Origin of the sequence: Pantoea sp. SJZ147 (genome assembly GCF_007828605.1) — a bacterium.
Taxonomy (GTDB): Bacteria; Pseudomonadota; Gammaproteobacteria; order Enterobacterales; family Enterobacteriaceae; genus Pantoea; species Pantoea allii.
Genome location: NZ_VIVB01000001.1, coordinates 519,044 through 572,579, shown reverse-complemented (window position 1 = coordinate 572,579; position 53,536 = coordinate 519,044). Strand labels below are relative to the sequence as shown.

General features: G+C 50.2%; 46 protein-coding genes and 4 pseudogenes. 31 read left to right on the top strand and 19 right to left on the bottom strand.

The genetic code is table 11. From position 1 onward, the window contains the following. Positions 1-187: 187 nt before the first annotated feature. Positions 188-910: an SDR family oxidoreductase gene (locus tag FBY13_RS02715; protein ID WP_145393404.1), complete on the bottom strand. Its 723-nt coding sequence runs from the start codon at positions 908-910 to the stop codon at positions 188-190. A 98-nt stretch (positions 911-1,008) separates the two neighbouring features. Between FBY13_RS02715 and FBY13_RS02710 the strand changes: the two genes are divergently transcribed. The 8 genes from FBY13_RS02710 to FBY13_RS02675 all read left to right on the top strand — a co-directional run bounded on the left by FBY13_RS02710 (position 1,009) and on the right by FBY13_RS02675 (position 10,890). Continuing rightward, positions 1,009-1,917, top strand: coding sequence for a LysR family transcriptional regulator (locus tag FBY13_RS02710; RefSeq protein WP_145393403.1), 909 nt, complete (start codon positions 1,009-1,011; stop codon positions 1,915-1,917). Positions 1,918-2,733: 816 nt separating this feature from the next. Next, positions 2,734-3,972, top strand: a complete 1,239-nt coding sequence (locus FBY13_RS02705) for a PTS sugar transporter subunit IIC (protein WP_186440778.1) — start codon at positions 2,734-2,736, stop codon at positions 3,970-3,972. Between the two features lie 55 nt (positions 3,973-4,027). Further along, positions 4,028-6,643, top strand: coding sequence for a family 78 glycoside hydrolase catalytic domain (locus FBY13_RS02700; protein ID WP_145393401.1), 2,616 nt, complete (start codon positions 4,028-4,030; stop codon positions 6,641-6,643). 36 nt (positions 6,644-6,679) lie between these two features. Further along, the gene (locus FBY13_RS02695; RefSeq protein WP_145393400.1) at positions 6,680-7,624 is read left to right on the top strand and encodes an AraC family transcriptional regulator; all 945 of its coding nucleotides are present in this window, start codon (positions 6,680-6,682) and stop codon (positions 7,622-7,624) included. A 188-nt stretch (positions 7,625-7,812) separates the two neighbouring features. Then, positions 7,813-9,096 (top strand): carbohydrate porin, encoded by a 1,284-nt coding sequence (locus tag FBY13_RS02690; protein ID WP_096012440.1) that lies wholly within the window; start codon positions 7,813-7,815, stop codon positions 9,094-9,096. Positions 9,097-9,131: 35 nt separating this feature from the next. Next, on the top strand, positions 9,132-10,094 hold the full coding sequence (locus FBY13_RS02685) for an alpha/beta hydrolase (protein ID WP_145393399.1): 963 nt from the start codon (positions 9,132-9,134) through the stop codon (positions 10,092-10,094). Positions 10,095-10,226: 132 nt separating this feature from the next. Further along, the gene (locus FBY13_RS02680) at positions 10,227-10,532 is read left to right on the top strand and encodes a PTS sugar transporter subunit IIB (RefSeq protein WP_063879248.1); all 306 of its coding nucleotides are present in this window, start codon (positions 10,227-10,229) and stop codon (positions 10,530-10,532) included. A 40-nt stretch (positions 10,533-10,572) separates the two neighbouring features. Then, the gene (locus FBY13_RS02675) at positions 10,573-10,890 is read left to right on the top strand and encodes a PTS lactose/cellobiose transporter subunit IIA (protein ID WP_063879249.1); all 318 of its coding nucleotides are present in this window, start codon (positions 10,573-10,575) and stop codon (positions 10,888-10,890) included. A gap of 176 nt (positions 10,891-11,066) precedes the next feature. Here FBY13_RS02675 and fhuA read toward each other — a convergent pair whose 3' ends face one another. Beyond that, on the bottom strand, positions 11,067-13,241 hold the full coding sequence (gene fhuA, locus FBY13_RS02670) for a ferrichrome porin FhuA (protein WP_145393413.1): 2,175 nt from the start codon (positions 13,239-13,241) through the stop codon (positions 11,067-11,069). A gap of 617 nt (positions 13,242-13,858) precedes the next feature. Continuing rightward, positions 13,859-14,698, bottom strand: a complete 840-nt coding sequence (locus tag FBY13_RS02665) for a helix-turn-helix domain-containing protein (RefSeq protein ID WP_063879250.1) — start codon at positions 14,696-14,698, stop codon at positions 13,859-13,861. A gap of 214 nt (positions 14,699-14,912) precedes the next feature. On the opposite strand from FBY13_RS02665, the gene FBY13_RS02660 reads away from it, so the two are divergent. From FBY13_RS02660 to FBY13_RS02625, 8 genes are all read left to right on the top strand, one after another. Next, positions 14,913-15,293 (top strand): hypothetical protein, encoded by a 381-nt coding sequence (locus tag FBY13_RS02660; RefSeq protein ID WP_096012442.1) that lies wholly within the window; start codon positions 14,913-14,915, stop codon positions 15,291-15,293. 370 nt (positions 15,294-15,663) lie between these two features. Further along, positions 15,664-17,628 carry a methyl-accepting chemotaxis protein gene (locus tag FBY13_RS02655; RefSeq protein ID WP_145393398.1) on the top strand — a complete coding sequence of 655 codons (1,965 nt, stop codon included), beginning with the start codon at positions 15,664-15,666 and terminating at the stop codon, positions 17,626-17,628. A gap of 396 nt (positions 17,629-18,024) precedes the next feature. Beyond that, on the top strand, positions 18,025-18,555 hold the full coding sequence (locus FBY13_RS02650) for a glyoxalase superfamily protein (RefSeq protein WP_096012444.1): 531 nt from the start codon (positions 18,025-18,027) through the stop codon (positions 18,553-18,555). Positions 18,556-18,722: 167 nt separating this feature from the next. Then, complete coding sequence (locus FBY13_RS02645) at positions 18,723-19,112, top strand: hypothetical protein (protein WP_063879254.1); 390 nt, start codon at positions 18,723-18,725, stop codon at positions 19,110-19,112. A 105-nt stretch (positions 19,113-19,217) separates the two neighbouring features. Beyond that, positions 19,218-19,712: a glutathione peroxidase gene (locus FBY13_RS02640; RefSeq protein ID WP_145393397.1), complete on the top strand. Its 495-nt coding sequence runs from the start codon at positions 19,218-19,220 to the stop codon at positions 19,710-19,712. Between the two features lie 417 nt (positions 19,713-20,129). Then, positions 20,130-21,152 carry a LacI family DNA-binding transcriptional regulator gene (locus tag FBY13_RS02635; protein WP_145393396.1) on the top strand — a complete coding sequence of 341 codons (1,023 nt, stop codon included), beginning with the start codon at positions 20,130-20,132 and terminating at the stop codon, positions 21,150-21,152. A 211-nt stretch (positions 21,153-21,363) separates the two neighbouring features. Beyond that, positions 21,364-22,287, top strand: a complete 924-nt coding sequence (locus FBY13_RS02630) for a TIM barrel protein (protein ID WP_145393395.1) — start codon at positions 21,364-21,366, stop codon at positions 22,285-22,287. Between the two features lie 10 nt (positions 22,288-22,297). Beyond that, positions 22,298-23,467: a Gfo/Idh/MocA family protein gene (locus tag FBY13_RS02625; protein ID WP_096012448.1), complete on the top strand. Its 1,170-nt coding sequence runs from the start codon at positions 22,298-22,300 to the stop codon at positions 23,465-23,467. A 286-nt stretch (positions 23,468-23,753) separates the two neighbouring features. Here the strand turns inward: FBY13_RS02625 and FBY13_RS02620 are convergent, their stop codons facing one another. The 3 genes from FBY13_RS02620 to FBY13_RS02610 all read right to left on the bottom strand — a co-directional run bounded on the left by FBY13_RS02620 (position 23,754) and on the right by FBY13_RS02610 (position 26,562). After that, positions 23,754-24,068: a helix-turn-helix transcriptional regulator gene (locus FBY13_RS02620; RefSeq protein WP_063879259.1), complete on the bottom strand. Its 315-nt coding sequence runs from the start codon at positions 24,066-24,068 to the stop codon at positions 23,754-23,756. A 14-nt stretch (positions 24,069-24,082) separates the two neighbouring features. Continuing rightward, entirely contained in the window at positions 24,083-25,201 is a 1,119-nt protein-coding gene (locus FBY13_RS02615; RefSeq protein WP_096012449.1) for an alkene reductase, read from the bottom strand. A 464-nt stretch (positions 25,202-25,665) separates the two neighbouring features. Further along, entirely contained in the window at positions 25,666-26,562 is an 897-nt protein-coding gene (locus FBY13_RS02610) for a DMT family transporter (protein ID WP_145393394.1), read from the bottom strand. A 54-nt stretch (positions 26,563-26,616) separates the two neighbouring features. Between FBY13_RS02610 and FBY13_RS02605 the strand changes: the two genes are divergently transcribed. Then, the gene (locus tag FBY13_RS02605; RefSeq protein ID WP_145393393.1) at positions 26,617-27,231 is read left to right on the top strand and encodes a TetR/AcrR family transcriptional regulator; all 615 of its coding nucleotides are present in this window, start codon (positions 26,617-26,619) and stop codon (positions 27,229-27,231) included. Positions 27,232-27,397: 166 nt separating this feature from the next. Next, positions 27,398-27,916 carry a GNAT family N-acetyltransferase gene (locus FBY13_RS02600; protein ID WP_145393392.1) on the top strand — a complete coding sequence of 173 codons (519 nt, stop codon included), beginning with the start codon at positions 27,398-27,400 and terminating at the stop codon, positions 27,914-27,916. Between the two features lie 91 nt (positions 27,917-28,007). Here the strand turns inward: FBY13_RS02600 and FBY13_RS02595 are convergent, their stop codons facing one another. After that, a complete protein-coding gene (locus tag FBY13_RS02595; protein ID WP_145393391.1) occupies positions 28,008-28,871 on the bottom strand; it encodes a LysR family transcriptional regulator in 864 nt (287 codons plus the stop codon). Positions 28,872-28,972: 101 nt separating this feature from the next. Between FBY13_RS02595 and FBY13_RS02590 the strand changes: the two genes are divergently transcribed. Together FBY13_RS02590 and FBY13_RS02585 are read left to right on the top strand one after the other, a co-directional pair. Then, positions 28,973-29,824, top strand: coding sequence for an alpha/beta fold hydrolase (locus FBY13_RS02590; protein ID WP_172823894.1), 852 nt, complete (start codon positions 28,973-28,975; stop codon positions 29,822-29,824). Between the two features lie 4 nt (positions 29,825-29,828). Next, positions 29,829-30,431 (top strand): glutathione S-transferase, encoded by a 603-nt coding sequence (locus tag FBY13_RS02585; protein WP_063879269.1) that lies wholly within the window; start codon positions 29,829-29,831, stop codon positions 30,429-30,431. Between the two features lie 470 nt (positions 30,432-30,901). On the opposite strand, the gene FBY13_RS02580 is transcribed toward FBY13_RS02585, so the two are convergent. Continuing rightward, positions 30,902-31,417, bottom strand: coding sequence for an MFS transporter (locus FBY13_RS02580; RefSeq protein WP_063879270.1), 516 nt, complete (start codon positions 31,415-31,417; stop codon positions 30,902-30,904). Between the two features lie 265 nt (positions 31,418-31,682). Here FBY13_RS02580 and FBY13_RS02575 point away from each other — a divergent pair, with 265 nt between their 5' ends. Further along, positions 31,683-32,267, top strand: coding sequence for a histidine phosphatase family protein (locus tag FBY13_RS02575; protein ID WP_063879271.1), 585 nt, complete (start codon positions 31,683-31,685; stop codon positions 32,265-32,267). Between the two features lie 165 nt (positions 32,268-32,432). On the opposite strand, the gene FBY13_RS02570 is transcribed toward FBY13_RS02575, so the two are convergent. Next, entirely contained in the window at positions 32,433-33,017 is a 585-nt protein-coding gene (locus tag FBY13_RS02570; RefSeq protein ID WP_063879272.1) for a sugar O-acetyltransferase, read from the bottom strand. Between the two features lie 376 nt (positions 33,018-33,393). Here FBY13_RS02570 and FBY13_RS02565 point away from each other — a divergent pair, with 376 nt between their 5' ends. Both FBY13_RS02565 and rhaT read left to right on the top strand, forming a co-directional pair. Continuing rightward, the gene (locus FBY13_RS02565; protein WP_063879273.1) at positions 33,394-33,699 is read left to right on the top strand and encodes a hypothetical protein; all 306 of its coding nucleotides are present in this window, start codon (positions 33,394-33,396) and stop codon (positions 33,697-33,699) included. A gap of 766 nt (positions 33,700-34,465) precedes the next feature. Next, positions 34,466-35,500 carry an L-rhamnose/proton symporter RhaT gene (gene rhaT, locus FBY13_RS02560; RefSeq protein WP_145393390.1) on the top strand — a complete coding sequence of 345 codons (1,035 nt, stop codon included), beginning with the start codon at positions 34,466-34,468 and terminating at the stop codon, positions 35,498-35,500. Positions 35,501-35,531: 31 nt separating this feature from the next. On the opposite strand, the gene rhaR is transcribed toward rhaT, so the two are convergent. After that, on the bottom strand, positions 35,532-36,395 hold the full coding sequence (rhaR, locus tag FBY13_RS02555; protein WP_063879275.1) for an HTH-type transcriptional activator RhaR: 864 nt from the start codon (positions 36,393-36,395) through the stop codon (positions 35,532-35,534). Positions 36,396-36,409: 14 nt separating this feature from the next. Continuing rightward, a complete protein-coding gene (rhaS, locus tag FBY13_RS02550) occupies positions 36,410-37,231 on the bottom strand; it encodes an HTH-type transcriptional activator RhaS (RefSeq protein WP_145393389.1) in 822 nt (273 codons plus the stop codon). Positions 37,232-37,520: 289 nt separating this feature from the next. Between rhaS and rhaB the strand changes: the two genes are divergently transcribed. Genes rhaB through rhaM form a run of 4 tightly spaced genes read left to right on the top strand, consistent with a single transcriptional unit; the run spans position 37,521 to position 41,399 of the window. Continuing rightward, complete coding sequence (rhaB, locus tag FBY13_RS02545) at positions 37,521-39,002, top strand: rhamnulokinase (protein ID WP_145393388.1); 1,482 nt, start codon at positions 37,521-37,523, stop codon at positions 39,000-39,002. Then, positions 38,986-40,242 carry an L-rhamnose isomerase gene (locus FBY13_RS02540; protein WP_063879277.1) on the top strand — a complete coding sequence of 419 codons (1,257 nt, stop codon included), beginning with the start codon at positions 38,986-38,988 and terminating at the stop codon, positions 40,240-40,242. Before rhaB ends, FBY13_RS02540 begins: the two co-directional genes overlap by 17 nt. Before the next feature lie 10 nt (positions 40,243-40,252). Beyond that, a complete protein-coding gene (gene rhaD, locus FBY13_RS02535) occupies positions 40,253-41,095 on the top strand; it encodes a rhamnulose-1-phosphate aldolase (RefSeq protein WP_145393387.1) in 843 nt (280 codons plus the stop codon). Beyond that, positions 41,085-41,399 carry an L-rhamnose mutarotase gene (gene rhaM, locus FBY13_RS02530; RefSeq protein ID WP_145393412.1) on the top strand — a complete coding sequence of 105 codons (315 nt, stop codon included), beginning with the start codon at positions 41,085-41,087 and terminating at the stop codon, positions 41,397-41,399. The genes rhaD and rhaM overlap by 11 nt, the downstream gene beginning before the upstream one ends. A gap of 117 nt (positions 41,400-41,516) precedes the next feature. Here the strand turns inward: rhaM and FBY13_RS02525 are convergent, their stop codons facing one another. The 5 genes from FBY13_RS02525 to FBY13_RS02505 all read right to left on the bottom strand — a co-directional run bounded on the left by FBY13_RS02525 (position 41,517) and on the right by FBY13_RS02505 (position 47,916). Next, on the bottom strand, positions 41,517-42,941 hold the full coding sequence (locus FBY13_RS02525; RefSeq protein WP_145393386.1) for a trehalose-6-phosphate synthase: 1,425 nt from the start codon (positions 42,939-42,941) through the stop codon (positions 41,517-41,519). 118 nt (positions 42,942-43,059) lie between these two features. Continuing rightward, positions 43,060-43,611, bottom strand: a complete 552-nt coding sequence (locus FBY13_RS02520; RefSeq protein ID WP_109716197.1) for a GNAT family N-acetyltransferase — start codon at positions 43,609-43,611, stop codon at positions 43,060-43,062. A 412-nt stretch (positions 43,612-44,023) separates the two neighbouring features. Continuing rightward, positions 44,024-45,568 (bottom strand): MFS transporter, encoded by a 1,545-nt coding sequence (locus FBY13_RS02515; protein WP_145393385.1) that lies wholly within the window; start codon positions 45,566-45,568, stop codon positions 44,024-44,026. Positions 45,569-45,671: 103 nt separating this feature from the next. Beyond that, the gene (locus FBY13_RS02510; protein ID WP_063879283.1) at positions 45,672-46,736 is read right to left on the bottom strand and encodes a Gfo/Idh/MocA family protein; all 1,065 of its coding nucleotides are present in this window, start codon (positions 46,734-46,736) and stop codon (positions 45,672-45,674) included. Positions 46,737-46,746: 10 nt separating this feature from the next. Continuing rightward, entirely contained in the window at positions 46,747-47,916 is a 1,170-nt protein-coding gene (locus tag FBY13_RS02505; RefSeq protein ID WP_145393384.1) for a Gfo/Idh/MocA family protein, read from the bottom strand. Between the two features lie 197 nt (positions 47,917-48,113). Between FBY13_RS02505 and FBY13_RS02500 the strand changes: the two genes are divergently transcribed. Continuing rightward, the gene (locus FBY13_RS02500; RefSeq protein WP_145393383.1) at positions 48,114-49,181 is read left to right on the top strand and encodes a LacI family DNA-binding transcriptional regulator; all 1,068 of its coding nucleotides are present in this window, start codon (positions 48,114-48,116) and stop codon (positions 49,179-49,181) included. Positions 49,182-49,210: 29 nt separating this feature from the next. On the opposite strand, the pseudogene FBY13_RS23630 reads toward FBY13_RS02500, so the two are convergent. The 3 genes and pseudogenes from FBY13_RS23630 to FBY13_RS02480 all read right to left on the bottom strand — a co-directional run. Next, a pseudogene (locus tag FBY13_RS23630) lies at positions 49,211-49,509 on the bottom strand (transposase); the annotation flags it as partial. Positions 49,510-50,530: 1,021 nt separating this feature from the next. Then, a complete protein-coding gene (locus FBY13_RS02485; protein ID WP_063879286.1) occupies positions 50,531-50,986 on the bottom strand; it encodes a hypothetical protein in 456 nt (151 codons plus the stop codon). Positions 50,987-51,456: 470 nt separating this feature from the next. Then, positions 51,457-51,768: pseudogene (locus tag FBY13_RS02480) on the bottom strand (tyrosine-type recombinase/integrase); the annotation flags it as partial. Positions 51,769-51,846: 78 nt separating this feature from the next. Here FBY13_RS02480 and FBY13_RS02475 point away from each other — a divergent pair. From FBY13_RS02475 to FBY13_RS02465, 3 genes and pseudogenes are all read left to right on the top strand, one after another. Next, positions 51,847-52,062, top strand: a pseudogene (locus FBY13_RS02475) (transposase); the annotation flags it as partial. A 320-nt stretch (positions 52,063-52,382) separates the two neighbouring features. Beyond that, complete coding sequence (locus FBY13_RS02470; protein WP_096012472.1) at positions 52,383-53,123, top strand: SDR family oxidoreductase; 741 nt, start codon at positions 52,383-52,385, stop codon at positions 53,121-53,123. A 59-nt stretch (positions 53,124-53,182) separates the two neighbouring features. Continuing rightward, positions 53,183-53,434: pseudogene (locus tag FBY13_RS02465) on the top strand (alcohol dehydrogenase catalytic domain-containing protein); the annotation flags it as partial. Between the last annotated feature and the right edge of the window lie 102 nt (positions 53,435-53,536).

Here is a 53,536-nt window from a genome sequence, read left to right as displayed (position 1 = left end):
GACAGCTCAACGAAAGGCCGAGAAAAACGCTAGACTATGAATCACCCGCAGAGCGGTTTAGCCAGTGTGTTGCATCCATCGGTTGAACTCACAGCGCAAAGCGGACTGATGTCAGGTTAATGTCTGCTATGCGCGAAAAGCGGAATTTAGTCGTTGCTTCAAGTGACCATGAAGCCATGCCGAAACGCTAGTTTGCAGACGCTGTAGGTCTTATGGTTATTTCAGATGTATTAACGGTTTCAGGCGCCTCAATGACATGCTTTACAGCATGGGCAATGTTAGCGGGTTTAAGTGCGACAGAACGGTAGGCATCCATCAGCGCCATGGTTTCCTCATGGGTAATTGTTGACGCGAGTTCACTTTCTACAACGCCGGGATTTAAGCAGGTTACACGTATGTTAGGACTTTCCTGTCGTAACCCTTCAGAAATAGCCCGCACCGCAAACTTGGATGCACAATAGACGGCAGCTGTTGGTACGACAGTAAAGGCACCAATAGAGCCGATATTAATTATCTGACCCGATTTCTGTGCTTCCATCACGGGTAGCACAGCGCCAATACCCCAAAGCACGCCCTTAATATTAACGTCTATTGTTCGTTCCCATTCATCCTGATTGCCAGCGGCAAGGGGTGAAAGCGGCATAATGCCTGCATTGTTAATAAGGACATCAATACGGCCCCAGTTGTCCAGTGCTGTCTGGACGAAGTCAGACATGGATTGTCGATCGGTAACATCCAAAGCCCGCGCATCAGCAATACCGCCCGCGCTGCGAATGTCTGCTGCAATGGCATCGATACGTTCCACTCTACGTGCTCCTAGTAATACCTTCGCACCTGCAGTTCCAAGTTCTCTGGCAATACCTTCCCCGATGCCACTTGATGCACCAGTGATTAATATAACTTTGTCCATGATGTTCTCCTGTCATTGATTTCGTAGAGAGAATAGAACTTTACGATAAGTTGCAGTATCCTGCTTTCACTGGACTCAGTGGTTAGCAGTACTAAACAATGAAAATTGATCTCAATCTTTTACCTGTTTTTATTGCGGTTGCTGAAGAGCATAATTTCAGTAAAGCTGCAGCACGGCTGGGCGTGACCCGTTCGGCGGTCAGTCAGGGAATAAGAAGGCTCGAGGATGCTTTCGGCACAATGCTTGTCATGCGGACGACTCGCTCGGTTCATCTGACGGAAGCGGGAGAACAGTTGCGTGTATCTCTTTCATTGCCTTTAACCAGTCTCGAAGCTGCATTCGACAATATTGCTCCTGACAGTAAGCCAAGAGGACTTCTCAGAATCGCGGTGACCTCGATAGCGGAAGAATTTCTTTCAGGCCCGTTAATCGCTTCCTTCGCGGCAGCTAACACCAGTGTGAAGCTTGATATTGTTGTCACTGATAAAGAGTTTGATATTGTGGCTGCAGGCTACGATGCGGGTGTCAGGCTCGGAGAAGTGATTGAAAAAGACATGATTGCTGTTCCGCTTACGGGTGATCAACGTGAAATGGTGGTTGCTTCCCCTTCCTATCTTGCAGCCAATAGTCGCCCTTATCATCCTCGTGAGCTGGTTCATCATCAGTGTATCGGCTGGCGCTCATCCCCGGATGTTGAGCCCTATCGCTGGCCATTTGAAGAAAACGGGAGAGCCTTCGATCTGGCGATTGAACCGCATATTACGACTAATGACCTGCGTCTGATGTTAAGACTGGCTCTGGCTGGTGGCGGCATCACTATGGCTACTCAAGAAACATTCAGGCCATATATAAAAGGCGGTCAGCTTGTGTCAGTGCTGGATGAGTATCTTCCACAATTTCCAGGCTTCTATCTGTATTTTCCCCAGCGCCGCAATATTGCGCCAAAGCTCCGTACTCTGATTGACCATATCAAAGAATGGCGGCAGACGTTTACTTGCCCCCTCTGAGTGGTTCATTTCCATTTTTTGAATCAGTGAGTTAGTTCATGGTAAAGGCTAAGATTAGCGCATGCAGATGCTGCGGACTTGTCCAGTATTACGTGATAAAGCATATTTTCTTCACGGCTCCATGCACCGTTGCAAGCTGTCCTGTTGTCCTGCTTAACTTCCTCTATATAACGCCCATGTCATGCAACCTTATTTCTACAAACTCCTCTGATAGATGAACTCAGGGTCAATTCAGCCTGCGGATTTTGGAAACAAACGCTTAAATCCCGGTAGTTACCATGACGGTGGGTTCGCCAGTTATGTCTGCTAAGTCCGCTTCTGCACTAAGCAGACATTGTGTTCACATCCCCATTAGGACTCAAATTTGTCTTTCGCTGGCACCGTATCGGGCCTGTAAATCCCTGACCCAATCCCGCAGTCGTGCCAGCGTCAGCTCTTTTTTGCCAGCACATCCTGCAGTATCGCCTTACCGGGGCACCAGACTCTTTAGCCGCAGATATTCCTCTTCCCGCTGCCGCATATATTTGAGTTCAGAAGGGGGAATTCCAACGTATTTCTCAGGCCATACTTAAAATGTGGCCAGAAATTCAAGTCATAAATATAGTATTGTGATTTGTGTCACTAAATATTCCGTTTCGCAAAAAAGGTCATTCTAAATGACAACAGCCGACATGCCTCGCAATTTAATATGCCATTACTATGATGGCCGGACAGTTTAATCTCATTTAAGTTTTTGAACGCACTTAAAAATAGACACTGATGGAATATCACATGCCAATAAATACAGCTGCCATGCAAGAAAAACTATTAAGTTTAATGCAAAGCGTTGGTCAAAATATCTACCTGAAATCAGTGATGAGCGGCATGATGCTCGTGTTACCAGCAACCATCATGAGTTCCGTCGCCACGCTTCTTAAGGTATTCCCTTTCCAGCCTTACCAGGATTTTCTTGTTCGCTACGAACTAGTAAGGTTTTTTGATATACCTATCAATTTCACCAACAACTTTCTGGCAGTCATTGTTTCATTTTCGGTGGCTTACACGCTGGCTAAAAATCTTAATGTTGATAGCTTCATGGCCGGTCTGCTTTCAATGATTTCATTCTTTATACTTACACCCTATAACCCTGGAGAGATCGGTCCACTGGGGCAATCATATTTAATTCCAAGCCAATGGTTAGGTGCCATGGGGTTGTTTACGGGGATTTTGGTTGCCATTGTATCAACCCGTATTTTTACAGGCATTACCCGAAAGGGATTAATTATTAAAATGCCAGAGAATGTCCCGGATTTTATATCAAAATCCTTTTCATCGCTCATTCCTGGTATTGTAATCCTGACAACATTTACTGTTATATCTGCGATTATAACGATTAATGGTTATGGTAGCATCCATCAAATCATCTATAAACTCATCCAGTCGCCACTCACATCTCTTGGATCAGGCATTGGATCTATTATTTTTGTTGCAGTGCTTGCTCAGTTACTCTGGTTCTTTGGTCTTCACGGGCACGCCATAACACTAGGCATTGTAGCGCCTATATGGTTTGCTATGGATGCACAGCAGCTGGCTGCGTATGCTGCAGGCATTGAATTACCTAATATCACCGGGTTTGCATTCTTTATGACCTATGGTGTTGCGGGTGATTTATTACCATTAGCGATTATGTTGGCTTTTTTTGCAAAGAGTAGTCGATATAAAACTTTAGGTAAAATAGCCCTTCCTCCCGCGGTATTCACAATTGGTGAACCCATGGCCTACGGTGTACCTTTGGTCATGAACTTTGCTTTAGCTATTCCCTACATCCTTATCAACGGGATTATGTTGGGCATCGCATATTATCTAACTGTAATTGGAATATTGCCGAGGGTCGCTGGCGTCAGCACGCCTGCGGGGATGCCTATCATAATCTCAGGATTCATGCAGGGTAGCTGGAAAATAGCGGCATTCCAGTTTATTGGGTTGTTTGTAAGATTCTCAGCCTGGTACTTCTTCTTCAAGATAGCTGATGCGTTAGCCTGTAAAGAAGAAACGGATGAAATCTGTGCGAGTTAGATAATCAAAATCTGGAAGTTGACCATGAGAAATACACTACGCCACGGTGGGTTAAATGTTGCAAATTAATTATCAGACCAGTCGAATTGTTGTCGACAGACTCCCTGTTGCATGTCACTGGAGCGTTAAGCATATACAAGCATCGTACCATGTAACAATTTTAAAAGACGATTCCGTGGTACATGAACTTACTGGGGTTGGCGATAGCACAGATCTGCTTTTAACTGGCTTTGAGTTGAGTGAACACGGCACATATACTGTGAAGATTAATTCATGTAACAGTGCTGGTAGTATGGTTTCACTGACTAATTCATTCATTACGGGTAATCTGGGTAACTTCCACGGCAACTGGATAGCACAACCTTTTCAGAACAACAAAGATAAACCAGAAGATAGTAGTACGCGAAACACGGTTATCAGGAAATGTTTCCCTATCCAAAATGCAATCGACAGGGCTGTAATAAACATTGCTGGACTTGGATTCTATAACCTATATATAAATGGGGATAAAGTATCAAGGAATGAGCTTAATACCGACTGGACTAATTACTCGAAAACCATCTATTACGATACTTATGAGATAAAGGATTACTTAAAAACGGGTAGCAATACTTTAATCATTGAACTGGGCAATGGATGGTATGCTCCCTCCGAAATGAAACTATTCGGGAAGTATAATCTTCGTGACATTTTATGTTCAGGGGGGACTCAGGCAATCGCTGATATTTTTATACAGGGTGAGGGACTGTCAGTACGTCTATCGACGGATGAGACATGGGAATGCACTGAAGGCGCATATTTTACCAACAATATCTACCTGGGCGAAACCTTAGACTCCCGATTGTTCAGTGGTCGCAATACCACAGAACTGGTATCACCCAGATGGAATAACGTCCTCCTGGCGAAAGGGCCACAAGGGCAGATGGTGTCCAGTTATATCCCCAAGATAGAAAAAATTAAGTGTCTGGACTTTAAAGAAATCCATGTTCTGAATGAATCAGAATTCATCGTAGATTTTGGGGAAACCCTTTCAGGGCTTATTGACCTTTCGGTGAGCGCCTCCGAAGGACAAGTTATCACTCTGACATATGCTGAGTGTCTCGACGATGATTACACGTTGAATACCGGGTCAACGCTGGCTGGCTTCATTGGAAAAGAGGTAGCACCCGGCATTATTATAAATGGTGGAGAGTCATCCCCCGGTCGTGCAGAGCAAATCGACCAGCTCATTTGTCGAAGTGGCATCAATCATCTGGTTAACAAGTATACCTATCATTCTTTTCGCTATGTGAAAGTGAGTGGAATGAATCTGGATCAGTTACTCTGCATTATGGCGCACAAGGCATACAGCAAACTCGAAAGCGCCGGCGATTTTCTTTGCTCAGACTTGTATTTAAACCGGCTGTATGAGATTGCGCGTAATACCAAACTAAACAATATTCACTCCGTGTTCAGTGATTGCGCGCGGGAGCGGTTCGCGTATGGTGGGGACATCGTTGCTCTGGCAAAATCTCAGGTTTATCAGTTTAATTCTGCAAAGATGTACGAAAAAACCCTTTCAGACTTTATCAACGACACGCGGAAAAATGGTGGTTTTCCCGAAACGGCACCGTATGTGGGAATTAAAACAAACGGAACCGGGGAAACAGCCGGCCCTTTGGGATGGCAGCTTGTTGTTCCCTTTTTGCTTAACATTCATTACCAGCACTATGGAACGCTGGATCTCGCACGTGCGTTTTTTCCATTCCTGGAGCGTCAGCTTGAACACCTTAACAGTGTCGGGTATGAAGGGCTTCTCAACTGCTGCCTCGGGGATTGGGGGAGCCGAAATTCTGGTGCCGTTGACTATAAGTCAGGTTCTCCCGCACGCAATTTCACGACCGCATGTATCTATTATCTGCATGTAAAGTTACTCCATAAATTCAGCACTATTCTTAAACTGAACGGTAAGTCTGAATTTTATGCGAAACAAATAGTTAAAATCAGGGATCGTATTATTGCTGATTTTCGAAATGCTGATGACAGCTTTGCAGATAAAAGTCAGACAAGCTATGTTTTTGCACTCTATATGGAATTAAGTGATAACCCCAAAAAGTTAGCCAGTGAACTGGCTAATGCTATTCGCGATAATAATTACCTGGTAACCTGCGGGATTTTTGGTCAAAGCTTCCTGTATGAAGTTCTCCGCCATTATGATGAAAATGAAGTAATCATGAAATGGCTTCACGCCTGTGGGGGATTCAAAAGTATGCTTCATGACGAGGATACTACCCTGAAAGAATTTTTTGGTGATAACAAGAATGGCTCATGCAATCATGCGATGTTCAGTTCTTATACTAGCTGGATGACTCAAGGGCCAGGAGGCATTATCATTGAGGATAATGCAAGAGGTAGTGATTCTGTAAGAATACAACCTGCATTTTTGGATTCATTACAGTTCGTTGACTGTACACATCACACTGTCAGAGGATACATTTCTTGCAAATGGCAACGTCTTACAAAAGGTATTGAAATAGTGATCAATATTCCATTTAATTTAAAAAAATGCGTCCTGGTTATCTCAGAAGAGTATAATGTCACGGGTAACATCCATGAGCCTCAGTATTCCGATGGTGTTAATCAATACTTTGATATACGAAATGCTGGTGAGGTTAGCGTGTTACTGACCTGAACGCTTCATTAATTATAAGCTCCATGTAGGTGTTTTATGCTCAATCCTGAAATACATGACAGTCTGTTAGCATATACAGAGAGAGAACTTGAGATTTTACGTGCTAACTATCAGCTGAGTCATAAGTTTAAGAACCGCATGGAGCGTAGGTTTTTTAAAGATAACTATATTTATATTGAAAAACAGACTCGTTTCACAAAAGTGTCCTTGCATTCACATGATTTTATAGAACTCATCTATATCTATCAAGGAAGTATGCGTCAAAATGTCAATGGCCTGCCCATGACATTACAGGAAGGGGAAATTATGCTCCTCAACCAGTTTGCTAAACACGAAATTGATTCTGCCGGCCATAACGACATCATCATCAACTTCATCATCAAAACGGAGTTTTTTGGCAAATTAATGTCGTTGTTTGATGAAGATAACCTGATATCGGATTTCATTCTCGCGTCAATAAATGGTAAGCGTCGTTATGGGGAACATATTCATTTCAAAGTGGGTGAGATAGATTCTATCCAGAACATTATGCACATCATCATTACTGAGATTTATAGCGCAAATAAACTTAGAGAGGTGCGCGTTAATTTTTTAGTGGGTTTGTTGCTGACCGAATTACTTGCAAATATTGAGTGCAGTGACTATCACATTAATGGAACTTATAATAATTCGATATCAACATCTGTCCTCAGATATATTGATGAGAATTATAAAGTTGCGACACTTAACGACATTTCTCGCAGGTTGAATCAGCCGAATTATAAAGTAAGCAAATTACTCAAAGACTTCACCGGAAAGAACTTTAGTGAACTCCTTATTGAAAAAAGGTTGGATATCCTAACGCATTTACTAAAAAACACAAATTATTCAATAATTGACGCAATCAACATGTCCGGCTATGAAAATGCCACTCACTGCTATAAAATATTCAAAAATAAATACGGCATGAGTATCAAGGAATATCGCAATAGTTTTAACTAACCCTCTTTTCCTGTTCGGAAAAGTCAGGCATTTTTGTCTGGCTTTTTTTAAATTTAATATTAAATGCAAAATTCGACATACAAAAACACAAGCCTGGTTATAACTCTACTCTGGCGGTCAAATATAATGGTTGTGATTTCTTTTCTTATTAAAAAAATTACCCTACCATTACCAGTGGAGCTATAATAATGTGTTTAAATAAAATAACGCTTTATTTATTGCTGTTTTGTAGTTGTATAAATGAAAGCTATTCTGCAAATATTTCTGAGGATGGCTCGTTTCAATTAAATGGCTATGGAATGGTTGCCGGCGATTTTCAGAGCGAATACAACAGACCCAAAAATATGACGCTTCATGCAGATCCCACTGGCCCGAATCAGGACCCGCGAGGAAAAATGGGGGATCTCGGTAACAGCTTTTGGCACGATTATTATACGTCTCTTGCCGTTACCAAGAAATGGACAGGGATCGGCGCGCCTGAACAGTGGGCTGATTACACTTATCAGGTTGTAGGGTACGGAGATAAAGCTCTTGAAACTGCACAAAACTATGGGAGATTTGGTGGACTGAATTTCCTGCCAGATGAGTCGAATATCTGGGCGGGCCGCCGCTATCTGGACGAGCGGATCAATGTGTTTGCCTATAATACTAAAGAAGTTCACATTGATTCAGGAATAGGTTATAGCAGTAAAAATTTTGATTTTGCTGTAGGGACCGCTCAGATTGACTGGTCAAGCTCTGGCGCGCCGATGGCCGCAGAAGGTTCACGCCGGATTTTCGACCTCACTTATCGGCTCGGATTAACAGAGTGGGGCATTACTTATGTCAAAGAACTGGATAACCCACTTGGTACCGGTGTACAGCAGGCTACAAGTTTCTCAGCTAAATACACGATGCCAAACTACCTTGGCCTGATTAAAGGTCAATCCTCACTACAAATTCAGTATGGTAAAGGCGTTATAGCGCAATACCTGAATACCAGCCGAATAAGTGTACTCAGTGAGAAAGGGGATTCATCTGTCAGATTTACTGTCGATGGAAGCATTTCACAATTTGAAGATTTTACCGTAAATCCCGCTTTTATATATGAATATACCAAACGTGATAAGTCTGCAGACCGAACCACGGTTATACCCGACCTGGCTTATTCTGGTGGCGATATGATTTATGGCTACGAAAATGAAACGGGGATTTTTGGTGGCGTAACGGTAAAACAAAACCTTCATCATCAGAACATTTCAATGCTCTATGAATTTATTGTAAACAATACCAGAAACAAGAATGGGGTCGCCGGTGCTAATGGCAATGCCTACAAAATTTCAGTAGGTCCGGCTCTACAACTGGACGTGCTCCCTTATATCGCACCACTTGCCAGTCTGACATTGACCTACGCCGGGGGAGATCGTGAAGTGACCCTGTTGCCAAAAGCATCTGAATGGCGAGTGGGCTATCGCATGGAAGTCTGGTTCTGACGGTGTCTGTCTTTAACGCTATTCAGGAGTAAAAAATGTATAGAAAATCTATTGTGGCATTGACCGCATTCTTTACCTTATCTGTTTCCGCAGCCGGTCAGGTAGCAGAAAGTAAAAATATCAAATTAACGCCAAATGCACTGGCTGTTGAAATGATCCCTGATATTACTTACTCATTTACACAGAATACCATGGGCAGGCCTCTGCAACTGTCAATGGACGTCCTTAAGCCTTATTCCCCAAAACCGCTTCCTGCAGTGGTATTTATCACCGGTGGGGGATTTATTGATGCACCAAAATCAAAGTTCATTGGCCAACGTGTCGATATTTCACGGGCGGGTTATGTGGTGGCCAGCATAAACTACCGGGTAGTCCCGACAATGGTCTTTCCAGGCCTGCTTGAAGATGCTAAAACGGCCGTCAGGTTCTTACGCACCAATGCTGACAAACTGGGTATTGACCCTTCCCGGATAGCCGTGATGGGTGAGTCAGCCGGCGGCTATCTGGCTGCAATGGTCGCCACCACTAACGGCATCAAGACGTTCGATACGACCGAATATTCCGGGCAAAGCAGCGATGTGCAGGCAGCGATTGATCTGTATGGCTTATCTGATCTCACCACGGTCGGGAAAGATTTTTCTGATGAAATTATAGAGGCGCACAAGTCTCCCGCTATTCCGGAAGCAATGCTGGTCAACGGCATTCCGTGGCAGGGCGGAGGGTCCATTCTTTCTAACCCAGGCAAGGCTAAAGCGGCAAATCCTATAACCTATATCTCCGACAAAACTCCGCCATTTTTACTGATGCACGGCGATGCCGACAATGTGGTGTCGCCAGGCCAGACAGGTATTTTGCATGAGGCGCTTATTGCACATGGACGTGATTCAACGCGTTATATCGTCGCGGGGGCCGACCATGCTGGTTTGATGTGGTATCAGCCTGAGATAACCAAGATCATCATTAATTTTTTGGATACCCATTTGAAGGACAAAAAATAACTACGGGTAATGCCGGATCATTCCCGTGATAAAAACGAATTGCAGGTCAGTTGCACTATTGAATTGAACATATTCTGGGGATTATTTCACTGGTTCAGTGAAAATCTCGATTGTAAAAAATAGGGAGTTAACTTGAAACGTATCTTTTTATGTTGTGCTGCCGGTATGTCTACCAGCATGGTGATGAAAAAAATGAAACAGGCTGCAGAAAAGAACAACATCGAAGTCGATATCGTTGCGGTTTCGATGGAAGATTTTGATCGGACTCTGGCTCTGTATGACTGTTGTCTTCTGGGACCACAGATCAAGTATAAATTTGAGGAGTTTCAGGCTAAAGCCATATCAGCGGGAAAAAAAATAGCGGTAATCAATAGCATGGATTACGGCATGATGCGCGGAGAGAAAATCCTCAATGATGCACTGGCTCTTTTTGAATAACGAACGGTAATCATCAGCAATAACAGAATTGAGGTAGCAAATGGATATGGAATCAACGGTAATGGAACTCATCATCAATGCAGGTGAGTCCCGTAGCTGTGCCATGCAGGCCCTTAGCGCTGCAAAAAAGGGTGACTGGCATGAGGTCGAAGCGCAAATGAATGAATCTTTTGCCGCATCTAAGCGGGCTCACGACGTACAAACAATGCTTATTGGTATGGACGAGGGATGCGGCAAAGTTCAGGTAAATCTGGTCCTGGTTCATGCGCAGGATCATATTATGAATTCGATGTTAGTCCGGGAAATGGTCCAGGAATTCATTGATATTTATCGCCAGCTTCCAGCGCGTTCCGCATAGCCTCACGCTTTTGCTGACAGATCTCATCTATTGCGTCCATATAACATGGACGCTTATTGATTAACGTCCGCTTCTGCAAAAACAGACTGAGCCAGGAAAACTGTCCGCCATGAGCGACAAGCGGACAATATTAACCCTGTGTGATGGCGGAAAAAATGTACTCCAGGACGTGCGCTCTAGAACCTGAGCGTAGCGGTTGCGGTAATCTGTCGCTCCGCGCCGTAAAAACATGCTGTTGTGGCGTAACATCCTGCGACGTAATTCTTATCAAAGAGATTGTTAACGTTCAGCCCTATGGTTGACCCCGGCATACTGAATCTGCCCAAATCATACTGTATGACGGCATTCCAGATCGTATAGGGCTTCACTTTAAAGGAGTTTGCGTTATCACCTTCCGTAGACCCGATATACCGACTGCCTAATCCTACCGTCAATCCGCTAAGAGACGTTTCATGGAAAGTATAGTTTCCCCATAATGCCGCCATATTTTTTGGAATTTCAGCAGGACGATTACCTTGATACAACGTATCTTTGGTATATTCTGCATCCGTGTAGGAATAGCTGCCGATAATATCGACATTTTCTGTCAGCGCTGCTTTTGTCTCAAGCTCAATACCTCGGGAGCGTTGCTCGCCATTTTGTATTGAATATAAAATATGCTCAGGATCTGAACTCAGATTTTTATCTTTTGTTAACTGAAATACCGACAAGGTTGCGGAAATCAATTGATTGTCAGGAATATATTTTATCCCGGCTTCATATTGTTTGGCGCGAGATGCCTGGAACATTTTACCTGTATAGTCTGATCCCGCGGTTGGCAGGAAGGATTCACTGTAGCTAATGTAAGGTGAAATACCATTATCAAACAGGTAATTCAGGCCTCCACGCCATGTAAATTCATTATCATCCTGTCCGGCGGCGGTATTGTTAGTAAGACGATTGACGCTGTCTACTTCAGACCAGTCATAACGCCCACCCAGTGTGAATACCCAGTGATTCCATTCCGCCTGATCCTGCAAGTACAGGCCCGTCTGTTGCAGATGATCGACCTGATCCCGGTAACCGAAATACTGCACCGCCGTATTACCATATACAGGATTGACCAGATTCAGACTGGACGCTATACCCAGCGCCTGCCATACATCATTACGCGTGCGCCGGTAATCCACGCCCATAAGCAACGAGTGGTCTACCGCATAAGTGGAAAACGTATGTTGCGCCTGAGTATCAACAGCGAAGGTCGACAAATGCTCTTTAGCCTTAAGCGCACCTCGGGTCAGTTGCGACGGATCAAACGGGGAAATCTGGCTTCCAAAGATTGTTCGGTAATCCATATCTACCGTTCCGTAGCGCAGGTTCTGTCGTATTGTCCAACTGTCATTGAGTTGATGCTCGAAGGCATAGCCGACTAACTTCTGTTTACGGGAAATTTTATTATAGCCCGGTTCACCATCGTTAAAACTGGTGGGTAATTTTCCACCCGCGCCACTGGTTACCGTTCCTTCTTTAGGCAGGTAGCCAAACCATCCTGTTTCAGGTTCATCGAGAAAACTGCTTAAAAAAGTAAACTGGGTTTTGTCGCTGGGACGCCATGTGAAGGACGGCGCGATAGAATAACGCTTGGCTTTTTCACCCGTCTGTTGCTGATCCTGATCGCTGGCCACGCCTGTCAGTCGGTAAGTTAACTTATTGTCGTCATCAACCGCGCCGCCAAAATCAAAACCGGTCTGGAAAAGATTATGGTTGCCTGCTTTAAACTGCACTTCGCGAAGGGTTTCCGGTGTGGGACGTTTGCTGACCAATGCAATAATGCCGCTGGGGTCACTCAGGCCATACAGAACGGAGGCAGGACCACGCAGCAATTCAGCGCGTTCCAGCATATAAGGATCGACCTGGAATGAAGTGAAACTGTCACTCTGCAGTTTGAGTCCATCAAGATAAATATTATCGCCGACCTGGCTGAATCCCCGGATATTAACTGAATTAAACCCGCTTACTGAACCGCGACTGTCAACCATCACATCGGCTGAATAACGAAAAGCATCTTTCAGTGTCTGTGGGCCGAGCAAATCCATTTCTTCACGCGTGACAACGGTAATTGACTGGGGGGTTTTACGGAGTGGCGTATCTGTTTTAGTGGCTGTCGCACTTCGTTTTGCCACCACGGAACCTACTGGCCCCCAGGCATTTTCTGCAGCGTTACTCTGCCCATCGCTTGTTACCGTAAGTGTATCCTGCTTAGGTGAAGCCCTGTCGCTGTCTGCTGACAGGGCGGGAAATGACAGTGAACTCATTAATGCGCTAATGATGACCGCACAGTAACGTGGAACAAGGACTCTTCGTACTTTCATGTCTGTATGCACTCGTAGGGTTTGAATAAAATACATTTGACTGAAACGAATAAGCGCCAGGCCCGCGCGCGCCACTTTTTAAAAAAAGAAGTCTGCTTTCCATGACGGTAAACCGGCCCCGAACAGCGGCATCTGCGCCTTCCGTGACCCTGTTGTCAGGCAACGCCACTCAGGCTGCGCATCGGTGGGAACGCAGCCGTTGTCGCTGTTCAGCACGCGGATTCATAACGTTTCAGTCGTAAAACATCCAACACAAATAAAAATCATTCTCATTTAATAGCGAGAATGATTTTTTCGATAGCGAAACCCAGACATAAAATTTTTCATTTCAGCCAAAAGTGACGAGTTTTTCTTTTCAGCAGCGGGGAATCCAGACTTAACGTCAGAAATGATGTGGTTGATGTCGCCTTCACCGGCAATATCGCTACAACGAAATCAGAGAAACACCTGAATGTTTCTTAGCGTCAACGGCGGTTAAAAGCCGGCGTTTTTTCGCCAGGGCGCCATACCACTGGGTATGAATGAAGTGTGATAAACAACAACCCCCCGGCGGAACAATCTGTCGGGGGGAACGTCTGTTCTCTGGGCGAACTCAACGAGCAAGGGATGATGTGCGTTTAATCCAGATAAATTTTGCCAGGCATAACGCCTGCTGCAAATTTCTCTGTTCTTTCAAAAAGGTAGCGTGCTGGCGGCTTGCCGACTGCTTTTCGGAACATGGTGATAAATCCGCTGGCGTTCTCATAGCCAAGTTCCAGCGCCACGGTCTGAACGCTTTCACCGCGGGTTAGGCGCTGAAGTGAAAGAATGACATGTAGCTGCCGACGCCAACGGCCATAACTCATGCCGACTTCCTGCAGCATCAGCCGGCTCATGCTTCTTTCACTCATACCAATGCGATGAGCCCATTCGCTTAAAGAGGATTTGTTAATGGGATCGGCCAGCATCATTTCAGCAAGCTGGCGCAGCCTTCGATCACGTGGCATTGGCAGATGCAGGTCTTCTACAGGCGCTATAGATAATTCATCAAGTAGGGTTGCTATCAAACGGCTTTCAGGCCCTTCTGTCGCATAGAGCCTCGGTAAACTCGCTGCTTTAAGCAATAATTCACGCATGAGTGGGTTCACTGAGAGTGTGCAGCAGGTTTTCGGCAGCCCAGGCATCGCTTCAGGTTCAATAAACAGGCAATAGCATTCTGTATTTCCAGAACCACGTGCAGAATGTGGCATGTTGCCCGGTATCCACACGGCACATTGCGGTGGAACAATCCACATTCCCTCGTCTACCTCACAATTGAGCACGCCCCGGACGGAATAGAGTAATTGCGACTTACGATGTTGGTGTGTTTTATTTTCCCAGCCGCGTGAAACCATGGATGCGCTCATGGCAAAAACGGCGCGCGGAATGCTGTCAATATCAGGCATAACAACAGAATTTAGCGACGGTCCCAGGGACATACATTCAGCCTTAAGGTTGAGCGAAGCGTTTTTGGCGGATTTAAACAACATTATGACCAACATTCGCAATGCAGTCTAAGGGGTATTTAGATAATTTTATTAAATAAGAGTTTTGGTTTCTTTCTGTGCTGCGCGCCACGTCACTGACGTGGCTGTTTATCGGCGCGACATCAGCTCTGAAAAATTTAATTAACTGATTGACAGGATTATTGCTATGCGAATTGATGATGCTCATTTTCCTATTGTATGGATAAACATGAATGCTTCGGGCAAGGACCCGGTTGCGTCTCCGTTTAGTGAGTTCGAAGCGTTACTGGCGCGTAAGACACCCTTCGTATTGCTTAACGATGAAGGTTTTACTGAAAGCAAACATGAACATTCCGCCGATGAGATGAAGCTCACAACACGCTGGATGAAAGCTCACAAAAATGAATTAAGAACCTTTGTTAAAGCCTCCATAATGATTGAGCCAAACATTGTCAAAAGGACTGCAGCCAGACCTTTCGCCGTGATATATGAAAAGTTTTGGGGCTATCCTTTATTGATGGTCCCCTCAAAAGAAGAGGCTTTAGCAACCGCAAAAACATTACTTTAAGCGGGATTAATCCGGTTAAAACGCACACCGCTGACAACCAACAGTCGCAATTAAAAGATGAAATGGCGACTGCCTTTCCGAGCCTCCTCTCAATCCCTGCATGTAAAGCCTGTCAGAGCATTTCTTCAGCCGCTGTCTGCTTCTGACTGTCAGCAGACATCCTTCCCAGCGCCCCCGTTTACACCCATCGAAAATAATAATCACAGCAATCGCTGAAGCTATGGCCGCATGAGTCGATAACGCTTGCTCGGCTCATTTTTAGTGCCGAGGAGGGCTCACGAATACCGATCGCGAACGGATCGGCATGTAGCCCTCTTTTTTTTACAACACCAGTACGTGCATTCCTTTTAATAACAACGGAAATAACACTATGTCTGTCATCAAGACAATGACCAGAAGCTTAACCGGTTCCCGTTTTGCAGGGGCCGCTCAGCCCGCCGACGGGATTTTCAACTGTGAAAGCTTACCAACATCGCTCTCTGCAGCAGGCCTCAGCAATCGTGCTGCGGGTATTTTGCTGACGTTTGTGCCGCCAGAGGCAGATTTTCAGAAGGTCAGTCAGGTATGGCAACGTTTTACATCGGCGGATTTGACCGTCATTACGCTCTCCTCGAATGGCGCACTCAGCGCCAGCGGTAAGCAGACCACTTACTGCAAAGGTGAAGGGCAGGAAGGCAGTTGGCTTTGGCTACCGCGCAATCTGATTGCGGAGCATGAAACGCACATCGTCGATCTGCATCTTCATGACACCCACACGGCAAGCGATCGCATCAGCGCCATTCAACATGAACTGGCCGCGCTGAAGTTGCGTATGCCGCTCTCTGCTGACCGCACCTTTGCCATGATTTACTGTGACGGCCTGTCAGCATCGGAAGGATTTTTGATGCAGGCCTGGTATAACACCGGCCGTTTTCCGTGCCTGGCGATTGGTGGCTCCGCAGGCGGACGCGCAACCTTTGACGGCACATGGATTGGCGTGGGTGGTCGGGTGCTGCAGGGCAAAGCCGTTATCGTTTTCTGCCAGATGGCAGCGGGTAAATCTTTTTCGCCCTTCAAGAGTCAGAACTTTGAGCCGCTGAATAAAAGCTGGCTCATTGCGGAAGCCGATCCCGTTAAGCGTACGCTGACCTCGGTGTTCAACCCGCAGGGGCAGCAGCAGCCTTTCACCCAGGCACTGGCCGAACATCTTGGCTGCAACGAACAGCAGCTAACCGAGAAGCTGAAAGGGCTGACATTTGCCGTTAAGGTGGGCGAGGTGTTTTTTATTCGCTCAGTGGCGAAGATGGACAGCCAGAGTGTGCAGTTTTTCTGCGATCTGGAGTTTGGCGATCGGCTTTATTTAATGCGCGAGACCGATTTTAAACAGGCCACGCAGCGTGACTGGCAGGCGTTTACCCAGCGTCACGGCAAACCGGCGGCTGTTCTGATGAACGACTGCATACTGCGTCGCGCAGGCAATGCCGATAAGCTGCACGATGCGCATTTCTTTAAAGGGATTCCTGCCGCAGGCTTCTCCAGCTTTGGTGAGATTCTTGGCGTGCCGATCAACCAGACGCTCTCTGCGCTGGTGTTCTTTAATCACAGCGTCAATGCCATGGCGCAATTTCCAGTGGAATATGCAAGCTATGCCGCGCATTACGCTCAGCGCGCGTTGCGTCGCTGGGAGGCGCTCAACCGAGTGCAGTCGGGCGTGCTGGCCCGCGTGGTGAACTATCAGCAGGAGTTAGCGCCTATCGTGCAGGCGCTGCCGGTGCTTGAGGCGGCAACCCAGAGCCAGGGCGAAGCACTGACGATGGCCGAAAGCAGCATCCGCGCCATCAGCGATATCGCCAAAGAGAGCCAGCAGGCGCAGAGTCGCCTGGGCGAGGGGCTGGACGATCTGGAAGCGATCTCCAATGGCATCAACGTTATTACGCATGGCATCAGCAATATCGCTTTCCAGACCAATATTCTGGCGCTCAATGCGGCGGTGGAAGCCGCACGGGCGGGCGAAGCGGGCAGGGGATTTGCCGTGGTTGCCGGAGAAGTGCGTCGTCTGGCGCAGTCCTCCAAAGAGCAGGCGGAAGCCACGGCAAGCAATATCAACGATGCGGTGAGTACGATTTCACGCATTCGCGACGTTGCGACAAGCACCGTACAAACCGCCACGGATATGGCTGACCGCAGCATTCACGCTGCCGATGCTATTGCGGTGATGAGTGATCGCACCCGGCATGAACGGGCAGGTATGGCAAAGCAGCTGGATAGTCTGCGCACCTTAACTGCGGGCATGGATGCCATGCAGGAAGCGGTGGCCGAGCTGAAAGTCCTGCAAACCCTGTCCACCTCTCGTTAAGGCAGCGCTGGCGCAGCGGTTATAAACGCGCTGCGCCAGCCAGTCTTTATCGTTTGCCTGGCCTGGCCTGGCCATGTGATCGCTTCAGCTGCTCGTTGCCGCAGCGCGGCTGTCTGCAAACGCGGGCAGTGCGCCGGTTTCTTATTGATGGCAACCCTCGCGCGGCTAAGGCAAACCGTTAATGGCACGCCAGATGCTGCACACTTTACAGAAGGACCCGAACTTGCGTCTTACACCGTTGCGCTATACTGTCACCCAGGGCCAATGCTGCCTGCCGCTCGCGTCCGCAAGGATAAGGTGAAAGCATGGTGTTTCCTGATATCAAATAGCTAACAACTCTTGAGAGTCGGGGCAGGGTAATGCGAGCGCCATCGAGCCTTGACGACAGGAGAACCCATGTTATCTATCGAACAAGCCAAACAAATGGCGACAAAACTCAAATCTTCTCTGGCGCAGCGTGACCTCACGCTTTCTCACTCAGCCGCCCTGGAAACAGTGGCACATCAGTTGGGTTTCAGAGACTGGAATACGGCATCCGCCACATTGCCCGCGCAAATCCCGCCTTCGGCCGTTTCTTTCAGTAAAACCATCCCGATATTAAGAATTTTTGATGAGCGCAAGGCGCGAGAATTCTATCTGGATTTTCTGTCTTTCAGTGCCGAATTCGAACACCGTTTCGAACCCGGTTTGCCCTTGTATATGGGGATAGTCAGAAACGGCTTACAGTTGCACCTCTCTGAGCATCATGGCGATGCCAGCCCTGGCGCAACGGTATTTATTCCTGTGCAGAATATTCAGGTATTCCGGGATGAGCTGCATGAGAAAAAGTACGGCTACGGTCGGCCGGACATTGTTGAGCAGGACTGGGGGCGCGTGATGGAAGTGCATGATCCCTTTGGCAACCGGCTCCGTTTCTGTCAGGGCTGATCTGTCTGGTCATGGCGGCTAAGCGGGCCATGTCTGCATCATCGCCTCATTGAACAGGCGCGTGATGTCAGTGGCTTTGGGCGAATGGCGGACATTCGCCCGCAGCGGCAACCAGCGCGTTTGGTGAATTTGTACTCTTGAATGGCTGGAAAAAGAAGGAGCGTGATATGCAGTCAGTCCACCTCATGGGTGACGGATATGAACCCTATGTCGAACAGAAAGGGGATACGTTGATCTACTCCCTCCCTGTCGATTCCGGTTTTATCACCTATGAATTTGCCTTTGAGATTAGCCAGGACGATCTTGATGTCCTGCTGTCCGATGATTACCGACGCGCCGTTCTCGAAATTACGGCACATACGCTGCTTCAGCGTTCAACGTTAAAGGGCTATGACCGCTTTACCCCGCACGATTTCGATGACCTTGTTGCGAACACGCTTCACTCAACGCCAGAATGCCTGCAGACATTCATTGCGCAAGTCAGTCATGAACATCACATCGGTATAGAACTTTATGCGAAAAACATCATGGAACGACGTTCTGCGGCAAAGTCGTGAGCGCTGAACGGGATGTAAGCCTGCTGGCCCTGCGCCACACTATCTGGCCCTGTGCGATGCCTGGCAATGCCGCCACAGACCGGGTTTTACTTTGAGGATGACGCGATGACCCCTTTTTATCAACTTCATGCCATCAGCCTGCGTGGCGAACGCATTTCTATGGGTGATTACGCAGGCAAGCTGGTGCTGGTGGTTAATACCGCCAGCCACTGTGGCTTCACGCCACAATACGCCGGCCTGGAAGCGCTCTACCGGAAGTACGCCGACCAGGGACTGATGATACTGGGTTTTCCCTGCAACCAGTTTGGTAAGCAGGAACCCGGCGGTGCCGATGACATCGCCCAGACTTGTCACATCAATTATGGTGTGAGCTTCCCGATGTTTGAGAAAGTGGAGGTCAACGGGGCCGCAACGCATCCGGTGTTTCGTTACCTGAAAGCTGAATTGCCCGGCGTGCTGGGCGGGCGGATCAAATGGAACTTCACTAAGTTTCTGATTGGACGCGATGGCAAACCGCTCAAGCGTTTTGCACCGATCGCTATCCCGGAAAAAATGGAAGCCACCATCCTGACCGCACTTGAAAGCAACGTGTTGCGCTAGCCCATCCTGAAAGCGTTTGCGCTAACCGGGTTATCTCCGTGTGAGGGCTTGTTCAGCACGGAGGGTGCGCCCTGCTGGATACACGCCGCGGCGTCAGCAACCCCGTTATCTGCGACAGAACAACGGCAAGCATTGACCTGATGCACATCTCCGCTTTGTGCCAGAAGTGAACTGACAGCAAGGTACAGATTGCAGGTCTCTGGCGCATCGTGCTGAACAAGGCCCGGCAGCCTTTTATGAATTGATCAGAGGCGACGTGATGGAGATGAAGATGAAAAGCTCAGGGTTTCGGGCGCAGGTTTTTGAGAGAGCAATCTCATAAAAAACCTGATGAGACAGCAGAATGCGATCAAGTATTTTGCCGCTGCACGGTTTCTGTGTTTAAAATGATAGAAATCTATCATTTTAGGCGGCGCAATGAAAAAAATATCTATGTCAGCTGTGGCCAGAGCGGCGGGTGTCGGCGTCGCTACGGTTGATCGTGTGTTAAACAACAGAGCCTCGGTCAGGCAGGAAACCCGGGATCGGGTTCTGCGTGCTGCTGATGCGCTCGGCTACCGGGAAGACCTCCGCAAGGTGATGACCCATGAAGCCACGGCGGTCAAAAGTGCTGTGCGCATCGGCTTCATCCTCCTTCCCAATGATTATTCTTTTTATCAGGTGCTTTCAGACGAAATCAGTCGCTGTGCACAGGGAAAACTGACGACGGAACCGGCGTTTCTGTGGGCGGATATTCATGATATTGAGAAAGTAGTATCCTCTCTTGAGTCACTGGCAAAACGCGTTGATATTATTGGCGTTGTTGCGCTCGATCATCCTCTTATACGGCATACCATTAAGCAGCTTTCCGCTTCAGGTGTGCAAATTTTCACGTTGTTTTCCGATCTGTCTCCCTGCGGCCAGGCTGGCTATATAGGGCTGGATAACCTTAAAGCAGGGCGCACGGCGGGATGGTTTACCGAACGCATGGCTGAAAAAGACAGTGTGATTGGCGTTCTGCTTGGTGACCACCGTTTTAACTGTCAGGAAAGCTGTGAAATAAGCTTCCGTTCGTATCTGCGTGAAAACAGAAAAGATGTCGTGGTTCTGGAGCCTTTACAGACGCTCGAAAGTATCAATGGGGGCTATTCAGCTGCCTCTCAGCTGCTAAAAAATAATCCCATGATTACGATGATCTATGCGCCATGCGGTGGCATTGAGGGCGTAATTAAGGCCATCGTCGAGAGTAAGCGGCAGGATATAAAAATACTCTGTCATGGCCCGTTTATCGGTGATGAGATGGCGCTCATCGAAGCCCATGTCGAAATCATGCTACGTCACCGTATCGATGCAGTGGCTGAAACGATCGTCTCACTTTTTATCAGCAGGCATCAGGAAACCGATCGCAATCCTGTCTACGTGACACTGCCTTTCGATCTCATCACCCCGGAAAATATCTAAATCCCCTGGCCATCAGGCAAAGGCTTGTGCTGTCTGGATTTGATTTAAAACTATCAAAATAATGATATAAAAAAATCATGATCGCTATCAAATAACTCACTCCGAATGATTGCCGGTAATAAAAAACCGGCGCAATACTGCGCGCAGTGAGTCAGGCGCTTGCGTCTGGCCTGTCTGTGTTCATCAGTGTTGCCGCATCAGGAGAAAAATCATGACCATGTCCATCGCAACTGCGCCCTGTAGCTGGGGCGTGGACGATCCGAAGAATCCCTTTCTTCCCCCCTGGCAGAATGTCCTCAAAGAGGCCCGGCTTGCGGGTTACAAAAGCCTGGAACTGGGGCCGTGGGGATATTTGCCAGTCCAGCCAGATGCGCTGAAATCGGCGCTTGACGGGTTTCAGCTGACCGTCGTGGCGGGCACCCTTTTCGACGATTTGGTGAGTGAAGAGAACTTCCCGGCAATGATCGCGCTGACTCACAAAATCTGTCACAACCTGAGTGCCCTTTACCAAAAAGGCGAGCCTGTCGCTCAGGATAAACCTGCACCTTATCTTGTGATTATTGACTTCGGTGATCCTGAACGTGCCGCCACCGCCGGCCAGTCAGAAAAAGCCCCACGGCTTAAGGATAGTGACTGGCAGAGAATGGTCAGACACATCACCGTTCTGAGTGAGATTGCCTGGAAAGAATATGGTGTCAGGCCGGTCATTCATCCCCATGCGGGTGGTTGCATTGAGTTTGCCGATGAGCTGGAAAAGCTGGTTCAGGATATTCCCCATACAGTAGCCGGGTTGTGCCTGGATACCGGCCATCTGTATTACGCGGGCATGGACCCGGTTGCTGCGCTGGATCGTTACTGGGACCGCATTGATTATCTTCACTTCAAGGACGTCAACGAGGTTGTCTGGCGTCGTGCCATCAACGAAGGCCTGGATTTTTTCACCGCCTGTGCGCAGGGCGTTATGTGCCCACTTGGCCGCGGTGCCATCGACTATCCACAAGTCCACGCCTTTCTGCGCCAGCGGCATTATCAGGGCTGGATAACCATTGAACAGGAAAGGGACCCGCGTGATGCGGATACCAGCCTGCGTGACGTCACGGCAAGTCTGCAGTATCTGCATTCAGTCGGTTTCTGAGGAGAAAATCATGATTAACGGTATTAAACCGCTCGAAAAATCACTGCGGTGGGGCATGGTAGGCGGTGGCGGAACCAGCCAAATCGGTTACATCCACCGCTCATCGGCGCTACGCGATAACACCTTCACTTTGGTTGCCGGGGCCTTTGATATTGATGCTGCACGGGGACGCGCGTTTGGTGAAGCACTGGGCCTTAGCCCGGACCGGTGCTATGCCGACTATCAAACCCTGTTTGCATCAGAAGCAAAACGCGATGATGGTATTCAGGCCGTCTCGATCGCCACACCGAACAACACCCACTTTGCCGTCTGCTGCGCAGCCCTTGAGGCCGGTCTGCATGTGATCTGTGAGAAGCCGCTGTGTTTTACGGTCGAAGAGGCGGAGCATCTGTCGACACTGAGCCGGGAGAAAAAGAAGATCGTCGGCGTGACTTATGGTTATACCGGTCATCAGCTTATCCATCAGGCCAGGGAAATGATTGCGGAGGGATTACTGGGTGACATCCGCATCATCAACATGCAGTTTGCACACGGTTTTCACAACGAATCGGTTGAACAGAATAACGCCAGTACCAGTTGGCGCGTGAACCCACGCTTTGTCGGGCCCAGTTACGTTTTGGGTGACCTGGCGACCCATCCATTATGTATCGCTGAAACCATGGCACCTGCCATGAAAATCAGGCGGCTGCTTTGCTCACGCCAGAGTTTTGTGAAAAGCCGTGCTCCTCTTGAAGACAACGCGTTTGTTCTGATGGAATACGAGAATGGTGCGGTAGGAAGTCTGTGGGCCTCGGCCGTTAACTGCGGCTCAATGCATGGACAGAAAGTCCGAATCGTCGGTTCCAGAGCCAGTATTGAGTGGTGGGATGAGCAGCCGAACCAGCTCCGCTTCGAAGTTCAGGGTGAGCCGGTACGCATTCTGGAGAGAGGCATGGACTATCTTCATCCAGTTGCCCGTGAAGATGACCGCATAGGCGGGGGACATCCGGAAGGACTTTTCGAAGCCTGGTCGAATCTCTACAGACGTTTTGCGCTGGCGATGGATGCCACCGATCGCGGTGACGATGCCTTCCTGAACAATTTCTGGTATCCCGATGTGCATGCGGGCCTGGCGGGCGTCAGATGGGTGGAAAACTGTGTACGTTCAGCCGACGCCGGTTCGGTGTGGGTAGAGTGCTGAAATCTCTACTATAAAAAGTCTGGACTCACCCTGTTTAACAGGGCTGAAAAAGCCGTAGATTGGGTGAGTTTACTGACTTTCGCGGCCTGAAAACCGACCTCAGGCGAGGTCGCAAGGACTACACGTCAGATCGACCTGGTAAAATGAGCATGGCTCGCATGTTGCGCATGCTGGACAGTGATCAGGCTACTGTCTGTCTGGTGCCAGAAGCAGACAGTAGCCTTTGCTGGTGATTGTGATGGCTGATGCCCGGCTTTAAAAGAGGCCATCCTCTCGGAGTAACGGCCTATAGCTGCTGGAGAGACTTGATGATTGCCTCATTCATCTCGTACACCGCCTGTTCGCGCCGGCGATAGTAGGTCCATTTTCCCACCTTACTGGCCTCAAGCAGACCAGCATCATGCAGCGCTTTCAGACACAAGGATGTCGCGGGCTGTGAGAGGCCCGCCTTGTCCTGAATGAGACTGGCACAGACACCGTACTGATCGAAGGGATAGAGCTGAGCATAGTCAGCAAAGGCTTCGTCAGGGTTTTTAAGCCATTTGAGCACCGCAACCCGCGTTGGATTGGCCAGTAATTTAATGGCATTTTCGGGTGTCATGCCGTCTTCGAACCTCAAGCAGGATAAAAAGGATAGTCAGTATAGCCTTTCTCGCTTCCGCCATACAGCGAGCCAGCATCCACCTCGTTCAGCGGATAGCCCATTTTAAAACGTGTCGGTAAATCCGGGTTAGCGATAAATGTACGTCCGAAACCAAACAGGTCGCCCCATCCCTTTTCCAGCATGCGTTCGGCTTTTTCCTTGGTGTAACGACCGGAATACATAATGGGTGAACGGAAGGTTTCGCGCAGCGCAATACGAAAACGTTCGGGCAGTTCCGGGCTGTTGTCCCAGTCCGCTTCGGCGATAGACAGATAGCCTGTTTCGAGCGCGTTCAGCATCTCGGCAGCACGAAGGTAAGTGGCATGGGGATCGCTTTCAACCAGCCCCAGATAAACGCGCTCTTCCTCTGTGCTTGAGAACAGCGGCGCGAAACGTACCCCGACTCGGTGACTGCCAAACACTGAACTCACCGCCTCGATGATTTCGCGCAGGAAGCGCAGGCGGTTGTCCAGCGAACCACCATATTCATCGGTGCGGAAGTTGGTGTGTTCAGAAATAAACTGATTGATCAGATAACCGTTGGCCGCATGCAGTTCGACACCGTCGAAACCGGCTTTTTTGGCATTCTCCGCCGCCGTACGGTACATCGCCACAATCTCTTTCACTTCAGAGGTCGTCAACGCGCGCGGCAGGCTGGGGTCCGTGAGGACTCCGGCACCAGGCCCGGTTTCGATAAATACCCGTACGCCGCTGGCGGCAACAGCTGAAGGGGCAACAGGCGGCTGTTTCCCGGGCTGCAGTTCATTGTGCGAGACACGTCCCACGTGCCAGAGCTGGCAAAAGAGGGTTCCGCCCTCGGCATGAACGGCATCGGTGACGTTTCGCCATCCCGCGATTTGTGCTTCGCTGTGGATGCCCGGCGTCCAGGCATAACCCTGTCCGCGAGGCTCAATTTGTGTCCCTTCGGTCACCATAAAACCGGCACTGGCACGCTGGCGATAGTAGTCCACCATCATCGTACCGGGGACGTTGCCCGGCTGCTCGCTGCGGCAACGGGTCAGGGGAGGGAGCGCAATGCGGTTACGTAATGTGAGATCACCCAGCGTCAGGGGCGCGAAAAGAGACGTCATAACAACTATCCTGTGAGAAGAAATAAAGGCGGCATTATATTTATACATTTAAATTTGTAAATGTGTAATTTGTGCGGTTGTACCGCATGGCCCATGACGTCGCTGTCGACACGTTTTACCTCGACCACTATGCCTTTGCGCAAGGCGGGGAGGTTTCCATCAAAACTCATCTGCTTACGCCGACAGTTTCATCTGTTTCATGGTGGCAGCCTGTGTCGGCAACTGAATACGAGCTGACGTCCAGGTGAAAGCGTTGCAGGGAGGAAAAGGGATGCATAAGGCAGGCATTCATAATCACTGAACGCCCATCCTCTGTGTGCCGCCGGAAAACAGCAGATATCCGCTGTTGGCTTATAGCAGGCATCATTGTTCAGCCTGCACGCAGCGCGTTCTGGGCCAGTCGCGGAGGTTGTCAATGCTGTGATGTGTTCAGCATCGGGTTTGCTTTTGAGCGGTGCAAGCCCTCAGTTATTCCGGGCTGATTTTCTTTTCAGGTAATACTCCGCTGCCAGATAACCCGTTACCGCAACAAAGGTGATTCCCCCACCCAGGAGTGTATTGCTGGTCGGTAATTCACTGAAGAATATCCAGACCCATAAAGGCCCCAGGAGGATATCTGTTTGTGCAATCAGGCTGGCCTCAGCGGGGTTAACATATCGGCTTCCTGCCATGAACAGCAGATAGCTCATACTTTGCGTCGCCAGCGCAAAAGCGAACAACCATAAGATGTCATGCAAACCGGGAAAGGGAAGGTCTTGTGGCATCATCGCAAAACAGAAGACACCACAGAGGGCACATGCGAGAGCCGTAACAGCCGGCAGGTTCATTTCTGGCCACTTTCCTGACATCACTATGCTGGCGGCAAACCCGGCGGTCATCACCAGAGCCAGTGTGTTACCCGCCATATCGCCTTTCCCTGAGGCAGAGGCCGCCATAACAATCACCCCTGTGAGGCTCACTGCTGCGGAAATAAGCGCACGTTTTGTAATTTCCTTCTTCTGTATCAGCCAGCCCAGCCCCATCGCAAAAAAGGGAATTGTTGCATAAACGGTCATCACGCCTGCGACGCTGGTGAGTTTCAGCGCTGCGACGTAGCAAAACATGGAAATCGCCATAACAGTGGCGGTTATCAGGCCTTTTAAGCCCACATCATGACGGAATGAAAAGCGGCGCAGATAGCCGCTCCCCATGAGCAGAAGAACCAGCGACAGAAAAGCAAACAGCGAGCGCCATGCAACCATCGCCCACGTGTTCATATCGAGCATCCTCACGAAGAAGCCTGCGGAACTCCACATGATGGCCGAAAGAAACACCATAATCAGTCCCAACGCGTGTCTGCTGGCGGTCTTTACCGGTGGCATTGTTTATCCTTATCCCTTATAGTCTGAAAAAATAAGTAGAACGGTCTAATTATTATGGCAAAGAATGATACGCGCAAACGTCTTTTGAGTGCCGGTATACGGGTTTTCATGAGAGAAGGTTACGAAGGGGGAGGGATAACAACGATTCTGAGTGAGGCAGGTATGCCTAAAGGATCGTTTTATAATCTCTTTCCGAGTAAGGAAGAGTTTGCCTGCGCCGCACTTGACGCTTATATCGAGACGTTTGACGCACTCCGGGCAGAGACGTTACTGAACCGCTCCCTGCATCCCCGCCTGCGTCTCATCAACTGGCTAAACGGGCACAGCGTGTATATTGAGCGTGAACCTGAGGTCGCGGGCTGTCTGGCAGGGATTATTGGACAGACGGGGGCCGTACACAGTGAAAAGATTCGGCAAAAGCTGCGGACAATTTTTGCCTGTTGGGAGCGCGATCTGATTACCGTGTTTAATGATGCCCAGACGCTTTCGCCAGGGATGACGCCGGAAAGCGCGGCAAAGCTGGTTATTCACAGTTACGAAGGGATTATGATACGTATTCGCATAGAGGGGAGCACTTGTCCTTATGATTTTTTGACACAAGTGCTACCAGGCATTCTTTTTTCAGAGCCCGACGCCGGTGCCGACCTGACAGCCGACCCTCCGCGCTAAAAGGGCCGTAATCTGCTGTAATATCAGCACCGCAACGGGTTCATCGCGGATACAGATTCTCAGATGTTCACCTGGTGCCAGAAGCGGAGGCAGCTTACATCGTGCTATGGTGGTTTATGTGGAGAAGTTCAGCGAAAGCAATGCCTTCAGGTAAAAGGAGTGTCAGATGAATTTAGAAACTGCGCGTTTAAGGCTTGAACCCTATGATGACTCACACTACGAAGGCTTAAGGGTAATGGAAAACGATGCCAGCGTGATGCGGTATATCAGCAACGGTATTGTTAAAACACCAGAAGAGACGTGGGAAAATATCAGGCGTGTTCAGGCCCGATGGCAGAAATATGGATTTTCGTGGTGGGCTATCAAAGAGAAGGCGTCCGGTGCCATTGTTGGAGCAGCATGCCTCCAGTACCTGGCAAACGTTGAGGGTGCACCCTTAGAGATTGGCTGGCGGCTTGTCCCGGAACACAATGGCAAAGGCTATGCAACAGAAGCGGCTAAAGCGATTATTGATTTCGCAGCAGAGCAGATGGGCGCAACATATTTAGTGGCTGTTGCCGACCCTGAAAATGCGCCCTCTCAGCGAGTGATGCAGCGATTAGGCATGACGTACAAAGCAACAGAACAGCATTATGATGTGCCCTGCGTCGTTTATGAACTTAGCATTCAGCGCAATCCGTCGTAATGGGGATGTGAACATCATGTCCGCTTTGTGCCAGGAGCGGACATGACTAACAACACGTTATTTTCATCAATTAATTGCAGCCAATTCACTATCAATGTTTATGTATCAGCCTGGTCAGCATCTCGGAGAAGGCCTCGCTTGCTGGATTAACGCGGTGTTTATTCAGGCGTAGCAGGCAATCAACCGACGGCAGAGGCATCCATGTCTCAAGTTCATGCGCATTACAAATTGTTTTCTCAACGCTGTATTGATTGAGTATTCCTATCCCCAGTCCCGAGGTTATCGCCGCAAGCATACCAGCCACTGAAGGACACTCCAGCATCACAGTAAATGGAATTTTTGCCTGCCGAAGTTTCTCCTCAGCCAGGTTTCGGTAATAGCAATCCGGTCCCCAGGTAATAAGCTTCAGGCGCTTATCCGATTCATGCCGCCAGGCAGGCGTTGCGTACCAGTTTAATTTTTCACTCCACAATACCTTATCTTCCGTCGATGCCGTGCCCGTGAAATCCTGATGTAAAATGATCTCCAGACCGCCTTCAGCAAAATGCTGACGCAGGAGATGACTTTGCTCCACCACTAGTTGTATATCCACCTCTGGGTGGTGATGAGTGAAGGTTGAAATCACCTCGCATATTTCAGTCATTGAGATGTGTTCAGTAACCCCTATTCGCAGCTTGCCACGTAGCGACGAAGGCGAAAAATAGGCCACGGCGAGATCGTGTTCAGTGAGTATTTTTTCCGCATGTTGCAGCAGAACGCTGCCCTTTTCTGTCGCAACGGCTTTTCCGGCGATGCGCGTAAGTAGCTGGCATTTAAGTTGATCCTCAAGCCGTCTGAGCTTCCAGCTTACAGCGGACTGGCTCAGGTTGAGAAGTAATGCGGCCTTACTCATGTTGCCCGTTTGCAGCACGGTCCGGAACACTCTGAGTGAGTCAACGGAGAGTCGTTTATTCATTTTTATATGACAAAAGTGGGTTTACAGCGGGAAAGAATGTCACTGGTGTCATATGCAGTCAACGGATAGCCTGACTGAAACAAACACAACGGAAAAAGCTGATGTCCGCTAATAACGCATTAATGAATGACCACGTTCTGATCCAGGGTTGTCGCATTGCGACCGGGGTCCATGGTTCAGGAACACCTCTGGTGCTGGTTCATGGCACGCCCGCACACTCAGTGATCTGGCAGTCACTGGTGCCGGTATTTGTCGATGCGGGTTTTCATGTTCATCTGTATGACCTGCCTGGGTTTGGCGCATCAGAGCGCCCTTTGACGGCTGATACCTCGGTTGCCGCTCAAGTCGGTTTTCTGCTGAAACTGCTTGAACACTGGCAGCTCAAAGAAACACATCTTTTTGGACACGATATCGGCGGGGCCATTTCACTCAGACTGGCGTTCGATAACCCATCCCTTTTGAAGACGCTTACGATTGCCGATATTCCCAGCTACGACTCCTGGCCTTCACCCACATGGAAAGATATGCGGGATAACTATGCGGATTATGCGCTGATCCCCGCCACTGAGCATTACCGCGCGATGTCTCGCCAGTTAAAGATGGCTGTTTTTAATAAGCATCTGATGACAGAGCAGCGGCTGGAAAGTTATCTCGCACCGCTTTGTGGTGTGGTAGGGCAACCTTCATTTTACCAGCATCAGGTTGCGCACTATAATGCCTGTTACACCAGTGACTTTGCAGAAAAATTGCCGCAACTCCGGCTGCCTGTGCAGGTTTTATGGGGCGCCGAAGATGAATGGCAACCCGTTGAGTATGGAAGGCGTTTGCAGCGCGACATCGTCTCTTCCTCGCTGCATATCTATGAACAGGCCGGACACTTTTTAATGGAAGATGCTCCCTTGCCTGTCGCCGCACAGTTAATTGATTTTGTTAATCAACATAATATGAGGTAGAGCCATGATCCTGATCGGAATGCTGGATTCACCCTATGTCAGACGGGTTGCTATTTACATGAAAGTATTGGGTATTCAATTCGAGCATCGGCCGCTTTCGGTATTCGGCGATTTTGATGTCTTAACGAAAATTAATCCGGCTGTCAAAGTTCCAACGCTTATCACAGATGATAATCAGGTGCTGATCGACTCCACACTAATCATTCATTACCTTGAGAGATATTGCGGTCATTCGCCTGCACCCACAGCAAAGTCCGGAGTGGAAGAACTCCGGGATCTGCATCTTACCGGCTTCGCCCTGGCAGCCTGCGAAAAAGCGGTGCAGATTGTGTACGAACAGCGTCTCAGGCCGGAAGAAAAACAGTATCAGCCCTGGTTGAATCGGGTAACTCAACAACTTCATGGTGCATGGCAGACGCTGGAGAACGAGCTGCGAGAAAGTCATCCTGACATACTGTCCGTGGCCGGTATCAGCATCGCAGTGGCCTGGAGTTTTACAGAATTGATGTTGCCAGATACCCTCAGCCGTGAGCTGTATCCGGAAGTAACCGGGTTTACATTGCTGGCCGAACAGCGCCCGGAATTTTTGGCAACACCTTTGAGTTAAAGAGTGCGGGTGGCGTCTCACTGATGCAGTATCTGTATAAGGGAAACACTTACTGCATTAAAATCAATCCGTTGTAAAAGGCTACTTTGTAGACGCCAGTTAAATATCTATAGAAAAGACGCACAACCCTTAATAACTGAATCGCCATGGCTTCTATAGACCTGTAAAAGGACATTATCGTGGCTATACGCAGGGAATAGTTATCTTTCGCTTCTCGCTCAAAGCGAACCGTTCCCCTTCTAAAGTCCGCCTCGTGCTGAGAGTTCAACGGGTCGATGCAACGCTATCCTTAATCAAGCGGGACGTTGCTGCTTACTCGAAAGAATATTTTTATGAAGCCGTAGTTCCGGTTTATTTAGCAGAATTTATTTAATTGATTATTGATACATAGTGGTGTTCTGAGTAGGACGTTATATAAGTCAATGTCCGTTTCTCATATAAAGCGGACATTATCTCAATAATCAGATTTTTTAAGTTTTTACAGAGGCAGAATGTCTGTCCATGCAAATGATCCATACCAGGCCGCCAAGAAGTGAGAAAGCGATACCGATATAAATAGCTGTATCTGGATTCTCTGCGAGGGTTTTTATATCACCAAGGAGACCACCAAAGATGGCGACGCCCAGCGCAGAACCAGCTTGCCGGCTGGCATTGAGTACACCGGCAGCAAGTCCCGATTGTTCTTTGACAACAGCATTCATGACCGCTGCTGTAGCGACTGGCGTAATGATGCCGGCAGCAAGGCTGAGAAGCGGAAAGCAAAGCGCGATCTGCCAGTAGTATGCATTTTCATTTAGTATCATGAGTCCTGCGAATCCTGCAGCGTAGAGCCCATAACATCCGGCTATCAGCCTAAAAGGGCCGAACAGGCTATTGAGCTTTCCGGCACTAAAGCTGCCTAATGTAACCATCAGGGTTAGTGGAAGAAAAGCAAGACCTACATTTAGTGATGGCCAGACTTTTCCAGCGTCAGAGGTGAAAGTCATTGCAGAAGTTAAGCATGTGGTTTCAGCTGGGTGTGGCGCGTTACGCTTTCAGGAAGGGAGACGGCCCTGATGAAATGAACAGGCCTACATTTGCCTGGAATTCAAAGAGCGTAAACCAAAGAGCAAATTGTTGCATCGCCAGTAAAAGAAGCTTTTAAGGTCCAGATTCTGCAATTCACTAAATATCTGTCATTTACGCGTTGCCATCATAGATGAGCATAAAATAAGCTATGAGATCTGTTTTTAACGCTGACAGGAAATACGGATGAAGAAAATTTTTGTGCTGCTGTTTGGACTGACCATCATGATTCCATTGAGTGCCGACGCGGACAGCACGTATGTTTTCTTCCGTCATGGGGAGAAACCCGATAACACCAGTGGGCAACTGACCTGCAAAGGACTGAACCGCGCCCTGAAGCTTCCTGCTGTGTTGCTTAGCCGCTATGGAAACCCGGATGCGCTTTATGCTTCTGCACCTAAAGAGGATAAAACAGGAAGTTCACTGCGCCCACTTTCCACCATTATTCCCCTGGCGGTCCAGATTTCGAAGCCTGTGATACTTCGTTTTCACGCTGACAAACCGGGTAAACTGGTCTCTGACCTGCTTTCAGAAAAACAGGTTCCGCTGACATTTATCGCCTGGGAACATAAAAATTTGGTCACGGCAGCCCGAACGCTGGTTGAAAAAACGGGAGGTGATGCCGGGCAGATCCCTGACTGGCCCTCGGCAGATTTTGATTCACTGTATGTTGTGAAAATTGACGACCAGCAGCATTTCAAATCGTTTTCTCACGAGACTGAGGGGCTGAATGGCGTCTCAACGGAATGCCCTGACAGCGCTCATCATTGACTGACTTAGCGGCTCTGCATGTAAGGTAAATGCAGAGCCAGCGCCCAGGGTTGGGCGCGCAGCTGAGTCAAATGAATCGACTCGCGTCACGCTGAAAAGGCGGAAAGCGTCCAGCCTGATGGCTGAGCATTCTACTGCGCAGCAGCAGGTTACAAGCTCCTCTTTTCAAAATGAGGTGCGGGCGTGATCTTTTTCGGTTATTTCACGCACGACGCGGCAAGGATTACCCACAGCCAGAACGCCTGACGGAATATCCTTGACCACTACGCTTCCCGCCCCGATGACAACGTTGTTACCTATTGTTATGCCCGGAATAATGCTGACACCCGCACCAATCCAGACATTATTGCCGATGGTCACAGGGCTCGCGTATTCCAGTCCCTGATTTCGGCGTTCGGCATCCAGAGGATGGCCTGCGGTATAAATACCGACGTTGGGTGCGAGAAAGACGTTATCACCGATCACCACGTCAGCCCCATCAAGAATAATAAGATTATGGTTAGCGTAAAAATTGTCGCCAATCGTAATGTTAACGCCATAGTCGCAGTAAAAAGGGGGTTCGATAACGGGATTGCTGCCACACTTTTTAAGCAGCCGGGTGAGCAGCGCAAGGCGTGTTTCATTATTATCAGGCCGACTCAGGTTATAGTCATAACAAAGCATCTTAGCGAGCCCCCGGCGTTGAAGAATGCGTTCATCATGGTTTGCATCATACAAAGTACCATCTGGTACTCGGGTCACCTCGTTCATCTTCTTCCTTATCCTTTCGGCTTAAATGTCTTTATCTCAGGCACCCTGTTCAGGTGCTATCCAGCTTAGCGCGTTTCTGTCACCCCTGCGGCCCTGACAGCCCCGGATGCGTCTGTGTTATTTTCGCGCCTTTAAACATGTATCGCACACGATTTAATCATATTAAGAAACAGCAGGGGAACGACGCCATGCCGACCCGCTACCAGACGCAGGCACCGCCGTTATCCAACGTCACGCTGGTTGAGGTTTCAGCGCCCGAAACCCGTCACAGAAAAATGTAAGCAAAGCGTGAATGTGCTTTTTTGCATAAATTTTGCCAACGCCGTTTTTTACTATGGCTCCTCATTTCCCGGTCATGACAGCGAGGCGTGATTTCATGAAGCAGTTAAGAATTTATACACTGAAGGATAAAGCGAGCGCTGTGGAGTATTTCAGACAGTGCTGGCCAAAACACAGGGTCAGTTTGCTGAAATTTGGCATAGAGGTGGACAATGTGTTTCTGGGGGGAAATGACCAGCAAAATCAGGTGATGGCTGTGGTCACCTTACCGGAGGGATGTCATGTTCAACATCTGAATGAGCAATATATGCGTAGCCAGGCATTCCGCGACGATATGGCCGGGTTTCCTGTGGCGAATATTATTCGGGTCGAGGAAATATGTATTAGCGAAACGCTTTTTTAATGATGTTTTCTCCTTCGCTCAGGGCTGGGATGACACGCAGGCGCGATTTTTCAACGGACGCGTAAGACGTGCAACTTCGTTAAGATGACGCACGGTGAACAGAATAAAATGTGCATGTCAGCAATGGCTTTCTCTGCTTTTCATGGCATCGGGTAAAAAAATACCCGATGCCATCTATCCGAAACCTCGCGCTGTTTAATCCTGTAAACCTGACGTGCAGAACTTACCTGTGAAGACCGCGTTCAACACCGGGACGCACTATCTGCTGTGGCTGTCCGCGGTGCCATAAACCTGTTTGATGCGATGACGAGAGAAAACCCTGTCCTGTCGCGACAGACAGCCCGCGAATAAACCGCGCTGACCACCGCACACCTGATTTCTCCCTCCTGACTACCCATACCGTTGTTCATTCTCTGGCCCGCGCATGTGCTCGCGTCTGCCGTTCACGCTGCGAGGCAGTCAGAAGCTGCGTCACTTGATGTGAATGCCACGTTAAAGGACATTCCGGCAATGTCGTGATGGTTTTGCTGCTCCACTTAACAAAAAAGGAAAATTACCCGAATAATAAATAACTTATAATTAACAGCCTGCGAAAGATCGGCAAATGCGAATTTGTGATCCTTATGTTGACGACTCACTGAATTTTGCCAGCCACTTTATTTTCCCGGCAGCCATTCAAAGGCTGAGAGAAAGCAGCTCCCTCTAGACTGCTGCTAATCGGGAAACATCGGTTTCCTTTTGGCCTCAACCTGAAAAAGGAATAACAATGAACAGCGCCATTATTGCAGGTATTTTCTGGCATCTGGTGGGGGCCGCCAGTGCCGCCTGTTTTTATGCTCCGTTTAAGCAGGTGAAAAAGTGGTCATGGGAAACCATGTGGTCGGTGGGCGGTGTGATGTCGTGGCTGATCTTGCCATGGGCGGTCAGTGCGGTACTGCTGCCACACTTCTGGGCTTATTACACCAGCTTCAGCGCCTCGCAGTTGCTGCCGGTGTTTCTGTTCGGTGCTATGTGGGGCGTGGGCAATATTAACTATGGGCTCACCATGCGCTATCTGGGCATGTCGATGGGCATCGGGATCGCGATTGGGATTACGCTTGTTGTCGGCACCTTGATGACGCCGCTGCTGCAGGGCCGGTTCGTCGAGCTGTTCAACTCGCCCGGCGGCCGCATGACACTGCTCGGCGTGCTGGTGGCGTTGGTGGGCGTGGCCATCGTCACGCGTGCGGGGTTACTGAAAGAGCGGGCGCTAGGGATTAACGCAGAAGAGTTCAACCTGAAGAAAGGCCTTGTACTGGCCGTCATCTGCGGCATTTTTTCAGCCGGGATGTCGTTCGCAATGGATGCGGCGAAACCCCTGCATGAGGCGGCCGCCAGCCTGGGCATTAATCCTCTTTACGTGGCGTTACCCAGCTATGTGGTCATCATGGGCGGCGGGGCGGTGATTAACCTGGCGTACTGTTTTATGCGCCTGGCGCTGAAGCCAGAGCTGTCAGTGCGGCAGGACTTTTCCATCGCGAAACCGCTACTGTTCGCCAATATCGCCTTCGCCATTCTGGGTGGAACCATGTGGTATTTGCAGTTTTTCTTCTATGCCTGGGGGCACGCCAAAATCCCGCCGCAGTATGACTTCGTCAGCTGGATGCTGCACATGAGTCTGTATGTGCTGTGTGGCGGCGTGGTAGGGCTGGTGCTGAAAGAGTGGAAGGACGTGGGACGCCGTCCGGTTCGGGTGTTATCGATTGGCTGTGTGGTTATCATTATCGCGGCCAACATCGTCGGGCTTGGCATGGCTTCCTGAAACAAAAGAAATCAGGCCTGGCGCTGTGACGTCAGGCTTTTTCATTATCGGTGCGCAGGCGTTGTGGCAGAAAGCGCTGCCGCCAGGCACTGGGCGTCAGGCCGGTTTCTCGCGTAAATACCACAGAAAAATAGTTACTGTCGTCAAACCCACACTGCGCCGCAATCTCGCTGATTAAACCGGACTGGGTGCGCAATAAATGTTTGGCCTGACACAGCTGTAACTGGCGTAAATAGTGGCCAATCGTCATGCCGGTTTGCTGGCGGAACAGCTGCTTAAGCGAGCGTTCACTCAGCTGATGCTGCTCGCAAAAGTCTGCCAGATTCAAGGGGCGACTGATGTCCACTAACAGTGCCGACATCAGCCGATCCAGTTGCTCGCCTTCAGGCAGGGAGCCGGCACGTTCGGGAGCATAACCATGGCGACGTAAAATCAGCGCCAGCTGCAAAAAAAGCGCCTCGGACAGTTGCACGGAGAGCGCATCACTTTTGCGGCTCTCGCGCTCCAGCTGGCTAATGACGCCCCGTGCCAGCGTCATACCACGAGTCGTGAGCCGCCAGCCACTGGGCATGGTTTCTTGTTGGGGCGGTAACAGCTGGCCCCAGTCAAGCGCAAGATGAAAACGGTCCCGGCAATACAGAATGTTATCAAGGGCCAGATCGTGCACGCTGTCATAGCTATGGCAGTCGCTGTCGCAAATATAAAAAACATCGCCGCAGGTAATCAGCCACGGGCGATCGTTAAGGATATGCAGGCCATTGCCGCGCCAGACGATAACGATCTCGCTGAAAGTATGCTGGTGCGGCGGAAAGGAGGGCTGTGGCATACGTTCAGCCACAGCAATGGGCAAGTTGCTGGCCGGGAAGTAGTCCTTACGTGACAGGATCAGTGACATAGTTAATGCTCCGCTTACCACATAGGCTGGCGCTCCGTTCGGGGCGCGCAGCCAAATTCCCGTCTGAACAGGGTAGAAAAATGGTTACTGTCACCGAATCCACACTGATAGGCGATGTCCGTTATGCGCATATCGCTGTGACGCAGCAGGTGGCGAGCCTGCAATAAACGCAGCCGGTTAAGATATCGCTGTGGCGTGCTACCGGTTTGCTGCTTCATCTGGCGATGCAGTGTACGCAGTGACAGCGAGAAGCGCTCGGCCAGTGCTTCCCAGCTAATCTCCTCACTGTAGTGATCATTCAACCAGTCTAGCAACCGGTGCAGTCTGGCTTCCTGATCCTGCGCGTTGGGGTTGTGCGCCGCTTCACGCAGCAGTACGAGTAACTGTAAAAACTGCCTTTCCTGATGCGCCTGACGCTCCAGCGACCACACCGCCTGCGGCGTCATCTGTTCCACCAGGAGCAGGGCCTGCGCCATCGCTTTTTGATTAATCCGCCAGTGAGATGCGCACCCACGGTCATCCTCCAGGGGCAGCAACGCCTGTAAGCCCGACAGAAAACGAAACGCCACCGGACTGCGATACAGCACGTTCGTCAGGCACAGGTTGTCGGTTTTCTCATACAGATGACGATCGTGATCGCGCACAAAGCAGACGCAACCGGCGCTTAATGTCTGCGCCTGACCATTGAACACATGAATGCCTGAACCCTGTTCGACCAGCACAATTTCGTGAAAATCATGGTGATGTTCAGGAAATGCCTGCTGGGGCACACGCGGCTCAATGGCAATGGCGTAATCGCCAGCCGGAAAGAAATCAGCACTATGCAGAACAGTCATGATTCGCCCTCGTTTAACAAAACTGCAACCGAGTCTACGCAGGCGATGTGCAGCTTACCTTGAATTTTGAACCGCGCAGCGCAGGAAATGCGTGAAATTTTCAAGATCGCTTAAGTGATTGATAAAAATGCGGGAAAGCTCACAACTCTGCCGTTAAGGAGTTCTGTGAGCTTCCTCACGAACACCTTTGTCACCCTGCCAGTGCCGCTAACCGGCTGGCAGTGCCGCTAAGGTGACAGCAGGGTGCGCTGCGTATCCTGTCGCCATGTCATTTCAGGAAGAACAGGCGATGAGCATGCGTAATAGTGTGGCGATTGATTTAGGCGCATCGAGCGGGCGCGTGATGCTTGCACAGTGGACGGCCGCCAGCCAGCAGATCAGGCTGCGCGAAGTGCGCCGCTTTACCAATCAACGCGTTTGCCAGGCTGGCTATGACTGCTGGGATCTGGACAGGCTGGAGCATGAGATCCGGGCTGGACTGGCGCAACTGGATGAAGAGGGCATTGTGCCCGACAGCATCGGCATTGATACCTGGGGCGTGGATCTGGTGTTACTGGATGCCGAAGGAGCACGCGTCGGTGAGGCGGTGAGCTACCGGGACCCGCGCACCGAAGGCCTGATGAAACAGGCCATCGAGGACCTGGGGCAGCAGGCCATTTATCAACGTACCGGTATTCAGTTCCTGCCTTTTAATACCTTATATCAGCTGCGCGCTCTGCATCTGCAACAGCCGGACTGGCAGGCGCGGGTCAAACATGCGCTGATGATCCCGGACTATCTGCATTATCGCCTGACGGGCGTGATGAACTGGGAATACACCAATGCCACCACGACGCAGTTGCTGAACATCCACAGCGGTGAGTGGGATTCTGACCTGCTGGCCTGGGCGGGCATCGATCCCGCGTGGTTCGGTAAACCCCAGCCTCCGGGCAACAGGGTCGGTCACTTTATCAGCGCGAGCGGCAAACCGATTCCGGTCATCGCCGTGGCCACCCACGATACGGCCAGCGCCGTTCTGGCGACGCCGCTCCTGGCGGACAACACCGCCTACCTCAGTTCGGGTACCTGGTCGCTGATGGGGATTGAAAGCCTGCAACCCTGTGTGAGTGACGCGGCGATGAATGCTAACGTCACCAATGAGGGCGGTGCAGAAGGCTACCGGGTACTGAAAAACATTATGGGATTATGGCTGCTGCAGCGCGTCTGCTCGGAACGCGGCATCCACGATTTGTGCGCGTTGATTGACGCCGCCGCCCGTCAACCAGCCTGCCAGGCGTTGATCAATCCCAACGATGCCCGATTCATCAATCCTGAAAATATGGTGCAGGCCATTCAACATGCCTGTGCAGAACAGGCAATGCCGGTTCCGCATACCGACGCCGCACTGGCCCGCACGATTTTTGACAGCCTGGCGCTGCTCTACCGCCAGACGATGGAGGAGCTCAGCCAGTTGCGCGGCACGCCATTGCGCCAGTTGCATGTTGTCGGCGGCGGTAGCCAGAACCCGCTGCTGAACCAGCTGTGCGCCGATGCCTGCCAGTTGCCGGTGCTGGCGGGGCCGGTTGAGGCCTCCACGCTCGGCAATGTCGGCTGCCAGCTGATTGCACTGGGAGAACTGCGCGATGTCGCTGAACTCCGCCGCTGTATCAGCCGTAATTTCCCGTTAGAAACTTTTACTCCGCAGAATCACAGCGCCTTTGCAGCCCATCAGGCTCGCTTCGCCGCGCTGTGCCAACCCGCTAAGGAATGTGCTTATGACAAAGCTGATTGAACAGGCTTTTGAGCTGGCTAAACACCGTTACGCTGCTATTGGCGTCGATGTCGACCAGGTAATGACGCAACTGGATGAGATCCCGGTCTCCATGCACTGCTGGCAAGGCGACGACGTGCGTGGATTTGAAAATCCCAACGGCCAGCTGACGGGCGGTATCCAGGCAACCGGCAATTATCCCGGTCGGGCGCGCAATGCGGTTGAGCTGCGTGCCGATCTGGATAAAGCCATGTCGTTAATTCCCGGCCCGAAAAGAGTCAATCTGCATGCTATCTACCTGGAAAGTGATCAGCCGGTTGAGCGCGATGCAATTGAACCGCAGCATTTCCGTCACTGGGTCGAATGGGCAAAGCAAAACAACCTCGGGCTGGATTTTAACCCGACCTGTTTTTCCCATGCGCACAGTGCGGAGGGTTTCACGCTGGCGCACGCCGATGCGGGCATCCGTCAGTTCTGGATCGATCACTGCAAAGCCAGCCGCCGCATTTCGGCTTACTTTGGTGAGCAGCTTGGCACGCCTTCCGTTATGAATATTTGGGTACCGGATGGGATGAAAGATCTCACGGTCGATCGTGCGGCACCGCGCCAGCGTCTGGCCAGCTCACTGGATGCGATTATCAGCGAAAAATACAATCCGCAACACCATATCGATGCGGTTGAAAGCAAGCTGTTTGGCATCGGCGCAGAGAGCTATACGGTAGGCTCCAACGAATTCTGCCTGGGCTTCGCCGCCAGTCGCCAGATTGCGCTGACACTGGATGCGGGCCATTTCCATCCTACCGAAGTGATCTCCGACAAAATCTCGACAGCGATGCTGTTTGTCCCGCGGCTGCTGCTGCACGTCAGCCGTCCTGTGCGCTGGGACAGCGATCATGTGGTCCTGTTGGATGATGAAACCCAGGCCATTGCCCATGAAATCGCACGCCAGAAGCTGTTCGATAAAGTGCATATCGGTCTCGACTTTTTTGACGCCTCAATCAACCGCATTGCCGCCTGGGTGATTGGCACACGCAATACCAAAAAAGCCTTGCTGCGTGCCCTGCTGGAACCGAGCGATCAGCTCAGAGCGCTGGAACGTGAAGGGGATTACACCGCGCGTCTGGCACTGCTCGAAGAGCAAAAATCTCTGCCGTGGCAGGCGGTCTGGGAAGCCTGGTGCCTGCGCCATGATGTGCCGGCTGATGCCAGCTGGCTGAGCGAGGTTCGTCACTATGAACACCACACATTGCGTCAACGCTAAGGAAAAGGCTATGCAAACTATTTTGAACGCTGGGTTTGTGCAGGGGATGGTGAAAGTCACCAGTGATATGTGGCTGAAAGGCTGGGATGAGCGTAATGGCGGCAATGTCAGCCTGCGCCTGTTACCGGAAGAGGTAGCACCTTTTGCTGCCGATTTTTACGTGCAGCCGCGCTGTGTAGAGTTAAGTCAGCCTGTCCCGGACCTGGCCAACGACTGGTTTCTGGTCACGGGCTCGGGCAAGTTCTTTCGCAACGTTCAGCTTGATGCCGCGGACAGCCTGGTCCTGTTGCAGGTGGATGACAAAGGCTTGTCGTATCGCATCCATTGGGGGCTGAGTAACGGTGGCATGCCGACATCAGAACTGGCGTCCCATTTCCAGTCGCACGCTGTACGCAAACGCGTTACGCAAGGGGCCGACAGGGTGATTATGCACTGCCATGCCACAAACTTTATGGCGCTGAGCTATGTCGTCAACCTCGACGCCGCGCGCTTCACTCGCCTGCTGTGGGAAGGCAGTACCGAATGCCTGGTGGTGTTTCCGGATGGCGTCGGGGTTCTGCCCTGGATGGTGCCCGGCACGGATGACATCGGTCAGGCGACCGCTGACGAAATGGCCACCCACAGCCTGGTCATGTGGCCGTTCCACGGGATCTTTGGCGCAGGGCCGACGCTGGATGACACCTTCGGCCTGATCGATACCGCCGAGAAGTCGTCTGAGGTGGTCGTGAAAGCCCTGTCGATGGGCGGCATACGTCAGAGCATCACGACGGCGCAGTTAATCGCGCTGGGTGAACGCTTTAATGTCAAGCCCTGGCCGGCGGCGCTTCAGGCGGTGCGCAGTGATGTTGCGTAAGGCGTTTGTGATGCAGGTGCATCCGGACTGCCACGAGGAGTATCTGCGCCGTCATTCGCCTATCTGGCCTGAGCTGGAACAGACGCTTAAAGCGCACGGTGCGCATCACTATGCCATCTGGCTGGATACGACGCGCCACCTGCTTTTTGCCAGCGTGGAGATCGAATCAGAGGCGCGCTGGCAGGCGGTGGCGCAGACGGCGGTGTGCCAGCGCTGGTGGGCATCCATGCACGATGTGATGGTGACGAATGCGGATAACAGCCCGGTCAGCGAACCGTTACAGCCCATGTTCTATCTGCCTTAGGCCGTTATCGGGCGACAGGGCCGGATGAAAAGGCCCTGTCCTGCGCAGGGTTGCGGCGGTGGTGATCTGGCATCACCGCCGCAACCCTGCATAATGGCGCTGCGGAGGGCGACAACCTCAGTAGCGAACCCGGCTGCTGCCCAGGCGCAAGTTGGGCACGGCTGACATGACCGGGCCGGGGATCACCGGCATGCCGTTCAGCATCGACAAAAACGCCTGTGCCCAGTGATGGCTGTCATGCAGATGCAAGCCCTTCATCAGGCGCGCATGCAGATGTCGCCGTTCACGCAATGGCATCTGCAGGGCGCTGTGAATGGCATCGGCCATAGCATCCGGATCGTAAGGATTGACGATGAGCGCACCGTCCATTTGCTCTGCCGCGCCAGCAAACTGCGACAGAATCAGCACGCCTGGGTTATCCGGGTCCTGCAACGCCACATACATTTTTGCCATTAAACTCATTCCCGACATCAGCGGCGTGACCAGCGCTACGCGTGAGGCGCGATAAATGCCCGCCTGTTCCTCACGGCTGTAGGCATGAGTCAGACAGTTAACGGGATACCAGTTCATCATGCCGTGTACGCCGTTAAATTCGCCGCAAAGGGTTTCTAACGTGTGCGCGATGCCCGGTGCCCGGTCCGCGTAGCCCGCAGCGTGCGGTGCCAGCTGTAGCAGGGTAATATTTTTTTGATAAACCGCATGTTTGCGCAGCAGCACTTCTATCGCGCTGATGCGGTAAGGCAGTCCGGCGCTTTCATCAAGATGGCCGCCGCTCAGTACGGTGTTTTCCGCTAAGCTTTCACGGCACTGCATTTCCATAAAGGCACAGCTGTTGCTGTCACGCAGACAGCGCACATCATCAAGATCAATCCCGACAGGAAAGACGCCGAGCTTCACAATCCGTCCCTGCACGCGAATGCTGTCAGCGCTCAGGCGCTCGGTACGACATTCGCTCTCCAGCCAGACGATAAAGTTGTTCATGTCCTGAACGGTCTGAAAGCCAATCAGGTCACAGCACAGCAGCGATTCTGTGAGCCAGCGCCAGTCGGGAATCGCCTCAAACATCTTGCCCGAGGGAAAAGGTTGATGCAGGAAAAAGCCCACCGGGTTGGTCAGTCCGGCCTCTCGAAGGTAGTGGGCGCAGCCTAACAGGTGGTAATCCTGTATCCAGATGGCGTCGTCGGGCATGGCGTTTTCACTGATGACCTGTGCATAGGCTTCGTTAATTTTTTTATATTCCCGATAGCCGTCAGCAGAGAAGCGGGCCAGGTCCGGGCGCTGGTGGAAAACCGGCCACATCCCTTTATGAACATACTGGTGATAACCTTCATTCACCTCGTCCTTTGACAGAGGAAAGGTCAGGGTTGCATAAGCGCCTTTCTGCTGAGCACTCAGCGGCCTCGGCGCATCAAGAGGCAGAACCGCCGTCTCGCCATCCCAGCTGATCCAGAGTCCGCCGTTGCGGGAAAGAAGACCTTCATAAATGGCGGACAGGGTGGAACGTTGTGAATGATTGTGTGATACCAGGATAAAACCTGACATGGTGTTTTCCTTATGGGCGGGCAGGGCATCAGTCGCCGTGCCCGATGTCCAACAGTCGTCGTGTGGAGGTCGGATGAAAAACTGCAGCAGGCCGCACATGGCAAGGCGTCCTGTTCGCTTAATGGTGTTGGGTGCGATCAGCACGCACCGAATCACCCAGGCCATCAGGTGAAACCGTCCTGAGATAAATGCCCGGCAGCGCGTCATGACAAATAAACCCGTTACGTTCCAGAAAAGCCGGGGCGCTGTCACTCAGGGCAATAATGCGCTGGCAGCCACTGGCACCGGGATGCGTCAGACAACAGTGCAGCAGCCAGGAGCCCAGCCCGACATAGCGATATTCCGGCGAGATAAACAGGTCCTGTATTATCCAGGTTTCGGCCATATCGGTGACCACGCGCGCAAAGCCAATCTGGCGAGCATGGCGATAAAGCCCAAAACAGAGACTGCTGTTCAGGGCCAGCGTCAGAAAGCGCGCATCAGGGATCGCCGCACCCAGCCACTGGGCAATCAGCCGCGGGTTGAGCATGGCCGGATCGGTATTAACCTCCATCGTCTCTCTGAACCATTTACGGGGAGACATCAGGCGAAGGCGCTGCTGCTCGGCAAGATCCGCCACCACGGCATCACCACAAACCGGCAGGAAAGAGGACGCATTCACGCATTTCATCAACGGCTTCCTTGTACATGGACGCATCTGCGCCCGGTGCTGTAGATTTAAGCGCCCGGCGTGTAAAAGTGGCGTAAAAAAAATCTGATGCGGTGTAAAAAGGGTGCAAAGGAAAAGCGACGAGGTGGGCGCGCCGAGCCCGTTATCCGACGTTAAGGCTGGGCTGGGGTGAGTTATCGAAAGATCCGCGCCCGCAGAACAGGCGTTATTTTCTTAATGCCGGGCACAGCTTAAGCCTACGGCCAGAAGACAGAGAAGAATTGTTCGCTCGTAAGCCAGATTGTTAACCCCTGGATGGCTTACTGAATTTCAACTTTGTCTTTACTGGCGTCGCACTATTCCGATCGCCGCTTTAACGGCTAACGGATGCGTAACCCACTGGCAGGCGGGTTACGCATCCGTCACCCTCCGCCTACAGGGGTGAATTCACGGCGGTATCGTTAGTTTTTTTCGCCGGTGTGACGCCCCAGACTTCGTCATATTCATACCCGGTCAGCGATTTGATCACTTTGCGCGTTTCTGCATCGCAGTCTTTAGGTGCGCCGCCAAGCTTACGACGTGCGACTTCTTTGATCAGCAACCTGTGACTGCTCTGGGTCAGCTTGAACTTATAGGTCAGCCAGAAACTGATGGTCAGTAGTGTGCCAGACACAAACACCATCAATACCACAATGGCATTAATCGCACTCTCGGGTTGGGCGCCATTTCCTTTCGTAAAACCGCTTTCCTGCAGGACGACCCCAATCATAAAGATGGCAATGGCGACGGAGCTTTTACGGGTTAACACCATTACGCCGGCAAAGATTCCCTCCCGACGCTTACAGGTGACCATCTCATCAATATCAGGAATAAAACTGTAGATGTTCCAGGGAATGTAGAACAACCCGGCACGGGCGATGCCCATAAAGAGAAATATCGCGCTGAACAGAAGGGCCGGTACCTGCCAGTGCCAGAGATAAACGGCAAACAGAAAGAATAAGATCACCAGAATACTGAGATAAGAAATCCTCAGTGCGGTTGAGGGCGTCATATTTAACCGGCCTAACAGCATCATAAATACAAACGTACCCGGGATAGACATAAACATCATGTTGCTCAGTAACAGAGAGGCCAGTGAGGCGTCCTGTTTCAGACCGTAAATCACGAAGTAGGTAAAAACGGCCAGGAAGACATCCATTGCGGTAAATGAGCAGATATAAATCATCAGATGCTGGCGAAAGGCTCTGATTTTGAATGATGAAATCAGGTCCACAAACAAATATTTAAAATGCGCCAGGAAATGACCTTTCCTGACCGGGTGGATCTCATCAGGCTGCCCGGTCTGTATATCTTTCGCTTCCCAGGTCGTGAGCCAGGTAATAAAGACGGCAACACAATAAATGACCGAAAAAATGATCCCCGTCAGCGTGTAAGTGATGGCGTTATCTTTGCCGGTGTAGGTCATGATCAGCCCCGGCACGGAGACAGCCAGGAAACTCCCGAGCGAAGAGAACATCAGGCGCACGCCGGACAGACGCGTACGCTCGCTGAAGCGGTTGGTCATCTCAGATGACAGGGTTTCCCACGGGACCAGCACCATTGCAGAGAGTAATTCAATAGTGAGGTACGTACCGAGATAATACCAGTAACTCATATCCGTCACCCACAGTGCGCCATACAGCAGCATCAAGGGTGACGACATTAATAAAAAGAAGCGGCGGCGGCCAAATTTACGGCCCGCCCATGTATTGCCGAAATTATCGGTGATGTAACCCATTATCGGGCTTAAAACAGAATCGATGACGCGGGCAATGGCAAATATAGATCCCGCTTCAAATACCGATAATCCGCAATAAGTGGTGTAAAAAAATAATAGCCAGGCACCGATAACGGCAAAAGCGCCTCCGCCAAATAAATCCGCTAAGCCGTAGCCGATTGCTACGCCATAACCTACGCGACGTTGAGTGGGTTTAACCATCGATAAAATTCCTGTTCTGGTAGGCGTTTTATAACGGCAGAGGTGCGCGATGCTGCCGTCTCTGTTATAGACAGAAGTGGAAATAAAGTCGGTCAGCGGTAGGTTATCCCGCGTTAGCTAACATCTGTGCTTTAATGCATAATTCGGCGGCTTTAAACGCATGCTCTTGCGTCATAGCCTGTTCAGTGCGATGCAGACAGTCATTAATTAACTGGCCGAAAAACGGAAACCCCACGGTGCCAGAAACGCTGTAACGAAATTCGCCGTCATTATTGACCAGGTACACTACGTCCTGCTCATCGCGCGTCAGATCGGTGTATTTGCGGATTTCGATGTATCCTTCGGTGCCAAGTAACGTCATGCGTCCGTCACCCCACGTTGATAAGCCATCAGGTGTAAACCAGTCACAGCGAAAATAACCCGTTGCGCCGTTTTCGCCCGCCAGCATTGCCTCACCAAAATCTTCAAACTGCGGGTGGCGAGGATGACTGAAATTGCGGACCTGACTGGCGACCACCGTGGCATCGCGGTTGCCGGTGTAATAGAGGAACTGCTCTATCTGGTGGCTGCCGATATCACACAGGATGCCGCCAAAATAACGACGCTGATAGAACCAGTCTGGTCGACCCGTGCCTTCCCGATGTGGACCCGTACCCAGTGTCTGTACGACCTGGCCAATTGCGCCTTGTTCAACCAGTTGCCCGGCGAATACCGCACTTTCCACGTGCAGACGCTCACTGTAATAAACCGCATATTTACGGCCGGTTTTAGCACATGTCGCTCTGGCATCTTCCAACTGTTCCAGGGTGGTAAGTGGGGCCTTGTCGGTAAAGTAGTCTTTATCCGCCTCCATCACTTTCAGCCCCAGCGCGCAGCGCTGTGACGGGATCGCCGCCGCTGCCACCAGTTGCACCTGCCGATCGGCCAGGATCGTATCGAGTGAATCGGCAATCTGTACGTGCGGAAACTGCTGGACGAATTTATCGACCTTGGCCGCATCGGCATCGTAAACCCACTTCAGGGTTGCACCGGCTTCGGTCAGGCCATTGCACATGGCATAAATATGCCCATGATCGAGCCCGGTGGCGGCAAAGATAAACTCGCCTGGATTGACTACGTGCTGCGGCTTGCCTTTCGGCGCGTAATTCATGCCATCCTTTTTATTCATGGTTGTTTCCTCACGCAAAATTTTTACCCAACGGGATGTCGTCGACATCAGCGAAGTTATCCACCGAGGCCTGCTTTTCGTAGAAATGGGGCGCACTGGCAATCAGCCCGCCGGTGCAATAGAAGGCGTCATCCTCAGGAATAGGTAGCGAGACCGTACTTTTGGTGATGGCCGATTTATAGATGGCGGTAATTAATTCCAGCGACCGTTTACCCTGCTCGCCATCGATTAATGGCGCACACTGTTGCTCAATGGCGCAGAAAAAGTCATTCACCTGCCCGGCATGCAGCGTCCAGTTCAGAGGTGGCACATCGGCATATAAGCGCTCCAGCTCGCTTTCCAGAGCAATATTGTTATCTTTTTCCGGAAAGCCATTCTCAGCGGCCTGGTTAGCCACGGTTTTCCAGGGCGCAGAGAGGCGCGCTTTTTCACCCTGAAGAATGATTTTTTGATCTTCTCCGTGATGCACAACCGAGGCCGTTAGCTGCGCAAGTGTTCCATTCGGAAAGCGGAAAATAGCGGCGCTGAGATCCTCGACTTCGGCATTGTCGTGGGCCACGTTGCCCATCATGGCAACCACTTCACTGGGGGCACCGAGCATCCACTGCATGGCATCGATATGGTGCACCGCATGATTAAGCGTGCAGCCGCCGCCTTCTTTCTCCCAGGTGCCACGCCACCAGAGGTCGTAATAAGAGTGGCCCCGCCACCATAATGAATCGACCTGTGCGTGACAGATTTTCCCTGCCAGCCCCGAATCAACAGCGGCTTTTAAGCGCCAGAAGGCATCGGTAAAACGGTTCTGTGCCACCACGGAAAGGACCTTTCCGCTGGCCTTTTGCGCCGCAATCATGGCATCGCACTCTTCGAGTGATGCCGCCATTGGCTTTTCGCATAACACATGTTTTCCTGCCTGCAGCGCCGCAATGGTGTTTTCTGCGTGCACATAGGGCGGGGTGCAGACATCAACGACATCAATATCTGCGCCTTCTGCCAGCATCTCATGATGATCGCTGTAAACGCGCACATCCTGCAGGCCATAACGCTGTAATTTATCGCGGGCTTTGTCAGGATAAACATCAACAACAGCGACAATTTTGCCGCGTTCAGGAAATTGCAAAAATGCCTGAATATGTAAATTGGCAATGTTGCCCATGCCCACTATTGCAATTTTTAGCATGCTTATTCTCCATTGGTTCGCTGGGTTGTGGTGCCTGCGGAAGACCATAAAAAAGCGCTGGAGTGGGGACAAACTGTTTTTGTGAGAATGTTCGCAGAGCGAGGCGGATGTTTGTGAACGGAATGTAAAATCACCGTATTATCAATCCACTATAGCTGCAAAAAATTGCAAAAAATGATTGGGATGGGGATCACATTATGGCTGGCAAGCTCAGAATGGACGAAATTTCAGCAGAAACGGGCTATTCCGTCAGTACGGTCTCGCGCGTGCTGAGCGGTAAGTCTTACACCAGTGATAAGGCACGTGAGGCTATCGTCAGTTGTGCGCGTCGTCTTGGCGTATTGCATGAAATGGTAAGCAGCCGCCTGTTGATCAACAGCCTTATTGTGTTTGCCCCAGCGCGCACCTTTACGCCGCGTGGCGATCATTTTTATCTCGAAGTGACGCGCGGCATCGCAGAAGCCTGTGCAACGCACGACGTTCATATCAGCTACTATCCGCTTGAGGAACAGCGTGCCGATGTGAAGCTGTTTCTTGAAAAGGCGGGTGCAAAAAGTAACGACGCTATCATCATCATCGGGACTGACGACCAGGCGATTTTTAATCTGGCAGCGACACTCAATAAGCCCTGCGTGTTAATTAATTCCCGAGACAAAGACATGAAGCTGGATGCGGTTTCACCCGATCACCATGCGATTGGTTTTGGGGCTATGCAGCATCTGTTTGAACAGGGCCATCGTCGCGTGCTGACCGTGACCTGTCTGAGTCGTGAGACGCTGTTTTTGCGCCTGGAAGGCATTAAAGATGCTTACCGCCATTTTCATATCCCCTTTAGTCCGCAGAAAGACCTGATTGTGATCGAAGCCTATTCCTCTGGTGAGACAGAGGACGCGCTTAATCGCTGGCTGGATGGTCATCCACGTGAAGCATGGCCAGATGTTATCTTGCCGGTAGGTAAAGGCATTATCACCGGGGTACAAAATGTGTTGCGTGCCCGATCGTTGCGTATTCCCGAGGATATGTCGTTGATGACTACCGATCTGGCGAGCCGGTTAGCCGGGCCGCCAGACACATCCATCACTGGCTTTGCCGTGCCCTGTCGTGAACTGGGCTACGAGGCGATTCAGCTACTGCAGAACCGCCTGAATCGTCCCCAGGCACCGGTTTATAATCTGCTGTTGCAGGGAATCCTTATGGATGGAGGGACGGTCGCCAGAGCCACCCGTCATGCGGCGCGGGATGAGATTCGTGATGAAGAGGGTTGAAAGGGGATAAACACCATTAATTGTGCGGTCAGGTAACCGACGTGCTCACGCTGTATCATTGTTTTTAACGTTTTTTTCGATGAGTTTTTTAACGCTCAATCTTCCAGACTCAGGTCGGCAAACATCTCTTTGAAGCGGCGTTTTTTTCCTCAAGAGCTTTCATCTTTTCGATATCAGAGGCTTTCATATAGCCAAACTTCGCTTTTCAGTTGTAATACGAATCCTCAGTTATTTCCGCTTCGCGGCAGACATCCTTAACGGTACGTCCGGTTTCGACGGACTTCAGAACGGCAATGATCTGGTGTTCGGTGAGTCGGGCTTTACGTATGGCAATCAATTCCGAGTACATAACAGTATGTCGGAAGCACTCTGAAATAGAATGGATCGGTTTACAGGGGGAAGGTCAAGGCACAAGCACAAAACAAACCTACAAGCGGCAAGTCTAAGACACCGATATCCACTCAGATTCGCCTAAAAGTTACTATTAATTATTTTTATGCCCAGCACCCAAAAGAGTAACATATCATGCGTTTAGCATTTTTCACTTTTAGCAAGAGCCTGCTGCTTTAGTAGGGCTCTGGCAGCTATGAGCGAGGATAAAAGATAATAATTGCGATGGCCCCAAAGTAATCACATCAGTATGTATGTATGTATGTATGTATGTTGAATTTAACCAAAAACATGCATAGCTTCCAACTGCTTTTTTTTCATTCCATTACAAGAGGATAAAAAATTATCTTTAAAATCTGGTGGGGGAGAGTGTAGTCGCTGTACTGCATCTTTATTTCCTTCTAACTCCCGTAACTGTGCAATTGTGCTTCTACGAATCGATGAGAGAAAAAAATCCCCAGCATTTTATTTATGGCTCTTTAAATAATTAGTTAGTATTTTAGACGATGCTTGAATTGCTTTTTCCTCAGAAAAACCCAAAGTAAAGTGAGAATTAATGACATTGTATTGGTATAGGCATACTGCTTCAGCCATTTGTTTAGCTTGCTCATTTGGGGAGGGCTGACTAGCCCACGATTGGGAAGTAATGAGTAATATAAGCAGTAACAATCGTTTTTTCATTTGTAGAATCCATAATATTTGTAATGCAATATTTAAACCTTTAAAACGTAGCTTTGACAACAACCACTAAAGTGCTTCCCTTAAATCAACTGAGACTGTCGATCTCCACGTTCGCTCTTGGCTCGTAACGGACATGAACACAGTGCAATTTAAGCTGATAGCAACCAGCTGGGTAACTTTTAAAGGGAGTTTCTGCGTTTCCATTCATTCACCACATCACCTAAATTTTGGGGGATATCACTTCTAATTTGCCTGGGAAAATGTTGTGGTGAAAAGTTTCAAACGCTACAAAGCTCATTAGCACGTAATTTCCATTCGTCAACCTGAGTGGGGTGGTCAAAAGAGTAATAAACGCAAGCATCCTCAGGCAGAATATTACGCAGTGCCTGCATGCAGTTGGCCTCACAGGGCCGCAATTCAATATAGGCAGCCGTGATTGGTATTACATCATCGGTGGAATAGCGCTCGATGCGGTTTATCGCGGCAACGAGAGCCGCCATTTCGCCATGCAGCCTGACCCAATTATGGGTATAGATTCCTGGTGGCATGCTTATCTGCATCCGACTGTTTCCGAACGCATAACGAATATTACCCCGTAGCCTGTACTGGACTACTGCACAGCAGGACTCAGGACCGAAACCAGGCTGTTTCACCAAATTCTTTTTGTCCTCCAGCGTGCGCCTGACAATCGGATACCCGGAACTGAGGGAGTATTCAGTTTTTATAAGTTGCATCAGAGTTTCCTTTACTTGAACATTCTTAATCAATCATATGGGGTTCCGGCGCAAACTTCCATAAGAACAGGGCACTTAGGGGCTGGAAAAATTAAGGTCCGCTTAATACGCTTCAGGGAATTTAATATTCATATTAGAGCCTTGCGTTTTCCTTACGGCTTCACCAGGCATATAACTGCCGTTCCGCAACTGTACGGACTCTCGTTCATATCTGTGGTTCAGTCTGTCAAGCCAGTGCTTTATGGTCTGGGTCAGTGAGTATTCAGTTCGTAAGGGAAAACCTAATGATGATTCACCGATATGAGCAGGGGAATCTCAGTAGCCATCATGTCTCTGTCTGACGATCTATGTTTATCCGTTAAATGGTATTTGCGGCCTAAATATTCTTACCGGCGCAGGCCAGTCCGGTTCAATCGTAAGATTCGGTTTGAGCTGTGAGTTCAATGGGGGCGGTGCAACGCGATCCTTAATCAAAGGGGGACGTTGTGTAAACTTTTATCCAACATATCAGCCCATTCCTGCATCATCACTTTACGTTCATCAATATAGGCCGCATGGTTGTAAGTGCGGCGGACATTGTTGGTGTCAGCATGTGCAAGTTGGGCCTCGATAGCATCTGATCGATAGCCCATCACGTTTAAACGAGTACTGCCTCTGGTTCTGGTAGCATGTGGGCTAAATACCACTCCAGCCAATGCTTTTAAGTAGCTGACGCAGGGAGTGCGATGTCATTGGACCTTGGTGCTGCCATGCCCGGTTAATCCCTGTTGTGTTCTTAGCATTTTACGACTTGAGAGGAAAGGGAGATATGAATCGCAGACACCTCAGAGTCATTTAAGATGACTTAAAGAGAGGTGCCCATGATCGGTAAGCGTTATCCCGAAGAGTTTAAAATTGAAGCAGTCAAACAGGTCGTCGATCGTGGTTATTCTGTTTCCAGCGTTGCAACACGTCTCGATATCATCACCTACAGACTTTACGCCTGGATAAAGAAGTACGTTCCGGACTCATCCACTAATAAAGAACCGTCAGATGCTCAGGCCGGGATCCGCCGTCTCCAGAAAAAGCTGGAGCGGGGTTGTCGCCGGCAACGGTAAGCGGCGGGTCTTTCTCATCCGCCATTATCGGAGCACCTGTGGTGATGCCTCTGATATCAATATTTTCTCTTTCGAAGCAGCCGAGCATTTTCTGAAATACATGAGCAGTTATCGTAACTATTCATGAAAGTCTCTTGTCCGCTCCTCGCTCATATGGGAGATTAGGATGACATCAGTCTGCTTTATGCCACGAGAGGACATTTAAACAGCAATGCCATCGTTGCATAATAAAAAAGATGACGAATAGTTTTTTTACGCAAGGTAAATGCTGATTCCACAGCCAAATAAAGGGAGTAAGCATGGGAAGGTTTCAGGGTAAACGTATATTGATCACGGGTGGGACAAGCGGCATGGGGCTGGCAGGCGCTCAGCGAATTGTCTCTGAAGGTGGGCATGTAGCTATTACGGGGCTTAATGAAGAAAGGCTGGAACGCGCACGCAGTATCCTTCCTGTGGCATCGCTTGTTCTGAAAAGCGATGCTGCAAGCGAAACTGACATAAATGTGCTGCAGGAAGCTATTGATGGCTGGAGTAAACTTGATGGATTATGGCTTAATGCTGGTTTCGCGGAACTAAGCTCTCCGGGATCTGTAACAGCAGATTCATTTAATCGCATGATGAACGCTAATGTGCGCGGCCCAATGCTACAGCTGGCAGCGCTCTCCAAATCACTTAATTCAGGCGCATCCGTTCTGGTGACGTCATCCTCATCTGTATATGAAGGTGCGGCGATGACAAGCCTGTATGCATCGACGAAAGGCGCTGTTATCGCTATGGTCAAAAGCTGGGCTTCTGCTCTGGCTGAACGCGGTATACGCGCCAACACGTTGGTGCCAGGTCCGATTGAAACCAACTTCAGGCACTTTTTGCCAGAAGAGTCGCGTCAGCAGTTTGAAGATTTTGTGGTAAAACAGGTTCCTTTGGGCCGCTCAGGAACAGCAGCAGAGGCCGCTGCAGTTGCCCTTTTTCTCCTGTCCGATGACGCATCTTATGTTACCGGCAGCCAATATGCGGTAGACGGCGGCCTGGTACATTACTGATTGTTATCAGGGTTCATAAAAGCAACTGAAATTGGTCCAGTAACGTTCGCTTTTAGCTTGTTGGAAGTGACGAAGTACTTGTTCAAGTGCACGCCGCCAGCCTTAATCCACTTGAAAGGCGACCAAACCCAACATTCCCGCTCATCCTGGGAACTGATGTATCCGGAGTCGTTGCAGCGGCCGGCAATAACGTCTCTCTGTTCAGCCCAGGCGATGAGGTCTATTCAATGGTGCGCTTTCCGGAGGGGATAATGAATGGCAGCAGTGCCTATGCAGACTATGTGAGTATTCCCTCATCGGAACTGGCGTTAACACATCAGGCCTATCGCAGTGCCTCGCCGGCGCAGAAAATGGCGGCGGTGCTGATTGAGGACATTGATTTACAGCTCATCGACCTTCACCGGCGGGCCGCG

Coding starts and splice junctions, on each gene's coding strand:
- FBY13_RS02705 (WP_186440778.1), top strand. CDS start 2,734: ATGCAAAGCGTTGGTCAAAATATCTACCTGAAATCAGTGATGAGCGGC.
- FBY13_RS02510 (WP_063879283.1), bottom strand. CDS start 46,736: ATGAATAAAAAGGATGGCATGAATTACGCGCCGAAAGGCAAGCCGCAG.
- FBY13_RS02575 (WP_063879271.1), top strand. CDS start 31,683: ATGAAGAAAATTTTTGTGCTGCTGTTTGGACTGACCATCATGATTCCA.
- FBY13_RS02565 (WP_063879273.1), top strand. CDS start 33,394: ATGAAGCAGTTAAGAATTTATACACTGAAGGATAAAGCGAGCGCTGTG.
- FBY13_RS02695 (WP_145393400.1), top strand. CDS start 6,680: ATGCTCAATCCTGAAATACATGACAGTCTGTTAGCATATACAGAGAGA.
- FBY13_RS02660 (WP_096012442.1), top strand. CDS start 14,913: ATGCGAATTGATGATGCTCATTTTCCTATTGTATGGATAAACATGAAT.
- FBY13_RS02640 (WP_145393397.1), top strand. CDS start 19,218: ATGACCCCTTTTTATCAACTTCATGCCATCAGCCTGCGTGGCGAACGC.
- FBY13_RS02485 (WP_063879286.1), bottom strand. CDS start 50,986: ATGCAACTTATAAAAACTGAATACTCCCTCAGTTCCGGGTATCCGATT.
- rhaT (WP_145393390.1), top strand. CDS start 34,466: ATGAACAGCGCCATTATTGCAGGTATTTTCTGGCATCTGGTGGGGGCC.
- fhuA (WP_145393413.1), bottom strand. CDS start 13,241: ATGAAAGTACGAAGAGTCCTTGTTCCACGTTACTGTGCGGTCATCATT.
- FBY13_RS02690 (WP_096012440.1), top strand. CDS start 7,813: ATGTGTTTAAATAAAATAACGCTTTATTTATTGCTGTTTTGTAGTTGT.
- FBY13_RS02525 (WP_145393386.1), bottom strand. CDS start 42,941: ATGTCAGGTTTTATCCTGGTATCACACAATCATTCACAACGTTCCACC.
- FBY13_RS02700 (WP_145393401.1), top strand. CDS start 4,028: ATGTTGCAAATTAATTATCAGACCAGTCGAATTGTTGTCGACAGACTC.
- FBY13_RS02540 (WP_063879277.1), top strand. CDS start 38,986: ATGACAAAGCTGATTGAACAGGCTTTTGAGCTGGCTAAACACCGTTAC.
- FBY13_RS02505 (WP_145393384.1), bottom strand. CDS start 47,916: ATGCTAAAAATTGCAATAGTGGGCATGGGCAACATTGCCAATTTACAT.
- FBY13_RS02585 (WP_063879269.1), top strand. CDS start 29,829: ATGATCCTGATCGGAATGCTGGATTCACCCTATGTCAGACGGGTTGCT.
- FBY13_RS02590 (WP_172823894.1), top strand. CDS start 28,973: ATGTCCGCTAATAACGCATTAATGAATGACCACGTTCTGATCCAGGGT.
- rhaD (WP_145393387.1), top strand. CDS start 40,253: ATGCAAACTATTTTGAACGCTGGGTTTGTGCAGGGGATGGTGAAAGTC.
- FBY13_RS02685 (WP_145393399.1), top strand. CDS start 9,132: ATGTATAGAAAATCTATTGTGGCATTGACCGCATTCTTTACCTTATCT.
- FBY13_RS02500 (WP_145393383.1), top strand. CDS start 48,114: ATGGCTGGCAAGCTCAGAATGGACGAAATTTCAGCAGAAACGGGCTAT.
- FBY13_RS02710 (WP_145393403.1), top strand. CDS start 1,009: ATGAAAATTGATCTCAATCTTTTACCTGTTTTTATTGCGGTTGCTGAA.
- FBY13_RS02620 (WP_063879259.1), bottom strand. CDS start 24,068: ATGACACCCGAAAATGCCATTAAATTACTGGCCAATCCAACGCGGGTT.
- rhaM (WP_145393412.1), top strand. CDS start 41,085: ATGTTGCGTAAGGCGTTTGTGATGCAGGTGCATCCGGACTGCCACGAG.
- FBY13_RS02605 (WP_145393393.1), top strand. CDS start 26,617: ATGGCAAAGAATGATACGCGCAAACGTCTTTTGAGTGCCGGTATACGG.
- FBY13_RS02650 (WP_096012444.1), top strand. CDS start 18,025: ATGTTATCTATCGAACAAGCCAAACAAATGGCGACAAAACTCAAATCT.
- FBY13_RS02615 (WP_096012449.1), bottom strand. CDS start 25,201: ATGACGTCTCTTTTCGCGCCCCTGACGCTGGGTGATCTCACATTACGT.
- rhaR (WP_063879275.1), bottom strand. CDS start 36,395: ATGTCACTGATCCTGTCACGTAAGGACTACTTCCCGGCCAGCAACTTG.
- FBY13_RS02645 (WP_063879254.1), top strand. CDS start 18,723: ATGCAGTCAGTCCACCTCATGGGTGACGGATATGAACCCTATGTCGAA.
- rhaS (WP_145393389.1), bottom strand. CDS start 37,231: ATGACTGTTCTGCATAGTGCTGATTTCTTTCCGGCTGGCGATTACGCC.
- FBY13_RS02570 (WP_063879272.1), bottom strand. CDS start 33,017: ATGAACGAGGTGACCCGAGTACCAGATGGTACTTTGTATGATGCAAAC.
- FBY13_RS02635 (WP_145393396.1), top strand. CDS start 20,130: ATGAAAAAAATATCTATGTCAGCTGTGGCCAGAGCGGCGGGTGTCGGC.
- FBY13_RS02595 (WP_145393391.1), bottom strand. CDS start 28,871: ATGAATAAACGACTCTCCGTTGACTCACTCAGAGTGTTCCGGACCGTG.
- rhaB (WP_145393388.1), top strand. CDS start 37,521: ATGAGCATGCGTAATAGTGTGGCGATTGATTTAGGCGCATCGAGCGGG.
- FBY13_RS02610 (WP_145393394.1), bottom strand. CDS start 26,562: ATGCCACCGGTAAAGACCGCCAGCAGACACGCGTTGGGACTGATTATG.
- FBY13_RS02625 (WP_096012448.1), top strand. CDS start 22,298: ATGATTAACGGTATTAAACCGCTCGAAAAATCACTGCGGTGGGGCATG.
- FBY13_RS02715 (WP_145393404.1), bottom strand. CDS start 910: ATGGACAAAGTTATATTAATCACTGGTGCATCAAGTGGCATCGGGGAA.
- FBY13_RS02675 (WP_063879249.1), top strand. CDS start 10,573: ATGGATATGGAATCAACGGTAATGGAACTCATCATCAATGCAGGTGAG.
- FBY13_RS02580 (WP_063879270.1), bottom strand. CDS start 31,417: ATGACTTTCACCTCTGACGCTGGAAAAGTCTGGCCATCACTAAATGTA.
- FBY13_RS02515 (WP_145393385.1), bottom strand. CDS start 45,568: ATGGTTAAACCCACTCAACGTCGCGTAGGTTATGGCGTAGCAATCGGC.
- FBY13_RS02470 (WP_096012472.1), top strand. CDS start 52,383: ATGGGAAGGTTTCAGGGTAAACGTATATTGATCACGGGTGGGACAAGC.
- FBY13_RS02655 (WP_145393398.1), top strand. CDS start 15,664: ATGTCTGTCATCAAGACAATGACCAGAAGCTTAACCGGTTCCCGTTTT.
- FBY13_RS02600 (WP_145393392.1), top strand. CDS start 27,398: ATGAATTTAGAAACTGCGCGTTTAAGGCTTGAACCCTATGATGACTCA.
- FBY13_RS02520 (WP_109716197.1), bottom strand. CDS start 43,611: ATGAAATGCGTGAATGCGTCCTCTTTCCTGCCGGTTTGTGGTGATGCC.
- FBY13_RS02665 (WP_063879250.1), bottom strand. CDS start 14,698: ATGTCCCTGGGACCGTCGCTAAATTCTGTTGTTATGCCTGATATTGAC.
- FBY13_RS02630 (WP_145393395.1), top strand. CDS start 21,364: ATGACCATGTCCATCGCAACTGCGCCCTGTAGCTGGGGCGTGGACGAT.